The organism is Streptomyces sp. NPDC001599 (assembly GCF_042893535.1).
Lineage (GTDB): Bacteria > Actinomycetota > Actinomycetes > Streptomycetales > Streptomycetaceae > Streptomyces.
Genome location: NZ_JBIAVA010000030.1, coordinates 1 through 44,501, shown reverse-complemented (window position 1 = coordinate 44,501; position 44,501 = coordinate 1). Strand labels below are relative to the sequence as shown.

At 70.6% G+C, this 44,501-nt stretch carries 30 protein-coding genes and 8 pseudogenes; 17 read left to right on the top strand and 21 right to left on the bottom strand.

Features of this window, described 5'->3' with window-relative positions; genetic code table 11:
- Positions 1 to 159: 159 nt before the first annotated feature.
- Together ACFYZ3_RS38225 and ACFYZ3_RS38220 are read right to left on the bottom strand one after the other, a co-directional pair.
- Positions 160 to 840, bottom strand: coding sequence for a TrkA family potassium uptake protein (locus tag ACFYZ3_RS38225; protein ID WP_087806775.1), 681 nt, complete (start codon positions 838 to 840; stop codon positions 160 to 162).
- Positions 840 to 1,511 (bottom strand): TrkA family potassium uptake protein, encoded by a 672-nt coding sequence (locus ACFYZ3_RS38220; RefSeq protein ID WP_109029875.1) that lies wholly within the window; start codon positions 1,509 to 1,511, stop codon positions 840 to 842. The genes ACFYZ3_RS38225 and ACFYZ3_RS38220 overlap by 1 nt, the downstream gene beginning before the upstream one ends.
- A gap of 722 nt (positions 1,512 to 2,233) precedes the next feature.
- Between ACFYZ3_RS38220 and ACFYZ3_RS38215 the strand changes: the two genes are divergently transcribed.
- Together ACFYZ3_RS38215 and ACFYZ3_RS38210 are read left to right on the top strand one after the other, a co-directional pair.
- A complete protein-coding gene (locus ACFYZ3_RS38215; RefSeq protein WP_361006935.1) occupies positions 2,234 to 4,306 on the top strand; it encodes an APC family permease in 2,073 nt (690 codons plus the stop codon).
- 80 nt (positions 4,307 to 4,386) lie between these two features.
- Entirely contained in the window at positions 4,387 to 5,751 is a 1,365-nt protein-coding gene (locus tag ACFYZ3_RS38210) for a class I SAM-dependent RNA methyltransferase (protein WP_388527945.1), read from the top strand.
- Between the two features lie 490 nt (positions 5,752 to 6,241).
- On the opposite strand, the gene ACFYZ3_RS38205 is transcribed toward ACFYZ3_RS38210, so the two are convergent.
- A complete protein-coding gene (locus tag ACFYZ3_RS38205; RefSeq protein WP_388527942.1) occupies positions 6,242 to 8,965 on the bottom strand; it encodes a BREX system ATP-binding domain-containing protein in 2,724 nt (907 codons plus the stop codon).
- 589 nt (positions 8,966 to 9,554) lie between these two features.
- Between ACFYZ3_RS38205 and ACFYZ3_RS38200 the strand changes: the two genes are divergently transcribed.
- The 3 genes from ACFYZ3_RS38200 to ACFYZ3_RS38190 all read left to right on the top strand — a co-directional run bounded on the left by ACFYZ3_RS38200 (position 9,555) and on the right by ACFYZ3_RS38190 (position 14,075).
- A complete protein-coding gene (locus tag ACFYZ3_RS38200) occupies positions 9,555 to 10,034 on the top strand; it encodes a serine hydrolase (RefSeq protein WP_388527939.1) in 480 nt (159 codons plus the stop codon).
- Complete coding sequence (locus ACFYZ3_RS38195; RefSeq protein ID WP_388527936.1) at positions 10,022 to 10,906, top strand: alpha/beta fold hydrolase; 885 nt, start codon at positions 10,022 to 10,024, stop codon at positions 10,904 to 10,906. Before ACFYZ3_RS38200 ends, ACFYZ3_RS38195 begins: the two co-directional genes overlap by 13 nt.
- Positions 10,907 to 11,375: 469 nt before the next feature.
- A complete protein-coding gene (locus ACFYZ3_RS38190; RefSeq protein WP_388527933.1) occupies positions 11,376 to 14,075 on the top strand; it encodes an AAA family ATPase in 2,700 nt (899 codons plus the stop codon).
- Positions 14,076 to 14,093: 18 nt separating this feature from the next.
- Here ACFYZ3_RS38190 and tpg read toward each other — a convergent pair.
- Positions 14,094 to 14,561: pseudogene (gene tpg, locus ACFYZ3_RS38185) on the bottom strand (telomere-protecting terminal protein Tpg); the annotation flags it as partial.
- Positions 14,562 to 14,573: 12 nt separating this feature from the next.
- Positions 14,574 to 15,432: pseudogene (locus ACFYZ3_RS38180) on the bottom strand (transcriptional regulator); the annotation flags it as partial.
- A gap of 178 nt (positions 15,433 to 15,610) precedes the next feature.
- On the opposite strand from ACFYZ3_RS38180, the gene ACFYZ3_RS38175 reads away from it, so the two are divergent.
- Positions 15,611 to 17,071 carry a hypothetical protein gene (locus tag ACFYZ3_RS38175; protein ID WP_388527931.1) on the top strand — a complete coding sequence of 487 codons (1,461 nt, stop codon included), beginning with the start codon at positions 15,611 to 15,613 and terminating at the stop codon, positions 17,069 to 17,071.
- Positions 17,072 to 17,482: 411 nt separating this feature from the next.
- Here the strand turns inward: ACFYZ3_RS38175 and ACFYZ3_RS38170 are convergent, their stop codons facing one another.
- Positions 17,483 to 18,142: a response regulator gene (locus ACFYZ3_RS38170; protein ID WP_388527928.1), complete on the bottom strand. Its 660-nt coding sequence runs from the start codon at positions 18,140 to 18,142 to the stop codon at positions 17,483 to 17,485.
- Between the two features lie 91 nt (positions 18,143 to 18,233).
- Complete coding sequence (locus ACFYZ3_RS38165; protein ID WP_388527926.1) at positions 18,234 to 19,952, bottom strand: histidine kinase; 1,719 nt, start codon at positions 19,950 to 19,952, stop codon at positions 18,234 to 18,236.
- Positions 19,953 to 20,180: 228 nt separating this feature from the next.
- Here ACFYZ3_RS38165 and ACFYZ3_RS38160 point away from each other — a divergent pair, with 228 nt between their 5' ends.
- Entirely contained in the window at positions 20,181 to 20,774 is a 594-nt protein-coding gene (locus ACFYZ3_RS38160; RefSeq protein ID WP_003977861.1) for a hypothetical protein, read from the top strand.
- Between the two features lie 406 nt (positions 20,775 to 21,180).
- On the opposite strand, the pseudogene ACFYZ3_RS38155 reads toward ACFYZ3_RS38160, so the two are convergent.
- The 4 genes and pseudogenes from ACFYZ3_RS38155 to ACFYZ3_RS38140 form a co-directional block, all read right to left on the bottom strand.
- Positions 21,181 to 21,924 (bottom strand): annotated as a pseudogene (locus ACFYZ3_RS38155) (DnaB-like helicase C-terminal domain-containing protein); the annotation flags it as partial.
- Positions 21,925 to 22,243: 319 nt separating this feature from the next.
- Positions 22,244 to 22,327: pseudogene (locus tag ACFYZ3_RS38150) on the bottom strand (IS5/IS1182 family transposase); the annotation flags it as partial.
- A gap of 31 nt (positions 22,328 to 22,358) precedes the next feature.
- Positions 22,359 to 22,556, bottom strand: a pseudogene (locus ACFYZ3_RS38145) (winged helix DNA-binding domain-containing protein); the annotation flags it as partial.
- Positions 22,557 to 22,684: 128 nt separating this feature from the next.
- On the bottom strand, positions 22,685 to 23,044 hold the full coding sequence (locus ACFYZ3_RS38140; protein WP_388527921.1) for a winged helix-turn-helix transcriptional regulator: 360 nt from the start codon (positions 23,042 to 23,044) through the stop codon (positions 22,685 to 22,687).
- A 104-nt stretch (positions 23,045 to 23,148) separates the two neighbouring features.
- Between ACFYZ3_RS38140 and ACFYZ3_RS38135 the strand changes: the two are divergent.
- A pseudogene (locus ACFYZ3_RS38135) lies at positions 23,149 to 23,987 on the top strand (SDR family oxidoreductase).
- A 37-nt stretch (positions 23,988 to 24,024) separates the two neighbouring features.
- Here ACFYZ3_RS38135 and ACFYZ3_RS38130 read toward each other — a convergent pair.
- Entirely contained in the window at positions 24,025 to 24,333 is a 309-nt protein-coding gene (locus tag ACFYZ3_RS38130; RefSeq protein ID WP_003977860.1) for a helix-turn-helix transcriptional regulator, read from the bottom strand.
- Positions 24,334 to 24,394: 61 nt separating this feature from the next.
- On the opposite strand from ACFYZ3_RS38130, the gene ACFYZ3_RS38125 reads away from it, so the two are divergent.
- The 3 genes and pseudogenes from ACFYZ3_RS38125 (at position 24,395) to ACFYZ3_RS38115 (ending at position 26,408) form a co-directional block, all read left to right on the top strand.
- Positions 24,395 to 25,414, top strand: a complete 1,020-nt coding sequence (locus ACFYZ3_RS38125) for a zinc-binding dehydrogenase (RefSeq protein WP_388527917.1) — start codon at positions 24,395 to 24,397, stop codon at positions 25,412 to 25,414.
- 3 nt (positions 25,415 to 25,417) lie between these two features.
- Positions 25,418 to 25,741 (top strand): annotated as a pseudogene (locus tag ACFYZ3_RS38120) (alcohol dehydrogenase catalytic domain-containing protein); the annotation flags it as partial.
- A 202-nt stretch (positions 25,742 to 25,943) separates the two neighbouring features.
- Positions 25,944 to 26,408, top strand: a complete 465-nt coding sequence (locus ACFYZ3_RS38115) for a zinc-binding dehydrogenase (protein ID WP_388527914.1) — start codon at positions 25,944 to 25,946, stop codon at positions 26,406 to 26,408.
- 109 nt (positions 26,409 to 26,517) lie between these two features.
- Here the strand turns inward: ACFYZ3_RS38115 and ACFYZ3_RS38110 are convergent, their stop codons facing one another.
- Positions 26,518 to 26,910, bottom strand: a complete 393-nt coding sequence (locus ACFYZ3_RS38110; protein WP_003977857.1) for a helix-turn-helix domain-containing protein — start codon at positions 26,908 to 26,910, stop codon at positions 26,518 to 26,520.
- Between the two features lie 119 nt (positions 26,911 to 27,029).
- Here ACFYZ3_RS38110 and ACFYZ3_RS38105 point away from each other — a divergent pair, with 119 nt between their 5' ends.
- The 5 genes from ACFYZ3_RS38105 to ACFYZ3_RS38085 all read left to right on the top strand — a co-directional run bounded on the left by ACFYZ3_RS38105 (position 27,030) and on the right by ACFYZ3_RS38085 (position 35,156).
- A complete protein-coding gene (locus ACFYZ3_RS38105) occupies positions 27,030 to 29,270 on the top strand; it encodes an FAD-binding protein (RefSeq protein WP_388527911.1) in 2,241 nt (746 codons plus the stop codon).
- A complete protein-coding gene (locus tag ACFYZ3_RS38100; RefSeq protein WP_030869077.1) occupies positions 29,267 to 30,169 on the top strand; it encodes an LLM class flavin-dependent oxidoreductase in 903 nt (300 codons plus the stop codon). Before ACFYZ3_RS38105 ends, ACFYZ3_RS38100 begins: the two co-directional genes overlap by 4 nt.
- Positions 30,169 to 32,940: an AAA family ATPase gene (locus ACFYZ3_RS38095; RefSeq protein WP_388527908.1), complete on the top strand. Its 2,772-nt coding sequence runs from the start codon at positions 30,169 to 30,171 to the stop codon at positions 32,938 to 32,940. Before ACFYZ3_RS38100 ends, ACFYZ3_RS38095 begins: the two co-directional genes overlap by 1 nt.
- Positions 32,941 to 33,098: 158 nt before the next feature.
- On the top strand, positions 33,099 to 34,538 hold the full coding sequence (locus ACFYZ3_RS38090) for an aldehyde dehydrogenase family protein (protein WP_388527905.1): 1,440 nt from the start codon (positions 33,099 to 33,101) through the stop codon (positions 34,536 to 34,538).
- 27 nt (positions 34,539 to 34,565) lie between these two features.
- Entirely contained in the window at positions 34,566 to 35,156 is a 591-nt protein-coding gene (locus ACFYZ3_RS38085) for an antibiotic biosynthesis monooxygenase (protein WP_388527902.1), read from the top strand.
- A 172-nt stretch (positions 35,157 to 35,328) separates the two neighbouring features.
- On the opposite strand, the pseudogene ACFYZ3_RS38080 reads toward ACFYZ3_RS38085, so the two are convergent.
- The 8 genes and pseudogenes from ACFYZ3_RS38080 to ACFYZ3_RS38045 form a co-directional block, all read right to left on the bottom strand.
- Positions 35,329 to 35,523: pseudogene (locus ACFYZ3_RS38080) on the bottom strand (ISL3 family transposase); the annotation flags it as partial.
- Positions 35,524 to 35,640: 117 nt separating this feature from the next.
- Entirely contained in the window at positions 35,641 to 36,768 is a 1,128-nt protein-coding gene (locus tag ACFYZ3_RS38075) for a Gfo/Idh/MocA family protein (RefSeq protein WP_388527899.1), read from the bottom strand.
- A gap of 153 nt (positions 36,769 to 36,921) precedes the next feature.
- Complete coding sequence (locus tag ACFYZ3_RS38070; RefSeq protein ID WP_388527896.1) at positions 36,922 to 37,644, bottom strand: alpha/beta fold hydrolase; 723 nt, start codon at positions 37,642 to 37,644, stop codon at positions 36,922 to 36,924.
- Positions 37,645 to 37,696: 52 nt separating this feature from the next.
- Positions 37,697 to 38,602: an NADP-dependent oxidoreductase gene (locus ACFYZ3_RS38065; RefSeq protein WP_388527893.1), complete on the bottom strand. Its 906-nt coding sequence runs from the start codon at positions 38,600 to 38,602 to the stop codon at positions 37,697 to 37,699.
- Between the two features lie 49 nt (positions 38,603 to 38,651).
- Positions 38,652 to 39,734: an MBL fold metallo-hydrolase gene (locus tag ACFYZ3_RS38060; protein WP_388527890.1), complete on the bottom strand. Its 1,083-nt coding sequence runs from the start codon at positions 39,732 to 39,734 to the stop codon at positions 38,652 to 38,654.
- A gap of 47 nt (positions 39,735 to 39,781) precedes the next feature.
- Positions 39,782 to 40,897 carry an NAD(P)-dependent alcohol dehydrogenase gene (locus tag ACFYZ3_RS38055; protein WP_388527887.1) on the bottom strand — a complete coding sequence of 372 codons (1,116 nt, stop codon included), beginning with the start codon at positions 40,895 to 40,897 and terminating at the stop codon, positions 39,782 to 39,784.
- Positions 40,898 to 41,097: 200 nt separating this feature from the next.
- The gene (locus tag ACFYZ3_RS38050; protein ID WP_003977845.1) at positions 41,098 to 42,189 is read right to left on the bottom strand and encodes a Gfo/Idh/MocA family protein; all 1,092 of its coding nucleotides are present in this window, start codon (positions 42,187 to 42,189) and stop codon (positions 41,098 to 41,100) included.
- Between the two features lie 77 nt (positions 42,190 to 42,266).
- Complete coding sequence (locus ACFYZ3_RS38045) at positions 42,267 to 43,238, bottom strand: aldo/keto reductase (RefSeq protein ID WP_388527884.1); 972 nt, start codon at positions 43,236 to 43,238, stop codon at positions 42,267 to 42,269.
- Between the two features lie 110 nt (positions 43,239 to 43,348).
- Here ACFYZ3_RS38045 and ACFYZ3_RS38040 point away from each other — a divergent pair, with 110 nt between their 5' ends.
- On the top strand, positions 43,349 to 43,984 hold the full coding sequence (locus ACFYZ3_RS38040; protein ID WP_388527881.1) for a MarR family winged helix-turn-helix transcriptional regulator: 636 nt from the start codon (positions 43,349 to 43,351) through the stop codon (positions 43,982 to 43,984).
- Positions 43,985 to 44,501 lie beyond the last annotated feature (517 nt).

The window sequence follows — 44,501 nt, the reverse complement described above, 5'->3', positions numbered from 1 at the left end:
GGGGGGGGGGGGGGGGGGGGGGGGCGGGGCGGGGGGGGGGGGGGCCGGGCCCGGCGGGGGGGGGGGGGGGGGGGGGGTCGGGGGGGGGGGGGGCCCCGCCCCCCCCCCCCCCCCCCCCCCACCGCCGTAGGCCGTCCTGTGCGTCGTCCGACCGTCCCGTCAGACCGCGCCGTCGGGCCGCCGCCGCGCCGACAGCAGGTCCTCCAGCTGCTCCTCACGGGCCTGCGCGGCGACGAAGAGCAGCTCGTCGCCCGCCTCCAGGGAGTCCTCCCGGGACGGCGTCAGCACCCGGGTGCCGCGGATGATCGTCACCAGTGAGGTGTCCTCGGGCCACTGGACGTCCCCGACCTGGGTGCCGGCCAGGGCCGACTCCTCCGGCAGCGTCAGCTCGACCAGGTTGGCGTCGCCGTGGCTGAAGCGCAGCAGCCGGACCAGGTCGCCGACGCTCACCGCCTCCTCGACCAGGGCCGACATCAGACGCGGGGTGGAGACGGCCACGTCCACACCCCAGGACTCGTTGAAGAGCCACTCGTTCTTCGGGTTGTTCACCCGGGCGACGACGCGCGGCACGCCGTACTCCGTCTTGGCCAGCAGCGAGACGACGAGGTTGACCTTGTCGTCGCCCGTCGCGGCGATGACGACGTTGCAGCGCTGGAGCGCCGCCTCGTCCAGGGACGTGATCTCGCAGGCGTCGGCGAGCAGCCACTCCGCCATCGGGACGCGCTCGACCGAGATGGCCGTAGGCGCCTTGTCGATGAGCAGGACCTCGTGGCCGTTCTCCAGCAGTTCGCCCGCGATCGAACGGCCGACCGCGCCGGCTCCGGCAATGGCGACCCTCATCAGTGACCGCCCTCCTCTTCGGGACCCTTGGCGAACGCCGCCTCGACCTTGTGGACCTCGTCGGTGCGCATCATGACGTGCACGAGGTCGCCCTCCTGAAGGACGGTCTGCGAGGACGGCAGGATCGCCTCCCCGAGCCGGGTGACGAACGCCACCCGCACGCCCGTCTCCTCCTGGAGCCGGCTGATCTTGTGGCCCACCCAGGACGAGGACGTGTGCACCTCGGCCAGCTGGACACCTCCGGTGGGGTCGCGCCACAGCGGCTCGGCGCCCGAGGGAAGCAGCCGGCGCAGCATCTGGTCGGCCGTCCAGCGGACGGTGGCCACGGTGGGAATGCCCAGACGCTGGTAGACCTCGGCGCGGCGCGGGTCGTAGATGCGGGCGGCGACGTTCTCCACGCCGAACATCTCGCGGGCCACGCGGGCGGCGATGATGTTCGAGTTGTCGCCGCTGGAGACGGCGGCGAAGGCGCCGGCCTCCTCGATGCCCGCCTCGCGCAGGGTGTCCTGGTCGAAGCCGATGCCGGTGACGCGGCGGCCGCCGAAGGAGGAACCGAGGCGACGGAAGGAGGTGGGGTCCCGGTCGATCACGGCGACCGTGTGCCCCTGCTGCTCCAGGGTCTGGGCGAGCGCGGAGCCCACGCGCCCGCAGCCCATGATGACAATATGCATCGCCTCACACCGCGCTTCCTGCGGGCCCGCCGGCCTTGGTGAATGTCTTGCTCATGTCTCTCTTTCGGCTCGCCTGGCGACACGTCGCGGCCAGTGTGCGGGCCGCAGGGGAACATCATGCCGGTGCGCACCGACGCTGACGCCGCTAGGGCCTGTCTGACAATTCCCGTCTGCCGTGCGACGCCATGCACGCACTCTCGCCGCACCGGCCCCAGACCCGAGTACGGCCAGTACGCGGGTCTGGGGCCGGCACACCGAGAGCACGCACCTGACGCCGCGCGGCCGCCCTTCGGGCGACGACGCGAATTGTCAGACAGGCCCTAGGGGCCGGGAAGCCGGGTGCCCGACCGGAGCCGGCCCACCGGCGTCCGGGTCCAACGTATCGGCAAGCACCCGGGGGCCGCAGGAGCCGTCTCATCCCCCGGCCGACGACCCCCGGCGGCAGATGCTGCGGATGCTGGCGGCCGTCAGGATTCCGAGGCCTACGAGCGTGGCGGCGCCGCCGATCAGCTCTGCGCTCAGGTGCATGGGACCTCCAGGGGCGACAACGGCCGGACAACGGGCAGGGCTTGTCGGGTAAGCAGTCATATAGCCATGCGAATGCCGTCACCTGCGGAATCCGCAGCCGGAGCACCCCCCGAATTCACCCGTAGAGCAGACTGCGTACGGATCGGGGGTGGCGGTTGGGCGGCCGCCCGTTCGAACGCTTACGATCCTCTGTTGTGTCCAAACTGACCGACGTGCCCAAGCGGATCCTCATCGGGCGCGCACTGCGCAGCGACCGGCTGGGTGAAACGCTCCTGCCGAAACGCATCGCGCTTCCCGTGTTCGCGTCCGACCCGCTGTCCTCCGTGGCGTACGCGCCCGGCGAGGTGCTGCTCGTCCTGTCCATCGCGGGCGTGTCGGCGTACCACTTCAGCCCGTGGATCGCGGTCGCGGTCGTGGTCCTGATGTTCACCGTGGTCGCCTCCTACCGTCAGAACGTGCACGCCTACCCGAGCGGCGGTGGCGACTACGAGGTGGCCACCACCAACCTCGGACCCAAGGCCGGACTGACCGTCGCCAGCGCCCTGCTGGTCGACTACGTCCTGACCGTCGCGGTCTCCATCTCCTCCGGCATCGAGAACCTCGGCTCGGCGATCCCCTTCGTCGTCGAGCACAAGGTCCTCTGCGCGGTCGCCGTGATCCTGCTGCTCACCCTGATGAACCTGCGCGGGGTCAGGGAGTCGGGCACTCTGTTCGCGATTCCCACGTACGTCTTCGTCGCGGGCGTCTTCATCATGATCGTGTGGGGCGCGTTCCGCGGCCTGGTCCTGGACGACACCATGCGCGCCCCGACCGCGGACTACCAGATCAAGCCGGAGCACGGCGGCCTGGCCGGCTTCGCCCTGATCTTCCTCCTCCTGCGCGCCTTCTCCTCCGGCTGTGCCGCGCTCACCGGCGTCGAGGCGATCTCCAACGGCGTCCCGGCCTTCCGCAAGCCCAAGTCCAAGAACGCGGGGAACACCCTCGCGATGATGGGCCTGCTGGCCGTCACCATGTTCTGCGGCATCATCGCGCTGGCCTCCGCGACCGACGTCCGCATGTCGGAGAACCCGGCCACCGAGCTGTTCCACAACGGCGTCGCCGTCGGCGCGGACTACGTCCAGCACCCGGTGATCTCCCAGGTCGCCGAGGCGGTCTTCGGCGAGGGCAGCTTCCTGTTCATCGTCCTGGCCGCCGCCACCGCGCTGGTCCTCTTCCTCGCCGCCAACACCGCCTACAACGGCTTCCCGCTGCTCGGCTCGATCCTCGCCCAGGACCGCTACCTGCCGCGCCAGCTGCACACCCGCGGCGACCGCCTGGCCTTCTCCAACGGCATCGTGCTCCTCGCCGGGGCCGCCATGCTCCTGGTCGTCGTCTACGGCGCCGACTCGACCCGGCTGATCCAGCTCTACATCGTCGGCGTCTTCGTGTCCTTCACGCTCAGCCAGATCGGCATGGTCCGCCACTGGAACCGCAACCTGGCCGGCGAGCGGGACCAGTCCAAGCGCCGCCACATGATGCGCTCCCGCGCGATCAACGCCTTCGGCGCCTTCTTCACGGGCCTCGTCCTGGTCGTGGTCCTGGCGACCAAGTTCACGCACGGCGCCTGGGTCGCGCTGCTCGGCATGTGCATCTTCTTCGCGACCATGACGGCGATCCGCAAGCACTACGACCGTGTCGCCGAGGAGATCGCGGCCCCGGAGGACCCCGAGGAGGCACAGAGCGACGACATGGTGCGCCCCTCCCGCGTCCACTCGGTGGTCCTGATCTCCAAGATCCACCGCCCCACGCTCCGCGCCCTCGCCTACGCCAAGCTCATGCGCTCCGACAGCCTGGAGGCGCTCAGCGTCAACGTCGACCCCGCCGAGACGAAGGCGCTGCGCGAGGAGTGGGAGCGCCGCGGCATCGCCGTACCCCTGAAGGTGCTGGACTCGCCGTACCGCGAGATCACGCGGCCGGTCATCGAGTACGTCAAGAGCCTGCGCAAGGAGTCCCCGCGCGACGCGGTCTCGGTGATCATCCCCGAGTACGTGGTCGGCCACTGGTACGAGCACCTGCTGCACAACCAGAGCGCCCTGCGCCTCAAGGGCCGCCTGCTGTTCACGCCGGGCGTCATGGTCACCTCCGTCCCGTACCAGCTGGAGTCCTCCGAGGCCGCCAGGCGCCGGGCCCGCAAGCGTCAGGACTGGAGCGCGCCGGGTGCGGTGCGGCGCGGACCGGCCCAGCACCCGGACCGTGACCGTACGAAGGACTCCTCCTCGTCCACGTAGACTGGACGGCTGTTGTCCTTTGCGGCACCTGTCGTCACCCGTAGGTCCCTGTCGTCCCCGTTCTCTGGAGTCACCCCGCCATGCAGGCAGAACCGAAGAAGTCGCAGGCGGAGAAGCGAGCCGTGTCCGAGGTGGTCTCGCTGGTGGGCGAGGAGTACGAGGTCGAGATCGGCCCCGTTGCCCACGGCGGCCACTGCATCGCCCGTACGTCCGAGGGGCAGGTGCTGTTCGTCCGGCACGCGCTGCCCGGCGAGCGGGTCGTGGCCCGGGTGACGGAGGGCGAGGAGGGCGCCCGCTTCCTGCGCGCGGACGCGGTCGAGATCCTGGACCCCTCCAAGGACCGCATCGAGGCCCCCTGCCCCTTCGCCGGCCCCGGCCGCTGCGGCGGCTGCGACTGGCAGCACGCCAAGCCGGGCGCCCAGCGCCGCCTGAAGGGCGAGGTCGTCGCCGAGCAGCTCGAGCGGCTGGCGGGCCTCACCCCCGAGGAGGCCGGCTGGGACGGCACGGTGATGCCGGCCGAGGGCGACAAGGTGCCCGCCGGGCAGGTCCCCTCCTGGCGCACGCGCGTGCAGTACGCGGTGGACGCGGAGGGCCACGCGGGCCTGCGCAAGCACCGCTCCCACGAGGTACAGCCGATCGACCACTGCATGATCGCGGCGGAGGGCGTCAGCGAACTGGGCATCGAGGCGCGGGACTGGACGGGCATGGAGTCCGTCGAGGCGATCGCGGCCACCGGCTCCCAGGACCGCCAGGTCATCCTGACCCCGCGGCCCGGCGCCCGCCTGCCCATCGTGGAACTGGACCGCCCGGTCTCGGTCATGCGCGTCGGGGAGAAGGACGGGGGCGTGCACCGCGTCCACGGCCGCCCCTTCGTCCGCGAGCGCGCCGACGGCCGCACCTACCGGGTGGGCTCCGGCGGCTTCTGGCAGGTCCACCCGAAGGCCGCCGACACCCTGGTCACGGCGGTCATGCAGGGCCTGCTGCCCCGCAAGGGCGACATGGCCCTGGACCTCTACTGCGGCGTCGGCCTGTTCGCCGGCGCCCTCGCCGACCGGGTCGGCGACCAGGGCGCGGTCCTCGGCATCGAGTCCGGCAAACGCGCCGTCGAGGACGCCCGCCACAACCTCGCCGCCTTCGACCGCGTCCGCATCGAGCAGGGCAAGGTCGAGTCCGTCCTGCCCCGCACCGGCATCGACGAGGTCGACCTCATCGTCCTCGACCCGCCCCGCGCGGGCGCCGGCCGCAAGACGGTCCAGCACCTCTCGACCCTGGGCGCCCGCAGGATCGCGTACGTGGCCTGCGACCCGGCCGCGCTGGCCCGGGACCTGGGGTACTTCCGGGACGGGGGGTACCGGGTGCGGATGCTGCGGGTGTTCGATCTGTTCCCGATGACGCAGCATGTGGAGTGCGTCGCGATCCTTGAGCCTGCCGATAAGGGCCGTTGACCTGCGGCTTTACTCGGTGTGCGGGATGTGTGCTATGCGCGTTACGGGCGAAATCTTGACGCTCAAATGACGCTCTCCGAGGTGTCTTGACGCTCATTTGACGCTCGTTCTGATGGCGCGTCAGGTGCATTTCGGGATGCTGTGACCTGGGCTGAAGCGTGGGCTGAGGAACGTGCGTGGGCGGCCACGGTCCTGCCCGATGGGTAGCGCGCCTCGGATCGTCGGGTGGGTTCGCTTGTCGGCGCGTACGGTGTGTGCCGCGTCTGACCGTGTACCTGCGCCGTTCGCGGAAGGTGGCGATGCCGCCGTGCCGAGCGATTCACCGTCGCCTTAAGCCGCCCGCCGTCGTCCCCTCGTCTGCACGCTCATTCGCAGGCGTCGCCTCAAGACGGCGCGCTCTTGATCCTTTACGAACTCCACAGGGCGCAGCTCGCTGGCCTTCCGGGCGGCATTCGCTGTACCGCGACATAGCACGCACGCTGCCAGCCCTTTAGGGAAGCCCCAGGTCCCGCAGCTGTCGCCGGGAGGTGATGCTCAGCTTGCGGAAGATGCTGCGGAGGTGGGCCTCAATGGTGCGCGGGCTCAAGAACAGCTGTGCGCCGACCTCCCGGGAGGTCGCCCCGGTAGCTACCAGCCGGGCGATCGTCAGCTCCTGTGCGGTGAGCGCGTCCGAGGGCTGGGCGGACCGGCTGCGTGGGTGCTCGCCGGTGGCGCGCAGCTCGCGGGCGGCGCGCGCGGCGAACGCTTCCGCACCCATGTCCGACAGCATCTGGTGGGCGGTGCGGAGCTGCTGGCGGGCGCCTTGACGGCGGCCCTGGCGGCGTAGCCACTCGCCATAGACGAGATGAGTCCGGGCCAGCTGGGTGGCCACTCGGCAGTTTCGTAGCTGCTCGATCGCCTCGCGGTAGTACTCCTCGGCGGCCGGGCCGGTGCTGACCAATGCCCGTGAGCGCGCTGCCAGCCCGAGCCCCCACGGGGTGCCGCTGGCCAGCGCCCGTGAGCTGAGCTGGTCCAGCGCAGCGGTCGCATGCTCCGGCCGGCCGCTACGGCATGCCGCTTCAATGAGCTCGGAGTGTGCCAGGTTGCTGTGGGTCAGCTCGTCGGACTCGAAAGCCCGCGTCGCAGCGACCAGAGCCGCCGGGTAGTCGCCCAGACCGTTGTGCAGCACCGCCATGGCGTACTGCGCCAGGAAGTCCTCAGTTCGGCGCCCACGTCCAGCCGCTTCCCGGACCATGGTCGCGTGGATCTCGGTGGTCTCGTCCGAGCGGCCGCGCCAGGCAGCCAGGATGAGCTGGCCGTGGAGCACGGGCACAGTTCTGGTCGCGGCCGCGATCGCGGTCTGTTCGGCGGCCCGGGAGAAGTCACCAGAGAGCACCAGCATGACGGACTGGACGAGCAGTGCTGCCGGGAGCGTGGCCAGCGCGCCGGCTTCCCTGACCAGCCGGACATGACGAGCGGCCAGCGCGTGCACCATCTGGTCGTCGAAGAGCGACATCGCGGTCCGGCCGGCCAGCCACAGCCAGCGGCGGTCGTCGCTGTCGTTCACGGCATGATCGTCCCGCTCGTGACGATTGAAGGCGTCCAACGCCCGCCGCAGGCCGGGCACTCCTGCCGCGTAGCCCTGCGTGAACGTCGTCACCAGCCCGTCGAGCAACAGATCCACGGGCCTCGGCGTCTCCGGTGGTGCGGGCGCGGCCCGGGCTGCGTCGGCCACCGTACGCACGCCGCCGGGTCCGCGGTCGCCGGTAACGATCGCCGCATCGAGCGCGTCCAGGTAGGTCTCCCGGGACAGCGCCGGGTCCAGCGGGGCGAGGGTCTTGGCGGCGTCCAGCAGCATCCTTGGCCCCTCGCCGCCCCTTGCCCCGTGGAACGCGATCCGAGCATTCAGCAGCTGTAGGCGGGCCTGCGCCACGGCGTCCAACGGCCCGGCCGCGGCGACTGTCAGCAGCTCCAGGGCTTCGGACGCACCTGCCTCGTGCTTGGCGTGCGCAGCTTCCAGGGCCCGTTCCGCCCGGACGGCCGGCCTGGGGGTCAGCTCGGCCGCACGCTTCAGGAACGCCGCCGCGGCGGCCAGCCCGCCGCGGGCGCGGGCCCGTCCGGCCGAACGCTCCAGCTCCGCGGCGGCGTCCTCATCAGTGCCCACCACCGCCTGCGCGCGGTGCCAGGCACGCCGGTCCGGATCGACCTGCTGGTCGGTGACGGCGGCCAGCGCGCCGTGCGCCCGGCGCCGGTCGGTCGGTGTGGCCGCCCGGTAGACCGCCGAGCGGACCAGCGGGTGCCGGAACCGCACACGGAAGTCGAACTCCAGCAGCCCGGCGGCCTCCGCGGGCGCAGCCGCCTCGCGGGCGATCCCCAGCTCCGCGGCCGCGCGCCACAGCAACGCCGCGTCCCCGGTCGGCTCGGCCGCGGCAACCACCAGCAGCATCCGCGCGTCGGCAGGCAGGCTGTTCGCGCGGCGCCGAAAGCCGTCCTCGATCCGGCGCGGAACGCTCACCACATCCGGCAGCTCGAACCCGCCCGCGAACTGCACCGCCGGAGCACCCCGGGGTAGCTCCAACAACGCCAGCGGATTGCCGCGCGCCTCGGCTACGATCCGGTCGCGCACCACATCGTCCAGCGGTGCGCGGACCGCGGTGGCCAGCAGCGTCTGGGCATCGGAGGCCCCCAGCCCCGCCAGGCGCAGTTCCGGCAACCCGCTGAACGCCTCGACGTCGGTCACACCGGGATCGCGCAGCGCAAACACCATCACCACCCGCTCGGCCCCCACTCGCCGGGCCACGAAAGCCAGAACCTGCGCAGACGCCTGATCGAGCCACTGCGCATCATCGACCACACACAGCAACGGCCCGTTCTCGGCCAACAGGCTCAGCACCGCCAACCCCACCAGGAACCGGTCCGGCGCAGCACCCTCGCGCAGCCCGAACGCCACCCCGAGCGCGGCCTGCTGCGGCTCGGGCAGCTCGACCGCCCGCGCCAGGAACGGGGCGCACAACTGGTGCAGGCCCGCGAACGCGAACTCTGCCTCGGCCTCCACCCCGGCCGCGTCGTGAACCCCGAATCCCGCCGCCACGGCGGTCTCCCGCATGTGCTGCAGGAGGGCGGACTTGCCGATGCCGGCTTCCCCGCGCACCACCAACACTCCGCTGTCGCCGCCCTGCGCCTGAGCCAGCAGCTGCTCGAGCGCCGCCTGCTCGGCGCGCCGTCCCACGAGCATCGCCTGGTCCTCCCCTGGCGCCGACACGGCGTCTATCCGGTAATTGTCACCGACGCGAAGCGCGCGGGCAGCACCGGGTCGTCAGGATGCCAGCCTCCCCCGCGCCAGGGTCGGTGACGGGGTAAGGGATTTTTACCGACGCGGACCAGGCGCCTTCCCCGCGACTCTGAGAGCCCTCAGCAGAGCGACCGGGAAGGGAGCGACCACCGTGACCAGCATCGAGGTGTTCTTCCCCGCCGACGAGGAGTCCTCCCGCTACGGCAGCAGCGCGAGCGGGTCGCCGTCCACGCCCTGGCCCACCGGGAGCTGCACGGCGGTGGGGCGGGCTGTCGGAGGCCGATCGCCGGCGCCGGCTCACGCGCCCCTGACCACGCCGAAGACATTTGGGCCGACGACACGTCGGTCGACGACACCTGAAGGGAACAGCCGTGGCCTGGAGACCCCGCCAACTCGCCGAACTCGCCGGCACCACTGTGGGTGCGGTGCGGCACTACCCCGACGTCGGCCTGCTGGAGGAGCCGCCGCGACGCGCCAACGCCACAACACGGCGACGAACCTGCCCCTCGACCTCCTCGGCGGACCGACCGCCGTGACCGCGTTCGCCTCCGGCCTGGATGACGCGACCACCCGTTTCGACCGCAACGAGCCACAGCTCAACGTCTCCACCGGCCCAGACGACGAGCGCGACACCACCACACCGGCCGCCATCGTCGAGAGCATGCGGGCGGTGCCCCTCGCTGGCGGCCTGCAGCCGGCCGACCGCGAGCGGCTCACCACCTCGCTCGTCGCGAACACCACCGGCGACGCCACCATCCGGGCCGGCGTGCCAGCCGGGTGGCCAATCGGGGACAGGACCGGGACCGAAGCACAGGGCGAGCGCAACGACGTCGGGAGCGTGCTGCCCCCGGACCGCGCGCCGCTGGTCTCGCCGTCTACGCCGACCCGGACGACCCGGAGTCCACGGCCGGCAACGCCACCATCGCCGAGGCGACAACGATCGCGGTACGGCGGCTCGTCGGTCAATAGCAGGCAGACCACCCTCGGAAAGGAAAGATCATGGGACACGTAACCATCGGGTACGAGAACAGCACGCCGGTCGAGCTCTACTACGAGGACCAAGGCGCGGGTCAGCCCGTCGTCCTCATCCACGGCTACCCGCTCAACGGCCACAGCTGGGAGCGCCAGACGCGCGAGCTGCTCTCCGCCGGCTACCGCGTCATCACCTACGACCGCCGCGGCTTCGGCCGCTCGTCGAAGGTCGGCACCGGCTACGACTACGACACCTTCGCCGCCGACCTGAATGCCCTGCTGGAGACCCTGGACCTGCGCGATGTCGTGCTCATCGGGTTCTCGATGGGCACCGGCGAACTCGCCCGCTACATCGCTCGATACGGCCACCAGCGGGTCGCGAAGCTCGCCTTCCTGGCCTCCCTGGAGCCCTTCCTCGTCGCTCGGGACGACAACCCGGACGGCGTGCCCCAGGACGTCTTCGATGGCATCGAGGCCGCGGCCAAGGGCGACCGCTACGCCTGGTACGAGCAGTTCTTCTCCAACTTCTACAACCTCGACGAGAACCTGGGCAACCGCATCGGCCAGGAGGCGGTCACAGCCAGCTGGAACGTCGCCATCTCCAGCGCCCCCGTGGCCGCCCATGCCGTCGTCTCCTCGTGGATCGAGGACTTCCGCGCCGACGTCGAGGCCGTCCGGGCCAGCGGCACGCCGACCCTGATCCTGCACGGCACCGCCGATCGGATCCTCCCCATCGAAGTCACGGCCCACCGCTTCCGCCGGGCCCTGCCCGACGCGCAGTACGTGGAGATCGACGGCGCCCCGCACGGGCTGCTGTGGACTCACGCCGACGAGGTCAACGCCGCCCTGCTCGCCTTCCTGGGAGACCCACTCCCCAAGGGCGTCCGCCCCGGTTCGGAGGAGTCGCCATGACCACGGCCACCGGCGCCTCGCCGCGCGGCGCCGACCTCGGCGTGCGCCCGCGGCGAGCGCCTCGTCCATACGCTGCCCGTGCCGTGGCAGCGGTTCGGCGTGCTCGATGGGCAAGCTCGTCGTCGGCGATCGACGAACGGGTCCCGACCCTACCCGCGGCAGCGGGGCCATCGGTCAAGGTACTCGGGCCCGTGGTCTGCGGGCCTAGAAGCACCTGCGGCAGGCCGCTGAGCATGCTCACACCATTCACGGTCAGGTCGGCACCACCGAACGGGACCCGGCTCGGTGGGGTGGCACTGCCGCAGCAGGGGCCCGAGGATGCGCTCATCAGGATCCGAGCGGGGCTCACCGGCATCGCGCTCCTGCACGGGGTCGGCGTCCTTGTCGGGGCGTCGGACGATCCCGCCGGCCTCGGACGGTACGGCACGGACCTCTGGGGCCGGAAGATGGTCACGGCTGAGAGGACGCGATGAGGGCAACCGGTGCTCCGGCCCCGCTCGTCGGACGACAGGCAGAGATCGCTGCCGTGACCGAGGTGCTCGACCGAGCCCGCCGTGGAACCGGTGGCGCCCTGGTGCTCTGGGGTGAGCCGGGCATCGGCAAGACCGCACTTCTCGACCACGTCACCGCGGCGTCTCCCGATTTCGCCCCGCTGGCGGTACAGCCCGCACGGTGCGAGTCCGGGACCCCCTTAGCCGGCCTGGACACGCTGCTCCGGCCGGTCGAGCACCTGATCGCGACTCTTCCGGTGTCCCAGGCGGCAGCGTTGCGAGGCGTGCTCGCGGGCGAGGTCACCGGAGCGGGCCGGTCACTCACCGCCGTGGCGGTCCTGTCCCTGTTGTCGACGCTGGCAGTCGACCGCCCGCTCCTGATCGTCGTGGACGACGCACATCGGCTCGACGCGGAGACCGCGTTCGTGCTCGGATTCGTCGCCCGGCGGGTGGGGACCGATCCGGTGGTGGTCCTCGTCGCCGGCCACGACGCGCCTGCCGGCGGATCGTGGGAGGGGGTCGATCCGCTCGCGGTGAGTCCTCTCGCTGACGACCACGCCGCCCAACTGGTCGCCGCCGCTCACCCCGGCCTCGACGGCCCCGAGGTCACCCGCGCGGTGCAAGCAGGTGGGGGCAACCCGCTGGCACTGCACGAGCTGCCTGTACCAATCGACGATCTTGCCGCCGGCACGGTGCCCGTGGGGCCCCGGCTGCGTACGGCCTTCGCCGAGCGCCTGCAGACCATGCCGACCCCGGCACGCGAGTTCGTCGTGCTCATGGCCGCGGCTCGTGCCGACGGTGATCAGCTCACGCTCGCACGGTCAGCACGTTCCCGCGCCGCCGGGGAGCCGGTCTGGGAGGAGACGATCCGGTCGGGTCTGCTCGCCGGGACGCCCGACCGGCCTGCGCTACGGCACCCGGTGGTCCGGGCCGCTGTCTACGCGAGCGCCTCCCCGTCTGAGCGCAGGAACGCCCACCGGACCCTGGCCGCCGCGCTTCCCCCGGGCAGTCGCGGGCATGTCTGGCACCGGGCCGCGACCGTTCACGACGTCGACGAGGAGATCGCCGGGCTGCTCGAGCAGACGGTGCCCTCGGGCGCCGGCGCGGTACCGATTCTGCGGCGGGCCGCCGAGCTGTCCGCCGACCCGGCCGCTGCGACCCGCAGGCTCGCCGGCGCGGCCGTGGCCGCCTGGCACGGCGGCGACGCCACGATGGCGCGTCGGTTGCTGGCCGATGCCCGGAGCCTGACCGACGAGGTTCTGGCCACCCGCGCCAGCCGCGGCCTGCGCGGGGTACTCGAACTTGCCGAGGGGTCTCTGGAACGAGCCCACCGATCGATCAGTCGCGACATCGCCGCGTTCGATGATCCGCGCATGAGAGTGGAGCTCGGCGCCGCTGCCCTGCACGCGGGATGGTCCGCGGCCCGCGACGACCTCGTCGGCGAGACCCTCACTCGTCTCGCGGGGCTGACGACCCCTGGGCTGCCCGAGGTCCTCCCGATCGTCCGGACGTGGTGGGGGCCAGCGACGGACCCGGCACGGGCAGCGTCGTCGGCAGAACTCGGTGACGTCATGGCGCACATCTCCCGGGTGGAGTCGCAGCTGCTCCCGGCGTCGCCGCTCGGACTGGTGTGGGGCCTCGACGAGCCACTCGCCGATGCCGTGCACGCCCTTGTCCGCAGGCACCGCCGTCACGCCGATGGCACCTCGCTTGCTGCGGCGCTGGCTCGGATCGCGCGACTCGACATCGCCGCGGGCCGGTGGGGCGCTGCGGAGGACGCCGCGGCCGAGGGGCTCGCGTCGGCCGAGCGGATCGGTGCCGAGCACATCGCTGCGGAGTGCCGGAACTGCCTCGGATGGCTCGCCGCCGCCCGCGGTGACGGCCGCAGCGTCGACCATCTGACCGTTCGGACCCTGCAGCTGGCCGGGCCGCGCCGCGACCGTGCGGTCAGCGCCTCGGCCCACTGGAACCGTGGAATGGCCGCTCTGGCGGCCGGTCGCGCCGATGCTGCACTCGACCTGCTCGCCCGCTTGGACGAGCACGGGCACGAGGCAGCACATCCGATCGTCGCTCTGCTGGCAAGCCTGGACACGATCGAGGCCGCCGTGCACGCGCGGCGGCCGGAGATCGGCCGGCGCCGCGCCGAGGCGCTCGACGCCTGGGTACGGCGCACCGGCGCGCACTGGGCGATATTCACAGCGCACCTGGCACGCGCACTGCTGGACGAACCCGCCGCCGAACGGTCCTACCGGGCGGCGCTGGACGTGCCCGGTGCGTCCCGGCGCCCGTTCGACCACGCACGGGCCCGGCTGCTCTACGGCGAGTGGTTGCGGCGACAGCGGCGGCGCCGAGACGCCCGCCAGCAGCTCGACGCCGCTGCCGAGACGTTCCACGCACTGGGAGCGCGCCCGATGCTTGAGCGGGCCCGGCGTGAGCAGCGTCTGATCATGGCGCCCGCACGCCGTGACACTGCCGTCGGCACGGGCATGGCAACGCTGACGGCACAGGAACGCCGGGTGGCCCAGCTTGCCGCCGGCGATCTGACCAACCGGGAGATCGGGGCCCATCTGCGGATCAGCGACCGCACCGTCGGGCATCACCTATCCAACGTGTTCGCCAAGCTGGGGCTCTGCTCACGGCGCGACTTGGCGGCCACCGGCATCTCCGGACGGAGCTGATGACGCCTCACCGCCTACCTTGAGCGCTTCGGCGGCGATCTGCTGTAGCCGGGCGTCGCTGGCCCCCTGCTCCTGGGCGTCGAAGAGGCGGGCGGCGTAGACGGGCGGCAGGGCGACGGTCAGGTGCCGGATGCGGTCCTGGTCCGTCGACCCGATCGGGGCCGTGTAGCCCATGCGGGCGCGGGTGTCGATGATGATGCCGCCCGTGCTGGCCGCCTTCTCCTTGGCCTTCGCGCGGATCTGCGGCTGCCACCGCTTCTTCACCTCGCGCTCCAGGCGCGCGGCGAGTTCGGGCCGGGGCTTCTTGATCTGGTCCTTCACGTACCGCTCGACGGTGCGCTGGGAGACCCGCAGCATCAGGGCGACCGCCTTTGTGCCCTAGAGCTGCTTGACCAGGTACCGCATCTGCGCACCCGCGCTCTTGGGTGCCGGGCGCGTGAACGCCTTCTGCACCGCCGCCTCCAGGCCGTCCCCGAACAGGCTCATCGTGGCCTACTCCTACTCTCCGTTGTCGACGTCGGTGACGGTGCCGTCCTTGATGTGCCGGGCGAGGTTGAGCTCCGGGGCGTTGAACCGCTCCCGGACTTCCTCGCCCCACATCAGGTCCTGGATGCCCTCGTGCTTGACCAGGCCGGGGTTGATGCCGAGCTTGAAGCCGCCGGGCAGCGGCTTGCCTTCCCGGTAGGGCAGGAAGTCCAGCGGCAAGGGCCCGCCTGCCACGTAGACGACGCAGTCGGACAGGATCGCGATGGGGTACTGCCCGGTGAAGGCGGCGGGCTTAACGATCTTGCGGTGCAGGTTGATCCGGGTGCGGGAGATGACCGCCGCCCGGAAGCCCGGCCGCCACGTCGGGCGGGACAGCGCGCGCCACGGCTCGCCCGGTCTCCAGCCCTCGCCGCGGGGCCGCTCGCGGAGCTTGCCCAGACCTCCCTTCACCGGTCGCCTTGACCGCCGTGCCAACGATCGCCAGTTCCGGGTCATGGCCCTTGTAGCCGTCCATCGCCGCAAGGAAGTCCACCGGGGCGAGGTCGGCGTCGACGCCGAGGTCGGCCATCGTGGCGAGGTAGGCGTCACGGAGCCGGTCGTACCAGCCGTCCAGGTACCGGCCGTGCTCGTACCGGACCCACGCCTCAATCGGCCGCACCTCGTAGCCGAGCTCCGCCGCGTAAGCGACGGTGGGCGTCGCGTACCAGGCCGGGCCAGTCAGGCGCTCGCCCTTCGGCGTGAACGGAGAGGGCAGCAGCGAGCCGTCCAGCTCCACCCACTCCTTGCCGACCTTCACGCGGGACAGATCGACGTGGGACAGGTCGACCAGCCAGGAGCCGGGCAGCTTCGCGTCGAACGCGGGGGCCTTGACGCACGCCGACGACAAGACGCTGGCCGCCCTGGCCGCCGCAGGCACGGTGACCGCCGCCGATGTGCCCGCCATCCTGCGGCACCGAAGGGCCTGGGCCGGGCTGGTCTCAGCCCGGGCACGGCACCCTGGGCAGGTCGAGGCCGCTATCGCTCTCCTGCCCCGCCTCTCCAGCTACGAGGTGGAGCAGGTCGTCCGGTCCTGGGATCCCGACCGTTACACCCGAACCGAAGCGGACGCACCTGCCCCGCCCGTGCCGCCAGAACTGTTCGACGCTGTCCCGGAAGCCTGCCTGACTCCGCTCGCCGCGTACCTTCTCCACCCGGAGCCCGAAGAGGGCTGGGAGGCCGTGTCCGATTTCTCAAAGGACTGGTCCCTGGACCTGGCCGGCCACAGCGGCTGGGCGATGCTGGCCCGGTGTCCCGAGCGGTGGTCGGAGCTCGCCACTCACCCCACACTCGGTGCGGCCGTCCAGCACCTGCTGCTAGACCATGCCGAGACCCAGGCCCTCAAGGACTCCCGCCTCCGCGCCACCGACCCCGACGGCGCGGAACTCCCCGCCGATCCGGCGCCCGCTCTCAGCGAGAACCTGCTGCGCGCCTGCCTGCCGGCCCTGTGCCTGCCTGAGCTGGCCGGCCTGCCCAACCCGCAGGTGACCGCCCGCCGGACCCTGCACCACATCGCCAACCGCGTCCGCAGCAACCCGCGCCTGGCCGACCTCGCCGCCGACCAGCTGCACGCGGCCGCCGACGCTCTCGTCACCCGCGGCCAGCTGCTCACCTGGTCCGACAGGCAGGAAGACGATCACGAGTTCGACGGCCGCGTCCTGCGTCTCGCCGAGGACCCGGCCCTCCTCAGCACCCCCCGACCACCTCGCCGGGTCCTGCGCCCAGCTCGCCAGGCTGGATCAGCCGGCCGTCGTCTCCCCCATGCCGAGCCGGACTTCGATCCGCGTCCTCGACAATACCGACCCCGACCACGACCGCCCGGCCCGGCTCCTGGAACGCCACTACGAGCACCGCCGCGTCCAGGCTCTGACCGTCCTCGCCGCCAACCCGCACACCCCGCACGCAGCTGTCGTGGGCGTCTTGGGCGGGCTGCACCCTGCCGAACTGGCCCGGACCGCCGAGAAGGCCGACGGCCTCGACTGGTTCAGAAGGCCGACCGCCCCGACTGGTTCCTGGCCGCGGCGGCCGCCATCCCGGTTCCGGAAGACGAGGACGACGGTGTGGTGCGGCTGGTGGACGACGACGAACTCGGCAAGCACCCCGACCCCGCGGCCGTCCTGCAGTCCTGGCTCGACTCCCCCGCCACCGGGGAGATCCTCTCCCGCTCCGAGGTCTACCGCGCCGTCGCGAAGTCCCGCTACCGCACCCTGGAGCACCTACGCCAGATCCCCGCCGACGAGGTCCTCGCCAACCACGAACCCGACGTCGCCCTGACGATCCTGCTGGACCGCTGCGGGCGCAGCACCGACCGGTGGGGCACTCGCCGCTGCCATGACCTTCGACTACGACGACGAGAAGATCACCTTCGGGGAACTCCTCGACTCCTTGGACCCGACGCCCGCAGAGGCGCAGACATCCTGACCGTCGGGAGAACTGTAGGTTCTCGCGATTCGTGTCATACGACGCTGCTGTGACCTCGGGCTCGGCGGGTGTCTCAAGCCATGTCTGAGGCGGTCAGTCTCATGGTCGTGTCGGAATCCTCTCCATCGCCGGACGCAGCCACGGCTCATCACCGTCCGTAGTGCAACGAAGCGCCGCGAGCTCACAAAACTGTTCCTGAACCCCACAAGATCAACGTGCAGTTCAGCGCGAACAGGTGAGAGCTGCCACTGCCCGCAGGAATACGACGGCAACGGAATAGGTGCTCTGCGCCGGTACGGCGTCCGTCGCCGTCGCCGTAGTGGACCGGGACCGGTCGGCAATGGCGTACCGCATTGACGATGGTGAGCAGGACCTCGGAATCCGGATAGTCCGGTTCACGGGGCTCATCTCTGAGGGTGAGTTCGGAGATCCGTTCCACGTACGGTTTGCCGGAGCGCTGAGGTTCACTCTGCGCACGGCTCCAGGCCCGCGTCGCGGGCCAGGAGCGCCGCTTGGACCCGGTTGTCGCAGTCAAGCTTGGTGAGGACGCGGCTGACATAGGTCTTCACCGTCGCCTCGCTCATATGCAGGCGGGCGCCGGCGGCCGCGTTGGACAGTCCTTCGCCGAGCAGGGCCAGCACCTCGCGTTCGCGAGCGGTCAGCCCGGCCAGGCGGCGGCGCGCCTCCTCGCCACGCACGGTGGCGGGGGAGGCGAGGGTGTCCACTACGTGGCGGGTGGCGGCCGGGGACAGGTAAGCGTTGCCGGCCGCCGCCGCGCGGACTGCGTGGATCAGCTCCTGCGGGGCGGTGTCCTTCAGCAGGAAGCCCGCACTGCCGTGGCCGAGCGCCCGCAGGACGTTGTCGCGTTCCCCGAACGTCGTCAGGATCAGCACCCGTACCCCCGGCGCGGCACGGCCCAGTTCGGCCAGCGCGGTCAGCCCGTCCATCACGGGCATCTGGATGTCCAGCAGGGCCACGTCGACCGCGGTGCTCCGAGCGGTGTCCACCGCCTCCCGGCCGTCCCGTGCCTCGGCGACGACCTCGATGTCCCCGGCGGAGGTGAGGATCATTCTGATGCCTGCTCTGATGAGCGGCTCGTCGTCGGCGATGAGAACCCGGATCATGCGATCTCCTGCGCGGGATCGGTGTGACAGGCGGACAACAGGCCAGCTCATCATGCCCGATCCGGCCGGGAGCGCGGTCACAGACCTCGGGTCAGGGGTTCCACGTGTAGGACACTTTGGAGGCGAGCTTCCCGTCGCGGAAGCAGAACCGGTAGACGATGTCCTTCTCGTCGTCCACGAAGTGTTCGCAGGCCGCGTCATCGGGCAGCGCAGGCCCCTGCTTCTCCACGCCGTCGGTGAGCAACGAGCCGCCTTCCGGCAACTTCCCGCGCAGGTCCGCCTCGGCCTCGCCGACTCGAGCCGACTCGTACACGCTCGCCGGTATGGCCCCCTTCTCCAACTCGTCGATCCCTTTCGACACCCCCCACACCAGAAGGGCGCCGACGCCCACGACGAGGACCACGGCGGTGGCAGCGCATCCCAGGGCGGCGTTCTTCTTGCTGCTCATGATGGCGGTGAACTCCTTGTGCGGTACGGCGCGTTCGAGGACGCCACCACCATTTCCCGCCGAGGCCCCGCCGATCTGCCCTCGGAAGTCGTCGTCCGCAGCCACCGAAGTCGCGCCGCCCGGAGGGGACTGCCGCTCGCCACCGGCGTACGGCAGCACACCGGCGAGGCGGAAGCCCCCGCCGGGGGTGAGGCCGGTGTGCACCATGCCGCCGACCAGACGGGCCCGCTCCCGCAGGCCCGTCAGCCCCTGTTGGCCGCTGATCGCGGGGGGTGCGGCCGGAACCCCGGCCGGTACTGGGCCGTTCGCCACCTCGACTACGAGGCTGTCCGGTTCGTAGCGCAGCGCGACCGTGATCGGGGCGCCCGGCGCGTGCTTGTGTGCATTGGTCAGTCCCTCCTGAGCGATGCGGTACGCCGCCCGGTCGACAGCGGGGGTGAGGGGTCGCTCGGCGCCGGAGCGGTGCAGTTCCACTGTCGCGCCCGCCGCCCGCGACGATGCGACCAGCTCGTCGACAGAAACCGCGGCACGGTCCGAGGAGGGCCCGGCTTCCTGCGGACCGGGCCCGGACATCTCCGCGTCGTTGCGCAGGATGCCCACGGCTTCGCGCAGCTCCCGCATCGCCGATCTGGATGCCTCCCGGAGGACGCCCACACCTTCCCGCTGGCGGCCATTGAGCTCCGGGTCCACCTCCAGCGCCCCCGTGTGCACGGCGATCAGGGCAAGTTGGTGGCCAAGGCTGTCGTGCATGTCCTGGGCGATGCGCTGCCGCTCCAGCAGCCGGGCCTGGCGCGCCACCATCGCCCGTTCGCGCACCAGTTGGGCGTTGTGCCGCCGCAGAGCATCCAGCAGGGCGTGCCGCTGGGCACGGTACCGGGCGGCGAAACCGGGCACCACCGCGAGCACCAGGAACGGCCCCCCGGTAAGTGCGACGGTCACCAGCACCGACAGTCCGAGGTCTTCATCTGGTGCGCTGGCCACGCCGGCGACAAGGTGGAGCACGAAACCAGCCGTGAACGCGGCCAGTGCCCGCGCCGGGCGCTCGATGCGGCTGCCGGCGGACCATCCGGCGCAGACCAGCAGGACGAACGCACCGAGAAAGGTGCCCGCCAGGGCTGACGCGGCCAGCAGTACCGACGCCGGCAGGGCGCGACGCGCCAGGGACAGTACGGCGACGACCAGGGCCAGTGCCCCGCCCTGTACCAGGGAGCCGGTCTCCGCCGTGCGAAGGATGCCTGCGATCCCGGAGAGCACTGGGGTGAGCACGGCCTCGCCGACGATCCGCCGCCGGGGCCAGGCGGAGGCGGCGGCGAGACGGAAGCGGAACGACGGTCCGGTACGGGGAGTTTCTGCAGCATCCACGCGCAGACGATAGACGGCTGCCCTCTGACGCCCGCATCCTTCCTTCGGTGCGGTCGCGCGCGACGAAGGGGGGTCGGGGAGGCATCGGTTCCTGGGATTCCTGCCCTCTTTGGTCGTTACGGGTGACGACTTATGGAGACTGCCGCAGGGGCGGGCGGTCCGGTGACGATGGCTCCGCCGGACGCACTCAGCGGCGGCACAGGGAACGACGGCTTCGGGAGCGGAACAGTGGACAGTGCGGGACAGTGGACCGGCAGACGTTTCACCGTCCGGCAGGAGAACCGTCTCAAGGCCGGCCGTTACACCGTGAGCGAGCTGATGCCGGACGGCTCTGAGGGCGAGGTCGTGGCCTGCGCCGAGGTGAAGCGATTCTCGCTCAAGGAGAAGATCACCTTCCACACCGGCCTGTCCGGGACCCGCGTGCTGTTCACCATTGAGGAGCGCGGCCTTCGCGGCGCCGGTGATGGCTACGACGTGTGGGACGCGGAGGGCAACCTTGTCGGCGGTTTCGAGGAGAAGGACGTCGCCTCCCTGGTGCGTTCGACCTGGGTGCTGGACCAGCCCGGATTCCCGGCCGCCGTCGGCCGGGAGCGTAACCGGTTCGTGGCTGTGCTCCGCCGCGCCTGGGACTTCCTGCCGCTGGACCTGCCGTTCCTGTGGCCGTACCACTTCGACTTCGAGACGGGAGGCAAGCAGGTGCTGAAGGTGGACAGGAAGTGGGGTCTGCGGGACCGTTACGTGGTCGACATCCTCACCCCCGGACCGGACCCCCGCCTGGCCGTCGCCCAGGCCGTGGCCCTGGACACGTTCCAGGACCGTTGACCCGAAGAGACTGGCGCCGACGGCGGGCAGGTGGGCCATGTCGCCGGTGGGAAAGCTCCAGGCCCATGGCCGGATACCTCCGGACCGGCCTCGAACAGCCACGGGCCTCGGTATCCAGCAGGATGCGCATGCTCTCCAGTTCTGCGGGCGGCAGCGCATCCCACACTTCGTAGGACGACCAGTACGCGCCGGAGTAACGCCACTGCCCTTGCGCCGGTGAAAGGTTCGCCACGGAGCAGCGGCGCTCAGCACGTCCGACTGACGCGGGGTGAGCGCTTATCTGGTGCCGTCACTCGAATGGGCATCGATGCTGAACAGTGGGTCTCATGCTGACTGCACAAGTGCTGTCGGAGTGCAATTAGCCCTGAGACTATGCAGCGAAGTTTGAGATCCCACAGGAACAGGGCTAATCCTGTGCCATATCGACGAAGCGTCCATAATGGTCTTGGAAGGCCGTGATGATGGTCGCGGTGGGGCCGTACCTGTGCTTCGCGACGATCAGGTCGGCTTCGCCGGCACGGGGTGAGTCCTTCTCGTACATGTCTTCGCGGTGGATGAGGATGACGAAGTCGGCGTTGTCCTCCTGGGCGCCGGAATCGCGCAGGTCGCTGAGGTAGGGCCTCTTGTCGGTACGCTGTTCGGGCCCGCGGTTGAGGGTGGAGACGGCGATGACGGGGATCTCGAGTTCCTTGGCCAGATTCTTCTGGCTTCGGGCGACCTCGGAGACCTCTTGGCAGCGGGATCCGAGGGGGCGGGTGCCGTAGTTGAGCAGCTGCAGGTCGTCGACGGCGATGAGCTTCAGGCCGTGCTGGCGGTGCAGGCGTCGGCAGTGCGCGCGCATCTCGGTGAAGTTGGCGTAGGCGTCGTCCTGGAGGTAGAGCGTGGCTCCGGAGACCGAGGGCATCCCTTTGGCGAGGCGGGTCCAGTCGTCGTCGGTCATGGTGCCGGAGCGCATGTGGTGCAGGGCGACGCGGGCCTCGGCGGCCAAGAGCCGCATGGTGATGTCGGTGCGGCGGGACTCCAGTGCGAAGTAGGCAGCGGGCAGGTTGTGTTTGACGGCCGCGGAGCGCAGCAGGTTCAGGGCGAGGGTGGAGGTGCCCGTGGTCGGGCGGCCGGCGATGACGATGAGCTGGCCGGGGTTGGCTTTGTTCACGGGTAGCGACAGCAGTTGTTCACGGGTTTGGGTTCTGGCTCATCGGCCGCGGACCGGATCGGCCGGCATCAACGGCTTGATCCGGTCCCACATCGCATTAGTGATCACCAGCCGGACGGACATATCCGATCCAACAAACGGATCAAGGAGACACGCTCTAGTAGTGCTTCGTTAGGTTCGACATCGTCCGTAACGCCCAGTACTGCCTGACATACACGCGGCCTCTCGGCACCGCCGGCCTGTCCTGGGCAGAGCTCGTGAGTTGGTGGCAGGAGACAAATCCCGCCGTCGGTGATCAGGCTGCCGCCTCCGCGGATCTGTGGATGCGGGCGGCCGTCAGATCGTGGGAGCGGCCCGTCAGTGCCGGCGACAGCCAGAGGACCTCCCCGGCCGGGTCGGTCGAACAGCGTGGGCCGCAGCTCGGGGGCGAGTACCAGTCCCGCCGCGTCCGCCAGCCGCGCGCCCACGGCCAGATGCACCGTCGCCGGGTCGGTGCCGTGCAGCGCGACCAGTGATGCGGCGACCTCCTACGGGCTCCCCGCCCGCGCGGCCCCCGCCAGCCGCTGGCGCAGGGCCAGCCGGTGCCGCCGCTCGGCCGTCCCGATGTGCCGTCGTCCGTCGTCACCCATGCAGGCCCTCCGCCCGCCGTCCGTCCGCAGCGTGTTCGGCAGGTGCGCTTGGTGCGTGTGCTCGGTACCTGTGCCCCGTCCGACATCGTGCCCGACACCACCGACAGCGGGCCTCCCCCGAGGGCCGGCTAGGGCGTGCCGTCCGCCGACAGGCGCTGGGTGATCCGGTCGAACAGGTCCGTCAGCGGCTCGCCGACGTCCCGGCCGAACTCGGTCAGCCCGTACGTGACCCGCGGCGGCGTCGTCGGCTCGACCTTCCGCCAGACCAGACCGTCCTCGACCAGTGTGCGCAGGGTCTGGGCCAGCATCTTCTCGCTGATGCCCCGGATGCTCTCGCGCAGCTCGTAGAAGCGGAGGTCGTTGCGGCGCAGGGAGATCAGCACCCAGACGCCCCACCTGCTGGTCACGTGGTCGACCACGTCGCGCGCCAGGCGGTCGCTGTGGAACACGTCATACCGCTCGCCGGTCCCGACCCGTTTGCGCTGCACGCCTTCCGTATGTCATGAGCTTACCTCCAGGTATGTCCTTACCAAACGTTAGTCCTCGCTCCTAGCGTGCAGGTCCACAGAGGACATCCGAGAAGGAGCTGGACATGATCGTGGTGACCGGGGCGACCGGAAACATCGGCCGGCCGCTGACGCGGGCGCTGGCGGAGGCGGGCGAGCAGGTGACGGCGGTGTCCCGGCACCCGGCGGCGGTACCCGACGGCGTCCGCCACCAGGTGGCCGACCTCGCCGAGCCGGCCGGCCTGCGGCCGCGCCGGCCGGGGCGAAGTCGCTGTTCCTGCTGCTCTCCGGCGATCTGCACGCGCTCGGCGCCAACCCCGCCGACATCGTCGCCGAGGCCGTGGACAGCGGGGTCCGCCGCATCGTCCTGCTCTCCACGCTCGGCGTGGTGACCAGGCCCTTCGGGGCGACGCGGATCGCCATGCGCGAGCTGGAGGACACGGTGCGGGAGTCCGGCCTCCAGTGGGCTCTGCTGCGGCCGGGCGGCTTCGCCTCCAACGCCCTGTGGTGGGCCGAGTCCGTCCGCGAGCGACGGGTCGTCGCGGCGCCCTTCGGCGATGTCGGGGTGCCGGTGATCGACCCGGCCGACATCGCGGCGGTGGCGGCGGCCTGCCTGCTGGAGGACCGGTACACCGGCGAGGCGTACGAGCTGACCGGCCCGGAGGTGATCACTCCGCGCGGGCAGACGGAGGCCCTCGCGGCAGCGCTCGGCTCGCCCGTGGCCTTCCACGAGCTGACCCGCGACGAGGCCAGGGCCGCCATGGCCCGGAGCATGCCGGCCGAACTCGCCGACGACACCCTGGACATCATCGGCAACCCGAGCCCGGCCGAGCAGCGCGTCAGCCCGGACGCCGAACGGGTCCTGGGCCGCGCGCCGCGCCCCTTCGCCGACTGGGCCGCCCGCAACGTCACCGCGTTCCGCTGAGACCGGCCGCACAGGGGCGCCGTACCGGGGCCAGGCGCTAGAACACGTCGCGCAGGGTCTCCAGGAGGCGGGCGATGTTCGCCTCGTCGCGGCGGTAGTAGGTCCACTTGCCGCGTCGGGTGGCGACCACCAGCCCTGCCTGCCGCAGCATGGTGAGGTACTGGGAGGTGGTGGACTGTCCCAGGCCCATGCGCCGCTGGATGTCGGTCACGCAGACGCCGATCTCGACGTCCTCGGCCTTCTGGCCGGGGAAGCTCATGGGGTCCTTGAGCCACACCAGCATCTGGCGGCGGGCGGGGTTGGACAGGGCCCGGAATACGGACAGCAACTGCTCTTCCGAGAACACGACGTGATCGTAACCCATTTTCATATTGACGATTCGCGATACGACGATTTATCTTCGCCGTATGTCCTCTTCGATGCGTGTGATGGAACTCGTCCGTTTCGGTGGTGCGGACACCGCGTTCGCGGTACGGGAACGGCCCATGCCCAGCCCTGGGCCCGGCCAGCTGCTGGTGAAGGTCATGGCCACCTCCGTGAATCCCCTGGACCTGCAGACCCGCCGCGGCGACTACCGCGACCAGGTGGCGCTGCCGGCGGTGATCGGCAACGACGTGTCCGGCGTGGTGGTCGAGACCGGCACGGGGGCGGGCCACTACCGTCCGGGCGACGAGGTCTGGTACTTGGCGCCGGTGTTCACCGGTCAGGGAACCTATGCCGAGTTCCACGTGGTCGACCAGGCCCTGGTCGCCCGCAAGCCCTCCCGCTTGTCGCATGTCGAGGCCGCCGGTCTCGCTCTCGTGGGGGTGACGGCGTGGGAGGCGCTGGTCGAACGGGCCGGAGTGCGGACCGGGGAGCGGGTCCTGGTGCACGGCGGCGCGGGCGGGGTCGGTTCGGTCGCCATCCAGGTCGCACGTGCGCTGGGGGCCGAGGTGGTCACTACCGCGCGGGCGAGGGATCACGACTTCGTCACCCGGCTGGGAGCGGACGTTACGATCGACTTCTCGGCCGGTGACTATGTGCCGCAGGTGCAGGCCCTGGGCGGGGTGGACGTCGTGTTGGACACGGTGGGCCGGGACACCCTCACCCGCAGTCCGCTGGCTCTGGCCGACCGAGGCCGCGTGGTGTCGATCGTGGACATTCCCGAGCCGCAGAACCTCCTCGCTGCTTGGGGCGTGAACGCGACCTACCATTTCCTCTTCGTCAGTCCCGGCCGGGCAAAACTCGAGGCCCTCGGCCGCCTGGTCGACCAGGGCGAACTCCGGCCGGTGATCGGCGCCGTGCTGCCGCTGGCCGACGTCGCCCACGCCCACAGCCTCTTGGAAGGCGGCTCCGCCGACGAAGGACGCCAACGCCCGCGCGGCAAGATCGCTCTCGCCGTGCATCCCGTGGACGAGACCCCGCACGCGGCGGCGGCCCGGACCTGAGGAATGGGGCGCCTCGCGCACCCGTTGTCGTCTCGTATGAGCGAGACAACTGCGGTAGTGGCGGGCGCGTACGGGGGTCCCGAGGTCCTGTCGGTGATCGATGTCGCCGTCTCGGAGCCGAGGCCGAACGAGGTACGGATCACGGTCCGCGCGGCCGGCGTCAATCCCTTCGACTACAAGTCGTACAGCGGCGCCTTCGGTGTCGATCCGGAGAGACTGCCGGTGCGGCTCGGTGTCGAGGCGGCGGGCGTGGTGACAGCGGTCGGTGCCGACGCGATCGGCCCCGCGGGCCCGATCGCGGTGGGTGACGAAGTGATCACCTACACCGCGCCGGGCGCCTACGCCGCCGAAATCGTCGTGCCCGCCTCGTCCGTGGTGCCGAAGCCCGTCGCCCTGTCCTGGGAGCAGGCCGGCGGGCTGCTGGCCGCCGGGGTCACCGCCGTACACACGCTTGAGGCGGTCGGCCTGGGCAAGGGCGAGACGGTGCTGATCCACGGTGCCGCGGGAGGCGTCGGTCTCGTGGCCGGCCGTGCAGCTCGCGGTGGCACGCGGCGCGACGGTAGTGGCCACGGCGAGCCGGGCCAAGCACGACCTCCTGCGAGAGCTGGGAGCGATCCCGGTCGTCTACGGGCCGGGGCTGGCGGACAGGGTGCGCGCGGTGGCGCCGGAGGGCGTGCACGCGGCCGCCGATCTCGTGGGCACCGAGGAGGCGGTGGACGTCTCCGTGGAGCTCGTGCCGGACCGCTTGCGTATCGCCACCATCGCGGGCCACGAGCGCGGGGCTCGCGCGGGAATCAAGCTCCTGGGTGGTGTGCCGGGCGCGGATCCCGGTACCGAGATCCGCCAAGCCGCACGCCTGCAGCTCACGGAAGCCGCGACAGCAGGCCGCCTGCGCATCGTGATCGCGGACAGCTACCCCCTGCGCGAGGCCGCCACCGCCCACCGCGAGATCATGGCCGGCCACACCACGGGAAAGATCGTCCTGGTCCCGTAACCCGTTCCTGTCCCCGCACCGCTGAAGCCGCACCGCGAGCGGCCGCCCGCGCGACCACCGGTCCCGGTACGCGACGGATCGAGTGCGTGGGCGGCCTGCGACCAGTTCGTCAGGTGTCCATGTCCTGGTTCTTGGCGCTCCATTCGATCAGCGGATGCAGGACGCGCATCAGGCTGGCACCTTGTTCGGTGGGCCGGTACGTGATCTGGACCGGCGTCGTCGGTACCACGAGCCGCTCAATGAGTCGGTGGCCCTCGAGCTCACGCAGACGCTGGGACAGAAGGTGGTTCGAGATTCCGGGGATCCGCGCTCGGTAGTCGACGAATCGGCGCGCGCCCCGCATCGCCGCCAGGAGCACCGCGGCGCTCCACTTCTTGCCCACGATCTCGACCGAGCGCTGAAAACTGCGGCACACGTCGTCGTCGATGTGTTCGTAGCCTGCTTCCGGGCGGCTCTGGCCCGCGGTGGCGGAGGAATCATCGGGCTGTCGAGGACCGGTCATACGGTCATGATACTGGAGCGTGTCACTTTTGATGACCCGGTCATGTCCCGCTTGTCGCCTGTGATCATCGCCGTGCAGCCTTGGCCCATGAACGCACACTCGGCCTGTCACCACGCGCTATGAACTACGGGCACTCGCTGAGATTTGGGCTGCACCTGCCCTCCGACGCCGACTGCGGACCCGGCCGGTTGGCCGAAGTGGCGGGCCTGGCCGAGCAGTGGGGACTGGACTTGCTGGTCGTCCCGGCCGGAACCGCCGGTGACGATCTCGAACCGTCGACTGTGGCGGCCTGGATCGCCGGGGCTACGGTCTCTCTCGGACTGGTGCTGGAGGCACGCCCCGACACCCTCCATCCGGCGATGCTCGCGCGAGTCGTCGCGGGCCTGGACCGGCTCACCGAAGGCAGGGTCGAACTGGCTTTCCGGGCGGGCCCGTCAGCCGCCGCGTCCGGGACAGCCGATTCGGTCGCGGCACTGGGTGAGGCGATCGCCGTCGTCCGCGAGCTCTGGAATGTCCTCGACCGTGGCCTCGGCCGGTTCACCGGCCGCTTCTACCGTCTCGCGGGGGCTGAGAAGGCCGCGCCCGCGCACGACGTGCCGATCTCCGTGGACGGCCAGGGCCAGGACCTGCTCCGGCTGGTCGGGCTGCGGGCTGACGAGTGGTCGACGGGGTGCGACGCCGCCACGCTGACGCAGGGCAACCGCGCGGTCGACGAGGCGGCGCGAGGCGCAGGCCGCGATCCCCGCGAGATCCGCAGACGGGTCACGATCCGCGGTGGCTTCGGCGAGCGGACAGGCAGGTTCACCGGGACCGCCGCGGACTGGGTGAACGACCTGCTGCCACTCGTCGTCGAGCACGGGGTGGGCACCATCGTGCTGGACACCGAGGAGCGAGACGTCGCGGCAGGCTTCGCGAGCGAGGTCGCCCCGGCCCTGCGGGCGGCCGTGGACGCGGTGCTTTTGCGCGGATGGTCGGGCGCGCGGGTCCGGCGGTCCGCCGTGCGCGCCAGGCGCCGACCGGGGATCGACTACGAGGGTGCTCCGCCGGAGATGGCCGAGGTCGTCGAGCCCGGTGATCCGGCCTACGCCCGGCTGCGGTCCGGATACCTGCGCGGTGGTGCGCCCGGCATCATCCTGCGGGCGGCGACGAACGAGCAGGTGACCCAGGCGCTCGCGTTCGCCCGCCGGCATCCCGGCGTGGCCCTGTCTCGGCGAAGCGCCGGACATGGGGTCTCCGGCCGCTCCACCAATGACGGCGGGATCGTCATCGACGTGTCACTGATGAATGCGATCGAGGTGCTCGACAGGAAGACACGCCGGGTGCGCATCGGCCCGGGTGCGCGCTGGGCCGAGGTGGCGGCCGCACTGGAGCCCTACGGCTGGGCATTGAGTTCGGGCGACTACGGGGGCGTCGGGGTGGGCGGCCTCGCCACGGCGGGGGGCATCGGGTACCTCGCGCGCGGGCACGGACTGACCATCGACCGCCTGCGGGCCGTGGAGATGGTGCTCGCGGACGGCTCCGTCGTGCGGGCCGACGATGCGGAGAACCCCGATCTCTTCTGGGCCGTGCGAGGGGCGGGCGCGAACTTCGGGATCGTCACTGCCTTCGAGTTCGAGGCCGACGACGTGGGCGCGGTCGCCTTCGCCCGGCTCACCCAGGACGCGAGCGACCTCGAGCGCTACCTCGTCGAGTGGGGCCGGGCGGTCGAGGACTCACCGCGAGACCTCACCAGCTTCGTCATCGTGCCGCCCCCGCGCGGCGGACGTCCGGCGCTCGCGGTGAGCCACACCATGGTCGACTCCTCGGACCCGGAGACCGTGCGCGCCCGGCTGGAGCCACTGGCCGCGATCTCCGCGATGTATGCCCAGGACATCGTCATCACCTCCTACGCGGCCGTGATGGACAACGCGAGCGACGACCCACCGGTCTCCCAGGGTGAACCGGTCTCACGCAGCGGGCTGCTCCGGCACGTGACCCCGCAGTTCGCTGCGGCGGCGGCTCAGATGATCCGCAGCGGCGCGATCGGATGGTTCCAGCTCCGCTCGGCCGGGGGCGCCGTCGCCGATGTTCCGGCGGACGCCACGGCCTACGCCCACCGCGACGCGAACTTCTCGCTGGTGGTGATGGGCGGTGCCGACGAGGTGGTCGACCGGGCCTGGGCCCGGCTGAGCCCTTTCCTCGACGGCCTCTACATCAGCTTCGAGTCCAGCCTCCGGCCCGAGCGGATCACCGCGGCCTGGCCCCCACGGACCCTCACGCGTCTGCGTGAGCTGAAGAGCGTCTACGACCCCGAGGGTGTGTTCGGCGACAACTTCGCCCTCACACCCGCCGCGAACCACCCCGGAGGAAGCACCCCATGAGCGACTACGGCCACGAACTGTGGTTCGGCAGCTTCATCACCCCCACCGCCCACCCGCCTCAGGCGCCGGTCGAGCTGGCCCAGACCTCCGAGAGGGCCGGCCTCGACCTGGTCAGCTTCCAGGACCACCCCTACCAGTCGGCGTTCCAGGACACCTGGACCCTGATGTCGTACGTCGCCGCACGCACCGAACGGATCCGGATCAGCGGCAACGTGCTGAGCCTTCCGCTGCGGCCCCCGGCCGTGCTGGCCCGCGCCGCCGCGAGCCTGGACCGGCTGACCGGCGGGCGAGTCGAACTGGGCATCGGCGCGGGCGCGTTCTGGGACGGCATCGTCGCGATGGGAGGCCGCCGGCTCGAACCGGCCCAGGCCGTGCGGGCGGTGGAGGAGGCCGTGGGCGTGATCCGGGGTCTGTGGGCCACCGACGAGACCGGTCCCCTCCGTGTCACCGGGGAGTTCTACACCGTGAACGGCGCCAAGCGCGGCCCGGCACCCGCCCATCGCATCCCGATCCGTATCGGTGCCTACAAGCCGCGCATGCTCCGGCTGACGGGCAGGATCGCCGACGGTTGGCTGCCCTCCCTGGGTTTCCTGCCCGAGGGCCCGGCATCGCTGCGCGCGATGAACGAGCAGATCGACGAGGCCGCCTCCGCCGCCGGTCGGGAGCCCGCGGCGGTCAGCCGCCTGCTCAACCTGAGCGGCCGATTCACGTCCGGCGCCGGCGGCGGCCTGTTGCAGGGGACTCCCGGCGACTGGGCCGAACAGATCGCCGACCTCGCCCTGCAGTACGGCGTGTCCGGGTTCATCCTCGCCTCGGACGAGCCTGCCGACCTGAACCTCTTCGGTCACGAGGTCGCGCCGCGCGCCCGCGAACTCGTCCAGTCCGAACGCGTGACGTGATGCGGTGCGCGCGTGGCGGGCCTGGTGACCAAGCTGCGACAGGGGCAGCGCCGACGGAGCTGTTCGGACGCCGCGAGGAGACCGCGGTTCTCGACGGGCTGCTTACGCAGGCCCGCGGCGGGAGCGGTGGCGCGCTCGTAGTGTGGGGCGAGCCGGGTATCGGCAAGTCAGCTCTGCTTCGCCACGTGCATGGCCAGGCCGCGGACTTCGTCCGGCTGAGCCACTCGGCCACCCGGCCCGAGTCGGACCTGGCTTTCGCGGGGCTGCACGGGCTGCTGCGACCGCTGGCCGATCGTGTCGAGCTGCTGGCGACGGCCCAGGCCGCCGCTGTGCGTACCGCGCTCGGGCTGAGCGGTGAGCCGACGGACCGCCTGGTGGTCGGGGCGGCCGTGCTGTCGCTGCTCCGCGGACTCGCCGAGCGGCAGCCCGTGCTCGTCGTGGTGGACGACGGGCAGTGGCTCGACGAGGCCACCGCGCTGTGCCTGGGGTTCGTCGCCCGACGTGTGGGAGCGCATCCCGTGGTCGTCGTGCTCGCCGATCACAGCGATCCGGCCGCCCGGCCCTGGGAAGGCGTGGCCGACGTGCGGGTCGACGGCCTGAGCGACGAGAGCGCGCGGCAGCTTGTGGCGGCCGTGGCGCCGCTCACCGACGAGGCGACGACGCGGAGCATGGTCCGGGAGGCCGGGGGCAACCCCTTGGCGCTGCACGAACTGGCCACGCTCGGGGGCGACCTCGACGACGCCGAGCATCGCCGGAAGCGAGGACGACCGCCCGTCGGGCCGTGCCTGCAGCGGGCTTTCCGTGCCAGGATCGAGGCCCTGAGCCCTCCGGCGCAGTTGCTGACCGTGCTCGCGGCGGCCGAGGAGCACGGCGACCGGCTCACGGTGCAGCGGGCCGGACGTGCGTCGGGTGCCGGTGACGCCGTCTGGGAGGAAGTGACCAACGCGGGCCTGCTCCACGTGGCGGGCAACCGCGTCGGTTTCCGGCACCCGGTCGTGAGCAGAGCCGTCTACGAGGGCTGCGGTGCCGCGACGAGGCGCCGGGCTCACCGCGCCCTGGCCGCCACGATGCCGGACGAGGCGGAGGAGCGCGCATGGCATCTCGCCGCCCTGGCCCACGGACGCGATGAGGACGTCGCGCGGCTCCTCGAACGGACCGCCGTCCGCTCCCGGCTCCGCGGGGCCACGAACACGGCGGCACGGGCGTGGTGGCGGGCCGCCGAACTGTCGGCCGCACCGATCGACGCCTCACAACGCCTTGCCGAGGCGGCCAGGGCTTCCTGGGACGCCGGGTGGGCAGCCACGGCGGAGCGCCTGCTCGATGACGCGGAACGGCTGGCCCCCGGTGCTCACGTCGCCCGGCGGAGCCGGGGCCTGCGGGGGATCATGGAGTTCGCCCGGGGCATGCCCGAGATGGCGCACCACTTCCTGATCACCGACATGAAGCGCGTCCCGGAACCGGGAACGGCGCTGGAACTGGGCACGCTGGCCATGCGCGCCGCCTGGTCCGTCGGACGCGACGACCTGTGGGACAGAGCGCTGGAGCTGCTGCTCGAAGACGACGTCGCGGGCCGGACCGGATTACCCGGCACGCTTGCCTGGTGGAGCGACGACGTGTCCGCCTACGCGGCGCCGGCGGACACCCCCGACCTCGGTGATGCCGCCGCGCGGGTCCGTACGACCATCCTGCCGTTGCTGCCGCCGACACCCCTCGCCCTGGCCTGGGGGATCGACGAGCCGATGGCGGATGCGCTGCGCCGCCGGTTGCCGCGCCTGCGGCGGCGCAGCGAGCGCGCTCGGCTCGCCGCCGCCCTGGCCCAGACCGCGATGCTGGACAACGCTGCCGGCCGCTGGCCGCAAGCGGAGTCCTCGGCCGCGGAGGGACTGCGGCTGGCCCAGGACCTGGGTGCCGACCACATCGCCTCCCACTGCCGCACCAGCCTGGGCTGGCTCGCCGCGGCGCGTGGTGACGAACGCGCCGTCGCGGAGGCCACCGCCAGGACTCTGGAGACGTCACTCCCGCAGGGCGTCCGCGCGCTGAGCGCCGCCGCGTACTGGAACCGCGGCATGGCCGCGCTGTTTCGCGAGCGCCCCGAGGAAGCACTGGACATCCTGGTGCGCCTGACCGAGCCGGGCCATGGCGCGGAACACCCGACCTTCGCGCTCCTGGCCGCTCTCGACACGGCCGAGGCGGCCGTGCGCGTCGGCAGGAGCGACCTCGCGGACGAACGGGTACGGGTGCTCGAAGCCTGGGCGCGGCGCACGGGAGCGCCGTGGGCCCGCTGTGCCGCGCACGTCACGCGCGGGCTCCTCGGCGGCGCCCGGGCCGAGGGTGCCTTCCGGGCCGCCCTCGACGTGCCGGTTGCCCGATCCCACCCGCTGCTCTACGCGCGCGCTCAGTTGGCCTACGGCGAGTGGTTGCGACGGGGCCGCCGGCGGACCGACGCGCGCGTCCGGATCGGCGCCGCCTTGGAGGCGTTCGACCGGCTCGGTGCCGAGCCGCTGCGCCAACGCGCGCAGCGCGAGCAGGACCTCACCGGAGCGCCGGGACGCCGGGGAAGCTCGGACACCAGGGCGGTGAACCGGCTCACCGCCCAGGAACAGCGAGTCGCCGAACTGGCTGCCGAACAGCTGACGAATCGCGAGATCGGCGTCCAGCTGCGGATCAGCCACCGCACCGTGGGCCACCACCTCGGGAACGTGTTCGCCAAGCTCGGCATCAACACCCGAACCGAGCTCAGCCACCTCCACGCCGGTTGTGAGCCACCGTGAGCACAGGGAGGCCGCGGCGGAGCGGGCGCGCGACGCCTCCGGCGGAAGTGACGGATTGCCCGCCCGATTCGCTCACCGGTCCTGATTTGTAGCGTCGCTGACGTTGTCCCGCGTACCCGCGGCGAAACGCCGTGCGACGCATGACGAGAGGTCACCTCATGCCCAAGTCCGAAACCCTGCCCCACACGCGCCACTACATCGACGGGCAGTGGCAGGACTCCAGCTCCCACGGCGAGTCCCGCAGCCCCGCGACCAACGGCCTGCTCGGCACCTTCGCCGACGGCGGTGCGCGGGAGGCGAGGGCCGCCGTGGCCGCGGCCCGAAGGGCCTTCGACTCCACCGCCTGGTCCCGCGACCGTCACCGGCGTGCGGCAGCGCTGCACGAACTGGCCGACCGGCTCGAGCAGCGCAAGGACGAACTGATCACCCTCCTGGCGCGGGAGAACGGGAAAGTGCGTTCCGAGGCGGCCATCGAAGTCGAAGGCACCATCCCCAAGCTCCGCTACCACGCGGCGCTGGCCCTCACCGACCACGGCAGGGCCGGCGAAGTACGGCCCGGCATGTACTCGATGACCCTGCGCGAAGCCGCGGGCGTCGCCGCGGTGATCGTGCCGTGGAACTCACCGGTCATCCTCTCGGCGCGTTCCTTCGCACCCGCCCTGGCGGCCGGCTGCACCGTGGTCATGAAGATGCCGGCGCAGACCGGCCTGGTCAACGGAGTGCTGAGCGAGATCGTCGCCGACACGCCGAGCCTGGACCCGGGCGTGTTCAACGTCTTCACCGAGAGCGGCAACGCCGGGGCTCCGGAGCTGGTCTCCTCCCCGGACGTCGACGTGCTCAGCTACACCGGCTCCACCGCGGTCGGCCGCGTGATCATGGAACAGGCCGCCCCGACGCTGAAAACGCTGTCCATGGAGCTGGGCGGAAAGACGCCGATGCTCGTCTTCGACGACGCCGACCTGGACGCCGTCGTGCCCGTGCTCACCAAGGCCGTCACCATGTTCGCGGGCCAGTTCTGCATGACGGGCAGCCGGATACTGGTCCAGCGCGGCGTGGCGGACGAACTCCGGCGGCGGCTCGTCGCCGCCCTCGAAGCGGTCCGGGTCGGGCCCGGCGACGACCCCGCCAGCGAGATGGGCGCCATGATCGACGAAGGAAACGCCCAACGGGTCGAACAGACCGTGGCCGCCGCGGCCGACTACGCCACCGTCCTCGTGCGGGGCAAGCGGGACCGGGCGCTCCTCGGCCCGTCCCTGATCGAGGTCGCCGACGTGTCCTCGCCGATCGTGCAGCGCGAAGTGTTCGGGCCGGTCGCCACCTTCGAGGTGTTCGACTCCGAGGCCGACGCCGTCGCGCGTGCCAACGCCACCGAGTTCGGCCTGGCCGCGAGCATCTGGACCCGTGATGTCGACCGCCCCCTGCGCGTCGGCCGCGAACTGCAGGCCGGGACCGTCTGGACCAACACCTGGGCCATGATCCACGACCAGTTCGAGGAGGGCGGCTTCAAGCAGTCGGGAGTGGGCCGCCTGAACGGCATCCGCGGGATCGAGGAATTCCAGGAGACCAAGCACCTCGTGCATGTGGCACCGCAGCTCTGACAGCTCTCGACGGCGGAGTGAGAATCGATGACCGAGACGGACGACGTCGGCCCGGCCGACGTCACCCTGCTGACCGCGCGCGCTGTGGAACCCGGCTACGAGCAGGACTTCCGGGAGTGGTTCGGGCGGGTGACCGACACCGCCTCAGCGTTTCCCGGACACCTGGGGGACGGGTTGTTCCGGCCTGCCACGGCCGCCGGGCCATGGGTTCTGATCCACCGGTTCCGCGACCAGGAGTCCGCGCGGCACTGGACGACGTCACCTGAGCGGGCCGCACTGTTCGACCACTGCGAGGGCCATCATCAGAGCGAGGTGGCGCGTAGCGAACTCTCCGGAATGGAGACCCTGTTCACCACTGCGCACGACACGCCCACGACGGCGCCGCCTCGTTGGAAGATGGCGCTCGCCGCCTTCGCGGCCGTACTCCCGATCTCCCTGATCGGCAACGGTCTTCTGGGGCCGGCGCTCCGTGCTTGGCCGCTTGTGGCGCGGGTGCTGATGCTCGCGCTGCTGTTCAGTACGTTGATGACGTATCTGATGATGCCGGCTGTGACCCTCGTCCTGCGCCGTTGGCTCTATGCCGACAGCTCGACCGCGCGCGAGGGACCGACGCGATGACGCGGCGGCCCCGGGGCGGACCGCGCCGTCTTGCGGCTCGGCTTTCAGCGGGACAGTTCCATGATCTCCGGCACGGATCTCCCGCAGCGGCTGGTTGATCACGGTGGCGGGGTCGCATGCGGAGCCCCGGACGGGCACCACGACGGGAAGTACGCCGTCCGCGCGGCGGGCCGCCCGGCGTGCGCAACTCGACGAGCGCGGCCGGGACGCCGCCGGCGAGGGCGTTGATCACCGCTTGCGTGGCCTTCTTCCCGAGGGAGCGGTCGGGCTCGCGGTAAGCGGCGATCATGCGCTGGTGGATGCCCCAGGTCGCCTTGACCTCGACGTGCTCGAAGATGGCGAACAACGCCTTGAGGCGCGCGTGCTGGCAGAGTCCTTCGACACGGTGCGGGGCAGCTCTGCGTGATCAAGTCAGGGCTGGCTCGCGGATCGCCATCTCCTCGGGTCCTGCGGCAGTGCCTCTCCCGGGTTCAAAGAGGGGAGTTCATTCGGTCGGGCGGGACAGATGCTGCCGATGACCTGTTTCAGCGGCCCGTGTGATCGCCTCGAGTACCCGGTGGCGATCGAGTGCGACCGTGAAATCCGGCGCATCGGCGGTTCCGTCGCGGAGGTCGGCGGCGAACTGGGCGTAGAGGCGGGCGACCCCCGCTGCGGGTGCGTCGAGTTGCAGGTCGGGAGCCGCATAGGCGGGAGGGACCTTTAGCACTTGGGCAGGCTCGCTGCCGCGGCTCAGCGTGATGGTGAGATCGGTGAAATGGATGTAACCCGACGCCGACTCCACACGCACACTGCCCTCGGTGCCCTGGATCTCCCATACCAGCGCCGAGCCGGCAGACTGCCCGGCACTGTAGTGCAGCGAGGTGACGATCCCGCCATCGAGAACGCCGGCGACGACGATCTCATCCGGCGCGTCCTTCGGCAGCGTCGCGCCATCGGACAGGCGGACGCCGTCACCGCGCTGATTGGCGACGACGGCGGACAGACTCTCGAACGTGCCGAGCACGCGCGCAAGCGGTTCGAGCCCGTGGCCGAGCATGATGCTCAGCAGCGTGGCGCCATTCTTTGCGTGAGCCATGTACTCGACCGGCGGGTCATATCGGCCGGCCCACATGTCGTCGGACAAATGCGCTCGGATGCTCGTGCTGAGCGGCTTGCCGATCACGCCTTGCGCGATGAGGTCGCGAAGGAAGAGGATCGGCGGGTGCAGGCCGCCCTGCAACCCGACAACCGTCCGCAGCCGCCGCTCGCGGGCAAACCCCTCCAGCGCTTCGGCCTCCGACAGGTTTCTTGCGAGCGGCCATTCGCAATAAACCATCTTGCCCGCGGCCAGCGCGTCGGAAACGATCTTCTCGTGATCCGGCACCTTGACCGCGACCACCACCAGGTCGACCTCCGGTCGCACGACCAGAGCCTCATGAGTGTCGAAGGCGAGATCGGCGCCCAGCCGACGAGCGGTCGCGTTCGCGCTCTCCATACGAGTCGTACTGACGGCGCGGATCTGGAACGCGTCGAGTGCCTGCAGCGCCGGGACGTGAGCAATTCCGCCCCAACCCCGATCGGCACTGGCCCCGATAATACCGACGCCGATCTGGGTATGTGCTGAATTCGTCATGAGGATGCTCCTGCCATGTGCAGCCCGGAATCGCTCCCCGGGCTGCGTCACGATGATTCGTTTCCGGACACAGGCGTGGGCACTCGCTCACCATGGCGAGCGAGCAATTGTTGCCGTTCGCCATGGTGGGCCCGAGTGACCCAAGCGCTAGTTCTACACGTGAGCCCAGTGGGCCTCGAGTTCGCGCGCGACATCGGCCGCACGCTCTATCATCGGCCAGTGCGAGCTGCGCAGCTTGAAGACGGCACGTGCGCGTGTGGCATTACCGAGCTCGTCGGCGAAGCGGTGAGGAAGGAACGGATCGTCCAGGCCCCAGATCACTAGCGCTGGTGCGGTCACCTTGCTCAGACCTGGCTTCCACTCCGCCCCGACCTCGATCGCCGAACGGTAAAGGGCGAGAATGCTTGCCCTCATAGTGGCATCGATATGCCGAACCGCTTCGTCTGCCGCGTCGCGCGGCATCTGCGCCTCGTTGAGACTTGCTGCGAACTCCTCGAGGTCGAGGTCCGCCATCCACTGCTCGCCCTCGCCCGGCGTTTGCCAGATCTTGGCAAGATAGTGCCACGGATACTCCGGATCGATGGGGCCGCTGATGCCTGTCCATGTCCGCACCAGTTCCGGTCGGACCGACGCGAGACGGCCCGTGAGCAGAGACCCCCAGTCATGACCGACCAGGTCGACGGGTTCGCCGATTTCCTCGATCCTCTCAATGAGCCAATCGAGATACTCTTCCTTCGTCGACGTGAATCCCTCTGGCAGGGGGACGCCAAACCCGGGGAGATCGATCGTCAAAATATCTTCGCGCTGAAGATGGGAACGGACGGTGTCCCAAAGCCGGTGGGTATCAGGTACACCATGAACGAGGACTGCAGGCATTTCGGATTCTCCAGTTGTTTGTTGTCGTGGTTGAAATGGTCGGTCGGCCGAGTCAGGGAAGGAGGATGACTTTGCCGTGGGTGTGGCCCGTTGCGACGAGGCGATGAGCGTCCGCGGCCTCGTCGAGTGGGAAGCTCCGGCCGATGCGTGCGGTCCATGCGCCGGCGGCGATCAGATTCAGGGCTTCCTGGACAGGGCCGCGGTCGCGGTTCCCGCTGCCCCCGGGGCTGAATACGACGCCGTGCAGTGCGGCATCGCGGTCGGCGAGCGTCACGATCCGGTCGGGGCCGCCGAGAAGATCGACGAGGGCGGGAAGGAGCCCCTTGCCGGCGGTGTCGAGCGCGGCGTCGACCCCGCCCGGAGCGGCGGCACGGATGCGATCGACCAGGCCCGGGCCGTGGGCGACAGGGGTCGCTCCGAGACTCCTGACGAAGTCGGCGTTGTCAGTTCCGGCGACGCCGATCACCGTCACACCGCGCTGTCGCGCGAACTGCACGGCGGCGCCGCCCAGAGCACCGCTCGCGCCGGTGACCACGAGCGTCTCACCCGGGCGAATGTTCAGAAGCCCGAGAGCCCTCGCCGCGTTGTCGGCGCCGATGACAGTAGCCGCGGCCTCCTCGAAGGAAACGCCGTCGGGGATCGTCGCGAAGTTGCTGCTGACCGTGTACTCGGCGTACGAGCCCTGGGTGGCGGAGTCCGGCCACCCGGCGACGCGGTCGCCGACCACGCCCTCGTCGACGCCCGGGCCGACCGCCTCGACGACGCCGGCGAATTCGAATCCGATGATGGCGGGAGCACGCAGGCGGAACACTCCGGCGCGTGCCTGGATCTCCGCCGGGTTCACCCCCGCGGCGTGAACCCGCACCAGTACCTGACCCGGACCCGGCAGCGGTCGCGTAGCCTCCGCAACCCGCAACACGGAGGGTTCGCCGAACGAGGTGATGACGACGGCTTTCATGATGATCCTTCTCGTATACAAGGGTTTGCTCGCACCGTTCAGAACGGTGTCAGGTCAGGAAGACCGGAGGATTCTCGCCCCGCAGGCGGTAGTCGGGCCGGGGCCGTTCGAGGCGGATCGATTCCAGCACGGTGTACGCGTGGTACTTGGTCTGGGTGGTGGCTCCCGCCAGCCGTTCCCACCAGAGCCGGCCGTCGCTCGTCTCCTTCTCGAGGACGTGGCGGGTGGTGTAGTTCGCCATGGAGCTGATCCAGTTCTCGGTACCGACGAAGATCCTGTCCCAGCCGGTGCCGGTCACTATGTCGACGAGCGCATCCGAGCGGCTGAACCGTTCGACCGCCGCAGTCGCCCCCTCGAGCACGTCGGTGAAGTACTCCACGCACAGCTTCACCTGCTCGTAGGTGCCGTAATGCATGTGGTGCCCGCCGACGAAGTAGTCGAAGTCGTATTCGAGGATCTGGGACTGAGCCTCGTACCAGCCGGAGATGTTCTGCGAGGCGTCGCAGTGCATGAACGTGACGCTTCCCGGACTGACGATGTCCACGGCCGTGAGCACCTTCTGCCGCGGTGCGTAGATGAAGATGTTGCCGGGGCAGTGGTTCTCTCCCCTGTAGGAGAGCTGCAGGCTCACGCCGCCCACTTCGAGGACGAGTTCGTCGTCGAACGTCCTCGTCGGCAGGGGGCGCTTCGGGTCGGGGAAGCGCTCCAGGAGTTCCTTGGTGATGCGGTGGGCGACGATCTCGACGTCGGGACCGAAGACGGAGGCTGCGCCGATGTGATCGGCGTGCCAGTGGCTGTAGATGACGTGGGTCACCGGTCGGTCGGTGACGTCCTCGATCGCCGCCAGCATGTTCTCGCCCAGCGTCGGGGGTGCGTCGATCGCGACCACGCCCTCCTCGGTCACCACGAACGCGGCGTCGTAGCCGGCACTGGTGACCCAGTAGAAGCCGCCGCGCAGTTCTTCCACGTGGTAGCCGTACTTCTGGAAGTGCTCGCTCTGGAAATACGGGGGGTAATAGTCCGCGGGGTCCAACGGGTCGTCCGCCCCCGCGCGAGGGAACCCATAAGGTTCGATCCCGTAGAAGCTCGGGGTTTCTTCGACCGTGATGGGTTTCTGAGTGCTCTGGCACATCGACGGGACGCCTTTCTGTGTTCTTGGGAAGCTGTGGAACGGGTGGGCTATCCCGGTGACGTGAATCGAAGGACCGCCTTGGCGACGCGGCCTGAGCCCGCGTCCTCGAACGCGGTGTTGATATCGGCGAAGTCGTAGAAGGACAGCAGTCGGTCGATGGGGAACCGGCCCGCTCGATAGAGCTGGGCAAGGTCGTTGATCAGGAGCGACGAGACGGCGTCGCCCTGGATGATGCCCTGAAGCGACTGGCCGAGCGTGAGCCGGCCGGCGTCGAGTACGGCGCCCGCTCCTTCGTGGAACGCCACGAAGCCGAATCGGCCCATCGGGGCCAGGGCGCCGACCCCGGCGTCGAGGTTCTCCGCGCGGCCGCTGGTGTCGAGGACGTACTCCAGACCGCGTTCGTCGACGGCGCGGAGCGCGCCGGTCAGATCCTCGACCCGGCCGGGGTCCACGAGGTGCGTCGCTCCGAGATCGCGGGCCAGATCGAGGCGGCCGGCGTCGACGTCGACGGCGACGATGGTGGTGGCACCCGCGACATGTGCCGCCATGACCGCCGCCAGGCCCACCGCTCCCACACCGAAGACCGCGAAGGACGCTCCCGCCGGCACGGCGAGGGCCTTGAGTACGGCCCCCGCGCCCGTCTGCAGCCCGCACCCCAGCGGAGCCATGACGTCGAGGGGCAGATCGCGTGGGACCTTGATCGTGTTCCGTTGGTGCGTCAGGGCGTGGGTGGCGAACGAGGACTGGCCGAAGAAGTGACCGTGCGGCTCAGCACCGTGGGCGACGTGGAGACCGTTCGAGCCGTCCAGGCGGGCACCTGCGAAGTTGGCCGCCCAGACGTTGTCGCAGTAGGCCGCGTGCGAGGACATGCACGGCTTGCAGCGGCCGCACGAGTGGTAGGAGAGGACGACGTGGTCACCGGGCTCGACGGTGGTGACAGCGGCCCCCACCCGTTCGACGACTCCTCCTCCCTCGTGCCCCAGCACCACCGGCAGCGGCGTTGCCATGCGCTGTGCCCGCACGTGAGCGTCGGTCGCGCATATTCCGGTCGCGACCATGCGAACGAGTACCTCGTCGGACCGCGGGTCCTCGATCTCGATGTCGCGGAACTCGAAGGGCCCGTCCTGCGCTTCGAGCACAGCGGCGCGCGCGGAGGTGGTCATACGCCGTGAGCCTGCCGCGAAGCGCCGCGAGGGCCATGGTGACGAGGACGAGGGACTGACATCATCAGCGACTCTCTGATCGGGGGGTGGGCCTCAGGAACCCTTCAGCGAGTCCGAACCTATGTCGGCCGCCCGTGCCCGCGGATCGGTCGCCGTATCCGTCACGGCAGTGAGCCACGGTGTCGCGAGGTGCGGCGCGGTCACTGCCGGACGCCGGTCCGGGCGGCTTGTTCGACTCGGGCGATGAGACGGCTGTTGTGGGCGGCGTGCTGGAATCCCGGGGTGTGGTGGGTGCCGTTCGTGATGTCGCGGGCCAGGCTGGCGTAGACCTCGCCGACGTTGATGGAAGCGCCCGTCCAGATGTCGGCGGCGGTGGGTCCCGCGCCGGTGGCGACCGGGCGGTCGGGCGCGGTGAAGTCGACGCTCGACGAGAGGGTGAGGTCGCCGACCTGAACGCCCGCGGGGTGGTCGCCCGTCAGCTTCAGCCAGCCCTCCGATCCGCGTACCTCCAGACTGAAGTGGGCGTCGGGTGCGGGCACGCCCGCCAGGATCTGCACCCCGACCGGCGCCCCCGAGGAGGTCTTGGCGATGGCGTCGAGGTGATCCGGGACCTCGCGGACGGACATCGCGCCGGTGTCGACCAACTTCACCTGCGGCCAGAGGAGTTCGGTACGGGCGTCGATCTCGGTGATGTCGCCGAGAACGGCCTCGACCACATCCAGGACGTGGCCCGCGGCGATGGTGAGGAAACCGGCTCCGGACGCTGCCTTGTCGAAGTATTCGTACGCACTCACCGACTCCGGGCCGTTGCCGAAGGTCGTCGCGGCGACTCGCGCCGAGAGCAGCCGCCCGAGCCGGCCCTCGGCGATGATCTCCGACGCGCGGCGTACCGAGGGGTTGAGCCGGCCCTGCAGGCCGATCGCGGTGTGCAGTGAGCCGGCCGCCTCAGCCATCTCTTCCGTCTGCGCGACGGTCGCGCCCAGCGGCGACTCCGCGTACACGGCCTTGTTCGCCGCGAGGGCCGCCAGGACGAGCTCGCGGTGAGCCGGGACCTTCACCGCGACGGTGACGAGGTCGATCGAAGGGTCACCGATGAGCGCGTAGGGGTCCGCGAACCAACGCTCGGCGCCGAACGCCTCGGCAGCGCCGCGCGCGCTCTCCTCGTGCCGCGTCGCCACACCGGCCAGGTGGAAGTCGGGCTGTGCCGCCAGCGCGGGTATGTGCGATGCGCCCGCCCAGCTCGCCTTCGTGTCCGCGCCGATGATGCCGACCCGTATGAGATTGCTTGACATGATGTGGTGTTCCGTTTCTTTCGCTGAAGCAAGACGTGGTGTGGTGCGCGGGGCGAATCGGCGCGTTCGCGCCTCTGTCACTGGTCGACGGCGGCCATGTCGGGCTCGGCATGGCGTTCGCCGGACGCCGGTGTGAGGTTGTTCAGGCGGGCGATCTGGCCCGGGGTGAGCCGGATGCCGTCGGCGGCGCTGTTCTCCTTGAGGCGGTCGATGCGTTTCGTCCCCGGAATGGGTGCGATGCCGCCTCCTTGCGCGAGCAGCCAGGCCAGAGCGACCTGCGCGGGCGTGGCCCCGACCTCGTCGGCGACCTCGCGCACCTGGTCGACGATGCGCAGGTTGCGCGTGAGGTTGTCGCCGGTGAACCGGGGATTGGAGCGACGCCAGTCGGCGGCGTCCAAGCCGTCCAGGGTGCGGATGTCACCGGTGAGAAAGCCGTGTCCCAGCGGTGCATAGGGAACCAGTCCGATGCCGAGCTCGCGCAGCGTGGGCAGCACCTCGGCCTCCGGGTCACGCGTCCACAGCGAGTACTCGCTCTGGACAGCGGCCACGGGATGGACCGCATGGGCCCGGCGAACGGTCGCCGCTGCCGCCTCCGACAGCCCGATGTGGAGGACCTTGCCCGCCTCCACCAGCTCGCTCAGCGCCCCCACCGTCTCCTCGATGGGAGTGCTGGGGTCGACCCGGTGCTGGTAGTAGAGGTCGATGCGGTCGGTTCCGAGCCGCCGCAGTGAGCCGTCGACAGCCGTGTGAATGTTGGCGGGGGTGCTGTCCGGGCCCGGCCGGCCGGTGTGGGAGACGAGGCCGAACTTGGTGGCGAGGACGACTTCGTCCCGGCGGCCCTTGATCGCGCGACCCAGCAGTTCCTCGTTGACGTAGGGGCCGTACACCTCGGCGGTGTCCAGATGGGTGACACCGAGGTCGACGGCGCGACGAATGGTGCGGATCGACTCGGCTCCGTCCCGGCCGGCGCCGGTGTAGTACGCCGACATCCCCATGACACCCAGGCCGATGCGCGGGACATCGAGCCTGCCGAGCGACGTGGACTGCATCTGTTGTCCATTCCGTGTGGGGCGGGCCTCAGCGCCGCAGAGCGAACTTGACGCGTCAAGTTCTACTCCTTCGAACTTGACGCGTCAATAAGTGGCTCTAGGATGTCCTCATGGCGAGTACGGCAGATGACACGAACGGCCGGCGCCGTCGGCGTCCACGGAACGGGCCGACATCCGAGGCGACGGCTCGTGCCGACGCAGGCTCCGGCTCGGGGGATTCCACCGGTCCGGTTGCCGAGACGCGATGGCTGAACGGCGACGAGCTGGCGGCGTGGCTGGCCAACTCCGCGATCATGATCAGCCTGCCGGCCGCGCTGGATGCGCGCATGCAGCGCGAGGCTCAGCTGACCTTCTTCGAGTACATGGTGCTCTCGGTCCTCTCCGAGCAGCCGGACCGCACCATGCAGATGAGCGCCCTGGCCGCGCGAACGGCGGCGTCACTGTCGAGGCTGTCCCATGTCGTCGGTCGGCTCGAGAAGCGCGAACTGCTCGCACGGAAGCGGATCCCCGGTTCCGGAAGGCGCACCGCCGCGACGCTGACCGAGGCCGGTTGCGACGTAGTGGTGGCGGCGGCGCCGGGACACGTCGCCGCAGTCCGCGAGTACCTGATCGATGATCTCGGTCCTCAGGAGCTGGCGGCGCTGCGCCGCATCGGTGCGGCGGTGGACGCGGCCATCAAGCGCGGGCAACCCGACGCGAGCGCTGCGGCTTCGCCTCCGGGGGACGGCGCGGTGGACGGCCAGTAACCCACGATTCATCCTGCTTCACAGCCTCCGGCCGACACCTTGATCGTGACTCCCCGCGAGCCCGCCGGCCAAGAGCCTGACCAGCCCTGACCGGCGGGCGTGAGTGAGGTCCGCGCAGCTTGCGGGCCGTGCTGGGCTGCACCACAGCATGCGACCTTCACCGTCCGTGACGACCATCGACTTGACGGCGTTCTGCCAGTTTTTGCCGGAGATGAACTGGCATACCCAAAGCGGGTGTGAGCCGGAATGCGAGGGCGGCTCGGCAGGGGGCGTGTCGCCATCGCCACCCAACGAGTCGTTGGGCGGCTGGCCCAAGATCTTCATCGGACGCGCCTGGCTCTGTCGACGTTGAAGAGCAGCGTCTCGCGCCGTTCAGGAGGCACCTCGGCTGCCAGTTCGGGCAAGCAGCAAACAGCGGAACAGGGGTCTGCCGCACGATCGGGTGACATCTGAACTGGCTTGCCCTGTGGGGCGGGTGGGAAGGATGTCGCTGTGCCCAAGCCTTATCCGGAAGAGT

Coding starts and splice junctions, on each gene's coding strand:
- ACFYZ3_RS38225 (WP_087806775.1), bottom strand. CDS start 840: ATGAGGGTCGCCATTGCCGGAGCCGGCGCGGTCGGCCGTTCGATCGCG.
- ACFYZ3_RS38220 (WP_109029875.1), bottom strand. CDS start 1,511: ATGCATATTGTCATCATGGGCTGCGGGCGCGTGGGCTCCGCGCTCGCC.
- ACFYZ3_RS38210 (WP_388527945.1), top strand. CDS start 4,387: ATGCAGGCAGAACCGAAGAAGTCGCAGGCGGAGAAGCGAGCCGTGTCC.
- ACFYZ3_RS38205 (WP_388527942.1), bottom strand. CDS start 8,965: ATGCTCGTGGGACGGCGCGCCGAGCAGGCGGCGCTCGAGCAGCTGCTG.
- ACFYZ3_RS38195 (WP_388527936.1), top strand. CDS start 10,022: ATGGGACACGTAACCATCGGGTACGAGAACAGCACGCCGGTCGAGCTC.
- ACFYZ3_RS38190 (WP_388527933.1), top strand. CDS start 11,376: ATGAGGGCAACCGGTGCTCCGGCCCCGCTCGTCGGACGACAGGCAGAG.
- ACFYZ3_RS38170 (WP_388527928.1), bottom strand. CDS start 18,142: ATGATCCGGGTTCTCATCGCCGACGACGAGCCGCTCATCAGAGCAGGC.
- ACFYZ3_RS38125 (WP_388527917.1), top strand. CDS start 24,395: ATGTCCTCTTCGATGCGTGTGATGGAACTCGTCCGTTTCGGTGGTGCG.
- ACFYZ3_RS38110 (WP_003977857.1), bottom strand. CDS start 26,910: ATGACCGGTCCTCGACAGCCCGATGATTCCTCCGCCACCGCGGGCCAG.
- ACFYZ3_RS38105 (WP_388527911.1), top strand. CDS start 27,030: ATGAACTACGGGCACTCGCTGAGATTTGGGCTGCACCTGCCCTCCGAC.
- ACFYZ3_RS38100 (WP_030869077.1), top strand. CDS start 29,267: ATGAGCGACTACGGCCACGAACTGTGGTTCGGCAGCTTCATCACCCCC.
- ACFYZ3_RS38095 (WP_388527908.1), top strand. CDS start 30,169: ATGCGGTGCGCGCGTGGCGGGCCTGGTGACCAAGCTGCGACAGGGGCA.
- ACFYZ3_RS38090 (WP_388527905.1), top strand. CDS start 33,099: ATGCCCAAGTCCGAAACCCTGCCCCACACGCGCCACTACATCGACGGG.
- ACFYZ3_RS38085 (WP_388527902.1), top strand. CDS start 34,566: ATGACCGAGACGGACGACGTCGGCCCGGCCGACGTCACCCTGCTGACC.
- ACFYZ3_RS38075 (WP_388527899.1), bottom strand. CDS start 36,768: ATGACGAATTCAGCACATACCCAGATCGGCGTCGGTATTATCGGGGCC.
- ACFYZ3_RS38070 (WP_388527896.1), bottom strand. CDS start 37,644: ATGCCTGCAGTCCTCGTTCATGGTGTACCTGATACCCACCGGCTTTGG.
- ACFYZ3_RS38065 (WP_388527893.1), bottom strand. CDS start 38,602: ATGAAAGCCGTCGTCATCACCTCGTTCGGCGAACCCTCCGTGTTGCGG.
- ACFYZ3_RS38060 (WP_388527890.1), bottom strand. CDS start 39,734: ATGTGCCAGAGCACTCAGAAACCCATCACGGTCGAAGAAACCCCGAGC.
- ACFYZ3_RS38055 (WP_388527887.1), bottom strand. CDS start 40,897: ATGACCACCTCCGCGCGCGCCGCTGTGCTCGAAGCGCAGGACGGGCCC.
- ACFYZ3_RS38050 (WP_003977845.1), bottom strand. CDS start 42,189: ATGTCAAGCAATCTCATACGGGTCGGCATCATCGGCGCGGACACGAAG.
- ACFYZ3_RS38045 (WP_388527884.1), bottom strand. CDS start 43,238: ATGCAGTCCACGTCGCTCGGCAGGCTCGATGTCCCGCGCATCGGCCTG.
- ACFYZ3_RS38040 (WP_388527881.1), top strand. CDS start 43,349: ATGGCGAGTACGGCAGATGACACGAACGGCCGGCGCCGTCGGCGTCCA.